Raw genomic sequence first — 57,365 nt, 5'->3', positions numbered from 1 at the left:
TGCGCCGGACGAGCCTGGACATGGAGACCTGCACCGGGAAGTCAAGCCAGACGAGCAGCTCCGCCCGTTCCGCCAGCAACGGCCGGGCCGCACTGTACTGCCACTCCGTAGCCCAGGCCGCCGCACTGGCGAGGTGTTCGACGTCGGCCATGAAGTCCGCGCGCGGCTGCCAGCCCGGTCCGTGGAACAGTGCGTCGATTTCAGTGTGGGGCACGCCCAGTACCACCCCTATGCGCCTGGCCAGGGTGGTCTTGCCGGCGCCGCTGACGCCTGCCACCAGGACGCGCCTGGGCCGGTCCGGGAGGGCATCCACAGCGGTGAGCACTCTTCCGATCCTAGGGCCGCACATGCCCCAAACGGTAACCTCCTTTGGCCGGACTGACACGGCGGGGATACTTTGGACTTATGAAGTATGCAAACTCCGTCCTTGACCTTATTGGCAACACCCCGTTGGTCAAGCTGAACAAGGTGACCTTTGGGCTCCAGGCCACCGTCCTGGTGAAGCTTGAATACATGAACCCGGGTGGCTCCGCCAAGGACCGCATTGCCGTCAAGATGCTGGACGAGGCTGCCAAGGAAGGCAGGATCCGTCCCGGCGGCACCGTGGTGGAACCGACCAGCGGCAACACCGGCGTGGCCATGGCCATGGTGGCGCAGCAGCGCGGCTACAACTGCGTGTTCGTGGTGCCGGACAAGGTGGGCGAGGACAAGCGTGCCGTCCTGGGGGCCTACGGGGCCGAAGTTGTGGTGACCCCGACGGCGGTCGACGCCGACAGCCCGCAGTCCTACTACGGCGTCTCCGACCGCCTGGTCAAGGAGATTCCCGGCGCCTACAAGCCCGACCAGTTCTCCAACCAAAACGGCCCGCTGAGCCACTACGAGACCACCGGGCCCGAAATCTGGCGCGACACTGAAGGCAAGGTCACCCACTTTGTCGCCGGGGTGGGCACCGGCGGCACCATCACCGGCACTGGCAGGTACCTGCGCGAAGCCTCCAAGGACCGCCCGGAAGCCGACGGCGGCGAAGTCCGGATCATCGGCGCCGACCCGGAAGGCTCCGTGTACTCCGGCGGCACAGGCCGGCCGTACCTGGTGGAGGGTGTGGGCGAGGACATGTGGCCCGCCTCGTACGATCCCAAGGTCCCGCACGAGATCATCGCCGTCACTGACAACGACTCCTTCGCCATGACCCGCCGCCTGGCCCGGGAAGAAGGCCTGCTGGTGGGCGGGTCCTCCGGCATGGCCGTGGTGGCCGCCCTCGAAGCCGCCAAGGGGCTGGGACCGGAGGCAGTCGTCGTCGTGCTCCTGCCGGACAGCGGGCGCGGCTACCTGGCCAAGATCTTCGACGACAAGTGGATGCAGTCGTACGGCTTCCTGAAGGCCACCGACGAGCCCGCCATCGGGGACGTGCTGAAGTCCAAGACCGGGCAGCTGCCCGACCTGGTCCACATCCACCCGAACGAGACCGTCCGCGACGTCATCAACCTCATGGCCGAATACGGCGTGTCCCAGATTCCCGTGCTCTCCGCCGAGCCTCCCGTCGTGATGGGCGAGGTCATCGGCGCCGTGGATGAACGCACGCTGACCGGCAAGCTGTTCCGCCACGAGGCGAAGCTGACGGACAAGATCACCGACCACATGCAGCCGCAGCTGCCCATCATCGGTTCGCTGGAACCCATCTCAGCCGCGCGCGCCAAGCTGCAGGACGTGGACGCGCTCATGGTCACGTTCGTCGGGGCGCCCGTAGGCGTGCTGACCCGCCACGACCTGCTGAACTACCTCAACGACTGACTTGCCAGGAGGCATCATGACTGACCACACCACCGCAGGCTTCAACACGCGCGCCGTCCACTCCGGGCAGACCCCCGACCCCACCACGGGCTCCGTCATCCCGCCGCTGTACCAAACCACCACCTTTGCCCAGGACGGGATAGGCAAGCTGCGCAACGGCTATGAATACGGCCGCGGCACCAACCCCACGCGCGACGCGCTGCAGGCCCAGCTCGCCGCGCTGGAAGGCGGCGAGTTCGCGTTCAGCTTCGCCTCCGGCCTGGCCGCCGAAGACGCCCTGATCCGCGCGCTCCTGGCCCCCGGCGACCACATCGTCATGGGCAACGACGTCTACGGCGGCACCTACCGGCTCATCAATCGCGTCCTGTCCGTCTGGGGCATCAGCAACACCGCCGTGGACATGAACGACGGCGGCGCGCTGGCCTCCTCCGTTGCCGCGGGCGGGCCCGAAGGCAAGACGAAGATGGTCTGGGTGGAGACGCCGTCGAACCCGATGATGAAGATCACCGACATCGCCGCGCTCGCCCAGGTGGCCCACGACGCCGGGGCCCTCCTGGTGGTCGACAACACCTTTGCGTCCCCCTACCTGCAGAACCCGCTCGCCCTGGGCGCTGACGTGGTGGTCCACTCCACCACCAAGTACATCGGCGGCCACTCCGACGCGTCGGGCGGCGCCATCATCCTCTCCGACGCGGAGGCCGCCGAGAAGATCGGCTTCGTGCAGTTCGCGGTGGGCGCCGTTTCGGCACCGATGGAGGCATGGCTGACCACCCGCGGCCTGAAGACGCTGGGCGTGCGCATGGACCGCCACTCCTCCAACGCGCAGGAAATCGCCGAATGGCTGCTGACCCGCCCCGAGGTGGAAACCGTGCTGTACCCGGGCCTGCCCGACCACCCCGGGCACGAGCTCGCCGCCCGCCAGATGCGCGGCTTCGGCGGCATGATCTCCGTGCAGTTCAAGGGCGGCGAGGCGGCGGCGCGAAAGGTGGCCGAGTCCACGCACGTGTTCACGCTGGCGGAGTCCCTGGGCGGCATCGAATCGCTCATGAACTACCCGTCGGAGATGACCCACGCCTCCGTCAAGGGCACCGAGCTTGCGGTCCCGGAGAACCTGATCCGCCTGTCCGTGGGCATCGAGGACGTCGCGGACCTGATCGCGGACCTGGACCAGGCCATCAGCTCGCTCTGACCCTCTGCGCTCATTAGACGCTCCTGCAGCTGTGGCAGTAGAACGGCGGACGCTCCTGCACCCACTGCAGGAGCGTCTCGTTTCTGCCACCCGTAAATGCGCGAGCGTCGGTACCACGCCGGTCATTCGGCCGGGATTCCCTCCAGCCAGTCCATGTAGCGCAGCAGCGACCTCCGGACGATGGGCCGGGCGTCGGCGGTGATGACACGGAAGGCACCGTAGAGCCGGTCGAATTCGAGCGGTGAGACGGTGTCCAGGATGCGCTGGATGGCCTTGCGCGGCAGCGGGATGTTGTTGACGTAGCTGCGCATCGCATTCACCGATTTCCTGTCGGCGCCGATTCCAATCGTGTCGCCCGTCAGGAGGGCACCGCGGCCCGCTGCGCCCGCCGGCCAGTGCAGCACGCTGCTGCCGGCAAAGTGTCCGCCGCACTGGATCATGCGCATCCCCGGCAGGATTTCCGCCCGGCCCTCCCACAACCGGATGGCCGGGTCCGGACGGCGGATCCACTGGGACGGCTTCCATGGCGTGGAGGCGGGGTTCGAGCTCCGTCACCCTGATGCGGTGCCCGGCGACCGCAAGCTCCTCCCTGGTGGTCCAACGTTGACCGCCTGCCGGAATGTACTGCCGTTCGTCGGCGCAGATTTCACAAATTTTCGGTGGTGCCGCTGTGTCCGGATGTTCGATGGCACACGTGGCGCAAGTCCAAACTGTCATGATGTCTCCTGAACCTTGAGGCGTAGGTGCGGGTATATGTTCGAGTGTCCGCGTGACCGGGCCGCCGTTTTTACGGAGACGCGGTGGGCAGCGGGACCATGCCGGAAATCGGCGGGGAACAACGGGACGCTCATGCGGGCTCCTTGGCGGTGGTGGCCAAGCGGAACATCACCAGCCAACCGGCTCAAGTCAGCTTGAGGTCAAGTCCACCCCTTGGCGCCACGCCACTCATGCTACAGAGTGCGCCCACCAGGCTGCTGCGGAAGGTCCGGGCTCGCGCTGGGTGCGAAAAGCGGCGGCTGACGCACGGCTCCGTGGATGAAAGACAACTTCGTACAGCTGTGCGGGAAGGCCGGTCAAGGATCATAGTCGATCTTAAATACACCATGAAACTGAAAATTACGGTGACAATTAGGTCACGATTACCTGATTTGCATATCGATTTGGTTTCGATCTACCGTTGACCATGCCCTCAGGGGCCGGCCGCGTCTCCTGCGGCCCACGAATGCCCGGGCCTGCCAACACCGCACACCGTCACGCAGCAGGCCACGGAAACGACCTCCATACCAACAGGTTCGACGGTGGCGCGCAGATGTCCGGGGACGGATGGAGCGAAGGTGGCCTTTGGGAGCACGCATCCATGAAGAACACGAAACTTACACGCAACATCAGCCGCGGACTTGCGGTTGCCGCCATTGCCGGTGCTGGACTGGCCGTTGCCGGAACCGGCGCGAACGCAGCCTCCGGCAGCACATGGGACGCCCTCGCACAGTGTGAAAGCGGCGGCAACTGGTCCATCAACACCGGCAACGGTTTCTCCGGTGGACTGCAGTTCACCCCCAGCACCTGGGCGGCCTACGGCGGCACCGGCTCTCCCCAGAACGCCACCCGAGCACAGCAGATCGCCGTAGCCGAGCGTGTCCAGGCCGGTCAGGGCTGGGGGGCATGGCCCTCCTGCGCAGCACAGCTGGGACTCTCCGGCGGGGGTGGCCAGGCCTACTCGCCGGCAGCCGTTCCCGCGCCGGCCCCCGTGGCCGCCCAGTCCTCCGAGGTTGCCCCGGTCCAGCAGGCCCCGGTCGAGCAGGCCCCGGCCCAGCAGGCCCCGGTCGAGCAGGCTCCGGTCCAGCAGGCTCCGGCCCCCGCTTCCGTTGAGCTCAGCGGCAAGACCTACACCATCCAGTCCGGCGACACCCTGAGCACGATTGCGCAGAAGCTGGGCATCAAGGGCGGGTGGGAAGCCGTCTACCAGGCGAACGCCAACACCGTCATCCACCCGGACCTGATCTTCACAGGTGCCGTCCTGCAGCTCCCGGCCTAAGCAGCACCACGGGCAGCTCGCCCGTAGCACCCTGAAGGGGCGTTTCACCTGCACGAACGGGTAGGTGAAACGCCCCTTCAATGCGTCCAGCCTGGGGGCAGGCCCGTGAGGCCGCTCCCAGGCGCCGCCACAGCAGGCCGTTCCCAGGCGCCGCCACAGCAGGCCTGCCCCCGGGCACCGGAGAGGGCTACACGCGGGAGGCCGCGGCACCCGCCCGGGCGACGTCGTCGTAGGTGTAGACGGGCTTGCCGCCGATGAACACCTTCATGGCGCGCTGCATGACATCCAGGGGATCCCCGCTCCAAAGCACCAAGTCCGCGTCCTTGCCTGGGGCCAGCGAGCCGATCCGTCCGTCGAGCCCCAGCACCTTGGCCGGGTTGATGGTGAGGGCCCGCAGCGCGGTGCGCCGGTCCAGGCCCTCCTTCACAGCAAAGGTGGCCTGGTGGACCAGGAAGTTGATGGGCACCACGGGGTGGTCGGTGATCAGCGAGATTTCCACACCGGCCGCTGCGAGCCTGCCCGGGTTGGCCAGGGAGCGCCCGCGCAGTTCCGGCTTGGATTTGGTGGTGAACAGCGGGCCGATGAGCACGGGGACGCCGCGGGCCGCCAGCACGTCACCAATGACGTGCGCCTCGGTGCCGTGGTCAATGACCAGGTCGTAGCCGAACTCGTCGGCCAGGCGGAGCGCCGTGGCGACGTCGTCGGTGCGGTGGCAGTGCTGGCGCCACGGAATTTCGCGTCGCAACACCATGGCCAGGGCCTCCATATGCGCATCGCGTGGACGCGGTTCGGGCTTGGCCAGCCAGTTCTGCGCCTCCATGAACGCCTGGCGGATCACCAGGGCCGTGCCCAGCCGGGTGGAGGGCGTTTGCTTCTTTTCACCGTAAACGTGCTTGGGATTCTCGCCCAGCGCGGACTTCAGCCCGCTGGGGGAGCGCAGCACCATCTCCTCGATGTACCGCCCGTGCGTGTGCATGGCCACGGCGAGTCCGCCGATGGGGTTGCCGGAGCCGGGATTGACGTTCACGGCCGTGACGCCGCCGGACAGGGCGTCGTCAAATCCGGGGTCAAAGGGGTCGACGGCGTCGATGGCCCGGACCGCCGCCATGACCGGGTCGGTCATCTCGTTGACATCGCTGGTGGAGCCCACCTCACCCTCTGGGTGCATGCCCAAATGCACATGCGCGTCGATGAAGCCGGGCAGCAGCCACTGGCCCTTCGCGTCCAGGACCTCCGCCCCGTCCGGCACCTGCACGGAGGCTCCCAAGGCCAGGATCTTCCCCCCCTCCACCAGGACGGTGCCGTCGAAAGGTTCGCCGTCGATCGGCACCAGGTGGGCGTTGATGAAGGCCACGACACGCTTCTTGGCGGCGTCGGCAGCCTCCCGGATGACGGCGCTGATGGAGGCCGTGTCCGCCGCGGGATGCGCCGGAACCGGCTTTCTCTTTCCCTGGCCGGCAGGCTTCCGGGCGGGCACGGCAGGCTTCGTCACGCGTCCTGGAACAAAGCCTGGCTTGGGTGTGGGCAGTGTGGGGGTCATGACGGCCTTTCAATGCATGCGCGCGGGTTCGCGGCGGAATTCCGGCGGACCGGTGGGCCCAATCCCAACTTACCGCGCCGCCCGTGAAAGGCGGCGCATGCCCGTAGGGTGGGTGCATGAACCACAGAACCGCATTGGTCACCGGAGCAGGGCGCACCGTGGGAATCGGTGCCGGCATCGCCCGGGCGCTCGCGGCCGACGGCTGGGACCTGGTCCTTAACTACTGGCAGCCGTACGATTCCCGCATGCCCTGGGGCGAACAGCCCGACGACGTCCGCACGCTCATGGCCGAACTCACCGCTGCCGGCGCCCGGGTCCGGGCCTTACCGGCCGACCTGGCCGACCCGTCCGCCGTCGACCGCCTTTTTGAGCAGATTGCCCGGGAGTCGGGGCCGCTGGAGGGCATGGTGCTTTCGCACAGCGAGTCGGTGGACTCCGCCATCCTGGACACCTCGCCGGAGAGCTTTGAACGCCATTTTGCCGTCAACACCCGCGCCAGCTGGCAGCTCATCGCGGCGTTTGCCCGTCAGGCCGGGCCCGACGGCGGTGCGATCGTTGCGCTGACCAGCGACCACACTGCGTTTAACCTGCCCTACGGCGCCTCCAAGGGTGCCCTGGACAGGATTGTGATCGCCGCCGCCCGCGAGCTTGGGGGCCAGGGGATCAGCGCCAACGTCCTCAACCCCGGTCCCGTCGACACCGGTTGGATGGACGATTCCATCCGGGCGGAGCTGACCGCACTGCAGCCGGGCGGCAGGCTCGGGTCCCCTGCGGACGTTGCACCGACCGCTGCGTTCCTGCTGTCCCCGGCCGGGCGGTGGGTAAGCGGCCAGCTGATCAAGGCCGACGGCGGCTTCTCGGCCTGATGCTGTTGGCGACGCATCCGGTGCCGCCCGGCGCAGGTTTCCCCGCCGCTGCCAGGCTTGAAACTGCAGCTGATGCGAAAAGTCAGGATCCGCCGATTCGAAACTGCAGCTGATGCGATGGAACCGGGCAAATCACATCATCAGCTGCAGTTTCGAATCAGCGTGGGCAGGCCAAGGTGCGGGAACTGGTGGCCGACAACACCGCCGCGGTGCAACAAGCGATGGCCAGGCCCTGGCGTGCTGCGAGAATGGGCGCTATGGCACGGGGCATACTGCGGATCTTCCTGGGGGCGGCCCCCGGCGTGGGCAAAACCTACGCCATGCTGGAGGAGGGTCACGTCCAGGCGGGCGCGGGCGTGGACGTCGTGGCCGGGATTGTCCTGGACCACGGCCGTGACCGGACGCGCGCACTACTGGACGGTCTGGAGCAACTGCCCGCCAAGACCGTCACCCACCGCGGTTCCGACTTTGACGAACTCGACATGGCCGCCCTGCTGGCGCGGCGCCCCGCGCTGGCCCTCGTGGACGAATACGCCCACTCAAACGTTCCCGGCGCCGGAAACGCCAAGCGCTGGCAGGACGTGGAGGAACTACTGGCAGCCGGCATCGACGTCTACTCCACCGTCAACGTCCAGCACCTGGCATCCCTGGCCGACGTGGTCGAGGCCATCACTGGCGTCCGGCAGCAGGAGACCGTGCCGGACGACGTTGTGCGCCGGGCCGAACAGATTGAGCTGGTGGACATCCCGCCGGAGCTGCTGCGCCAGCGCCTGAGCGCCGGCAACGTTTATGCCAGGGACTTGGTGGACGCCGCCATGGCAAACGACTTCCGGCTGGGCAACCTGACCGCCCTGCGCGAACTGGCGCTGTTGTGGCTGGCCGACCGCGTGGAGGAAGGCGTTGCCAAATACCGCGAGTCCCACGGCATCGAGGCCAGCTGGCCCACCCGCGAACGCGTGGTGGTGGGCCTGAGTGGCGGCGCAGAAGGCGAGTTCCTGCTCCGCCGGGCAGCCCGGATCCTGAGCCGGGTCAGCGGCGGCGAGCTCATGGCGGTGCACATCCCGCGCTCCGACGGGGTGGCGGGCAGCGTCCCGCTGGCCCTGGAAGGGCAGCGACAGCTCGTCACCGACCTTGGCGGCAGCTACCACTCGGTGGGCGGGGAGGACACCGCCCGCGCCCTTCTGGACTTTGCCCGCAGCGTGGGAGCCACCCAGATTGTCATCGGCACATCCCGCCGCAAGCCGCTGCTGGGTGTGCTGGCCAGGCCCGGCGTTGGTGCCAGGGTGGTCCGCGACGCGGGCGACATCGACGTCCACATGGTCCCGCATCCCTTGGGCGGAAAGTCCGGCCTGCAGTTCAGCCGGGGGGACCTGAACAGGAAGCGCGCCATTGTCGGCTTTGCGCTGGCCGCGCTGCTGCCCGTGCTGGTGCAGCTGGGCACGGGCGAGCTTAGTCTGCAGCTGACCATGCTCATCCAGTTCGCCGCCACCATAGCGGTGGCCCTGGTGGGCGGCCTGTGGCCGGCCGTGGTGGCCGCAATGTGGAGCAGCCTCCTGCTGAACTTCTACTCCGCGCCGCCTCTCGGCACCCTGACCATCAGCGACCCGGAGAACCTTCTGGCGCTGCTCGTGTTCCTGATGGTGGCCGTGGCCGTGGCGCTCGCCGTGGACCGGTCCGCCAGGCGGTCCCGGGAGGCCAACAGGGCCAGCGCCGAGGCCGCCACCCTGAGCGAGCTGGCCCGGGGCATCCTTGCCTCACAGGACACTGTCCAGGTGTTTTTGGAGCAGGTGCGCGAACACTTTGGCATGCGATCCGTGGCCTTGTTCTCCGGCCTGGGCGGCGGCGGCGCGGGCGGCGGTCCGGACGGTGACCACGGCGGCTGGCTGCCCGACGCCAGCGTGGGGGAAAGCCCGCCGCAAAGCCCCGACGCGGCGGACAACGTCCTGGAAATTTCGGACCACTGGATCCTTGGGCTGAGCGGGCGGATACTGCCGGGCAGCGACCGCCGCCTGTTGGCCGCCTTTGGTGCGCACCTGATCGCCCTGGAGCAGCGCGAGGCACTGACACTCACGCAGCGCGAGTACCAGCAGCTGGCCCAGGACAACAAGATCCGCACCTCCGTGCTGCGTGCGGTGTCCCACGACCTCCGCACGCCGCTGGCCGGGATCAAGCTGGCCGTCAGCAGCCTGCGGCAAAGCGAGGTGCAGTTCTCCGCCGAGGACGAAGCGGAGCTGCTGGCCACCATTGAGCACTACTCGGACAGGATGGACGCCCTCGTGGGAAACCTGCTGGACATGTCGCGGCTGAGTGCGGACATGGTCTCGCCCGTGTTGGGCCCCGTCACCTGGCAGGACGTGCTCCCGGCGGCCCTGCACGGCATCCCATCCGGCCGCATCCGACGCGACCTTCCCGCAAACATGCCCCCCGTGGAGGCCGATCCCGGCCTGCTGGAACGGGTCATCGCCAACATCGTCGAAAACGCCGTGAAGTACGCACCGGACTCCGGCATTTTGCTGGTTGGGGCTGTGGGCGGCAGCGGCAGCGCCACCGTGGCCGGGCGCCCCGCCAGCGAGCTGCGCGTGGTGGACCACGGCAAGGGCGTCCCCGCGGAACACGTCATGGCCATGTTCCGGCCCTTTCAAAGGCTCGACGACGTCTCCTACGGCGCCGCGGGAGGCACCGGGGTGGGGCTTGGCCTGGCAGTCGCCAAGGGATTCATCGAAATCATGGGCGGCGTGCTGGAAGCGGAGATGACGCCCGGAGGCGGGCTGACCATGGTGATCCGGCTGCCGCTGTCCACGGGGATCACGACCACAGGGAACGGGCCGGGGAACGGATGAACACGGTACTGGTGGTGGACGACGAGCCGCAAATCCTGCGCGCCCTGCAAATCAACCTGCACGCCCACGGCTACCAGGTGGTCACGGCGCCCACCGGTGCCGCGGCGCTCCAGGCCGCACAAACCCACGCCATCGACGTCGTCGTGCTTGACCTGGGCCTGCCGGACATGGACGGGCTCGACGTCATCGCCGGGCTGCGCGGCTGGACGGAGGTGCCGATCATTGTGCTTTCGGCGCGGCACGGCTCCTTTGACGTGGTGGAGGCGCTCGACGCCGGTGCGGACGACTATGTGACCAAGCCGTTCGGGCTGGACGAACTGTTGGCGCGGCTGCGGGCCGCGTCGCGACGCGCGGGCCCGCAGGCAGCCGAACCGATGGTCAGCACCGCCGAGTTCACCGTGGACCTGGCCAACAAACTGGTGCTGCGCAAAGGCGCGCCCGTGCGGATGACGCCCACCGAATGGAAGGTGCTGGAACTGCTGGTGCGCAACCCCGGCCGGCTGGTCAGCCAGCAGCAGATGCTCTCCGAGGTGTGGGGGCCGGCCTATGCGAAGGAGACGCACTATCTGCGCGTGTACATGGCCCAGCTGCGGCGCAAGCTCGAACGCGACCCGGCGAACCCCGAGCACCTGCTCACCGAGGCCGGCATGGGATACCGCTTCCAGCCGTAGCCCATGCTGCGGTGCACGGACCCACAGGGCCCAAAACAGGCCGCCGCTGCAGTAAATTTGTTCCATGAACCCTGCCGCCCCCGGAACCGTCCTTGCCCTGTGCCGTGTCCACCAGCTGGCCGCGACCAGGACCGGTTTCGGTGTCACCGCCATTGACAAGCGGCCCGTGGCGGAGCCTGTGGCCATCCGGAAATTTGGCGTCTTTGGCGACGTGCAGGGGGACCGGGAACACCATGGGGGACCGGACCAGGCCGTGTATGCCTATTCCCAGGAAGACGCCGACTTTTGGAGCCGGGAGCTGGGCCGGGAGATCCCGCCCGGGTTGTTCGGTGAAAACCTGCGCACCCGGGGCGTGGAAACGACCGGAGCCGTCATTGGCCAGCACTGGCGCGTGGGCAAGCACCTGCTCCTGGAGGTGACGTCGCCGCGCGTGCCGTGCGCAACCTTCGCCGAGCGCATGGGCGAGCCGCACTGGGTGAGGCGCTTCACCGAAGCCGGACGCGTGGGCGTGTACTTCCGGGTCCTGCACAAGGGCAAGGTGCAGGCGGGGGACACGGTCACGGTGGAACCGGCCCCCGCACACGGCATCACCGTGGGCAAGTTCTTTTCCAGCCCCACTGTGGAGGACGTGCACACCCTGCAGGCCCTGCACGACGCCGGCGAGCTCACCTTGAGTGCGCACTACGGCAAGTACTTCCAGCGGATCCTGCACAACGAGTAGTCGGGCGGCGGGCGCCGGCGGGCGCCGTCGAACCTCCCTCCACAGGGTCCGAAGGGGGACCATGTGCCCAACCTCACGCGCCCCCATCGACAACCGCTGCGGCGAATGTGTAGCGTATGCCCTACAATTTAAATATCCCCCACTCCGGTATCTCCTTTTATTTCTGCCCAATTTTTGAGGCAGAAGCCTGAAGTGTATGGGGCCCGCAAGCATGTTGGGCGGGCAGGAAAGCGTTCATAGGGGATTGCCGGCAAAGTAAACGCCATGTGGCGTTGGCATCCGCTGACGCCTGCAACGCGCTGAAAGCGCCTAGCGATGGTGCGGAATCCTGCCACGGGATGGTACGTAGCGGCTGGATTCTCCCGAATGCGGCACTCACATGCCGCCTGGCCCTATGAATGAGGACATACTCACCATGCCCGAAAACTTTACCCAAGACGCCCCCGAGGTTGACGCCGTCAATAAGGACGAAGCCCCGGAAGCTACCTTTGCCGAGCTCGGCATCGACGGACGCGTGCTCTCTGCACTGAGCGACGTCGGCTACGAAACCCCCTCGCCCATCCAGGCCGCCACCATCCCGCTGCTGCTCGAAGGCCGCGATGTTGTGGGCCTGGCGCAGACCGGAACCGGAAAGACGGCAGCATTCGCCGTTCCCGCACTGTCCCGCATGGCCGAGCTGATGGACCTCAACGGCCCCACCAAGAACACCCAGATCCTGGTGCTGGCCCCCACCCGCGAGCTGGCCCTGCAGGTTGCCGAGGCGTTCACCTCCTACGCCAAGTACATGGACAACTTCTCCGTGCTGCCCGTCTACGGCGGCTCGGCTTATGGTCCGCAGCTTGCAGGCCTGCGCCGCGGCGCCCAGGTGGTTGTCGGAACCCCCGGCCGCGTGATCGACCACCTGTCCAAGGGCTCCCTGGACCTCTCCAACCTGCAGTACCTGGTCCTGGACGAGGCCGACGAAATGCTGCGCATGGGCTTCGCCGAGGACGTGGAGCAGATCCTGTCCCAGACCCCGGCCGAGAAGCAGGTTGCCCTGTTCTCCGCCACGATGCCCGGTCAGATCCGCCGCATCTCCAAGCAGTACCTGAACAATCCGGCCGAGGTCACGGTCAAGTCCAAGACCACCACCGGCGCCAACACCCGCCAGCGCTACCTGCAGGTCATGGGCCCGCACAAGCTCGACGCGCTGACCCGCGTGCTGGAGGTCGAGGAGTTCGACGGCGTCATCGCCTTTGTGCGCACCAAGATGGCCACCGAGGACCTGGCCGACAAGCTCAAGTCCCGCGGCTTCCAGGCTGCCGCCATCAACGGCGACATTCCGCAGCAGCAGCGCGAGCGCACCATCGAAGGCCTGCGCGACGGCCGCTTCGACATCCTCGTCGCCACCGACGTGGCTGCCCGCGGCCTGGACGTTGAGCGCATCTCCCACGTCATCAACTACGACATCCCGCATGACACGGAGTCCTACGTGCACCGCATTGGCCGCACCGGCCGTGCCGGCCGCTCCGGCGACGCGATCCTGTTCATGACCCCGCGCGAGAAGTACCTGCTGCGCGCCATTGAAAAGGCCACCCGCCAGCCGGTTGAGCAGATGCACCTGCCCTCCGCCGAGACCATCAACTCGCTGCGCCTGGGCAAGTTTGCCGAGAAGATCACCGAGACGCTGGCCAGCCAGGACGTGGCCAAGTTCCGCGACTTGATTGCCAGCTACGAGGAAGAGCATGACGTCCCCGCCGCGGAGATCGCCGCGGCCCTGGCCGTCATGGCCCAGGGCGGCCAGCCCCTGCTGGTCCAGGACCTGCCGGCAGCACCGGAGTACCAGAAGCGTGAGCGCGCCAAGGACGGCTTCGGCTCCCGCGGCCCGACCCGCACGCTGACCGAGGGCAACGCCACCTACCGCATCGCCGTGGGACGCCGCCAGCGCGTCATGCCCGGTTCCATTGTCGGCGCCATCGCCAACGAGGGCGGCCTGTCCTCCTCGCAGATCGGCGGCATCGACATCCGCGCCGACCACACCCTGGTGGAGCTGCCCGCGGAGCTGTCCAAGGACCAATGGCGTGCCCTGAGCAAGACGCGCATCGGCGGGGAGCTCATCAACCTCGAGCTGGACAAGGGCCGCCGCCCGGCGTCCTCCGGCGCAGGCTACAAGGGCCGCGATGACCGTGGCGACCGCGGCCAGGGCGGCTTCCGGAAGAAGTTCGACGGCGGCCAGGGCGGCTACCGCGGCGACCGGGACCGCGGCGCGGACCATGGCTACGGCGCGGACCGCGGCCAGGGAAACAGCCAGGGCCACACCGGACACGGTGGTGGCGACCGCCGTCCCCGCCACGAGGGCGGCCAGAGCTTCAACAGCAAGGGCAAGTGGTAACGAGGCCGTTGCCGGACACTATGATCCGGTCGGAACCTTGAAATCGTAATTTGCCGGGACAGGGGGCGGGGCGCAAAGGAAACTTTGTGCCCCGCCCCCTGTCTGGTATCCGCGCGCCCGGAGCTGTGACGCATGTCATCAGTCCCGCCCCGTGGGCCGGACTGCCCGGTTCCATGCGCCGGAAATGGGGGTGTTCCGGCCGCATTTCGGCACCGTGTACGGCCCCATCCGCGCCTCTCACGCCCCGATGCGGGGGCCGGTCCCGAGGGGTGGAATCCTCGATTTCGCATCCTGCAAAACCGCTGGTAAAGTATTTTCTCGTTGCCCCCCTAGCTCAGTGGTAGAGCGCGTTCTTGGTAAGAACGAGGTCACCGGATCGATTCCGGTGGGGGGCTCGCAAATGGGGTGGCTCGTGTCAATACGGTTTTGGCCGACAACACGGGCCAAACTCATTTATGGCGGCGTAGCTCAGTTGGTTAGAGCGCACGACTCATAATCGTGAGGTCGGGAGATCGAGCCTCCCCGCCGCTACCGAAACAAAACCCGTGGTCCCGGCCGAAAGGCCCAGGGGCCACGGGTTTTTTGCGCCCATGGCGGCATGCTTGGCTGTGCGGCCGCCTGCGTGCACCGTCGGCGCTGCCGCCTGACTGGCGCCCTCGTCGCGCCCGGTGTGTACTGGGAGGACGCAGGCAGCGGTTCCTGGCCGCCGCCGTGACGAAGGAGCGGCAGCATGGGCAAGGTCATGATCATTGGCGGGCACGGGAAGATTGCACTGCTGTTGGCCCCGCTGCTCAAGGAGCGCGGCTGGGAGGTTTCCGGCGTGATCCGCAACGCCGCCCAAATCGACGATGTTGCCGCGGCGGGGGCCACCCCGGTGGTGCACGACGTCGTGTCCGCGTCCGTGGACGAGCTCGCCGCATTGATGGCCGGACAGGACGCGGTCGTCTGGTCCGCGGGCGCAGGCGGGGGAAGCGCCGAACGGACATACGCCGTCGATCGCGACGCGGCCATCCGTTCCATGGACGCCGCAGCCCAGGCCGGCGTGACGCGCTATGTGATGGTGTCCTACCTGGGGGCCGGCCCGGACCACGGCGTCCCCCGAGAGGACAGCTTCTTCCCCTACGCCGAGGCCAAGGCGGCCGCAGACGCGCACCTGCGCGGCACGGGCCTGTCCTGGACCATCCTGGGGCCCGGGGCGCTGACCCAGGACGACCCGACCGGGGCCGTCACCACGGCTGCCGACCCCGCCAGCCGGAACACCTCCCGGGCCAATGTCGCCCTCGTGGCGGCGGCGGTCCTTGGCCGCCCGGACACCGTGCGCCGCACCATCGAATTCACCGACGGGGATGTCCCGATTGCGCAGGCGCTGAACCCCTGATCGGCGGCGAAAGATCTTTGCTGTCTTCCTCCAGCGTTGAACCCGTGCCCTGCCGGCGCCGTCTCTAGATGCAAGCCCGGCCGCCAGGCGAGGGCTCCAATCTAGGAGAACACCATGAGGAATTTCCGGCTGGCCGCCGGCGTCCTGGCGCTGGGGGCCGGCCTGCCGCTCGCAGGCTGCGGCGGGACAGTTGCCCGGCCCGCGGCACCGCGGCCCCGGCGTTGTCCGCGTTCCCGTGGTTCCAGGCCGGCCGGCGGCCGCCACGGCAGCAGTGTTATTGTCGCCGCGACCCCGGCAAGCGTATGGTTCCGGTATCGCACCATTCTCGAGCAGGCGGTGGACTCGTATGAGCTCCTGTAGGCGCGCGGTGGCGCGCAGATGACCCCCTCACCGCCGATGCGGCCAAGTCCTGGCGGCCCTGCGCGGATCGCCTACAGCCTGCGGGCGCCTTTTGCCTGGCGCCCGGTGGCCGTGGTCCTGGCCGTTGACGCGGCCCTGTTCCTGCTGACCGTGACGCGGTACGGCTACCATCGTGACGAACTGTATTTCCGCGTCCTGTCCATGCATCCGGCCTGGGGCTATGTGGACCAGTCCCCCTTGACGCCGATGGTTGTCCGGGCCGGGATCTGGGTGTTTGGCGACAACCTGTGGGCGCTGCGCGTGCCGGCGATGCTGTTCGCCCTCGGCGCCGTGGCCCTGACGGCCCTGCTGTCGGCCGAACTCGGCGGCGGCGCCCGGGCACAGCTGCTGGCTGCGGCGGGCGCCAGTTCAACGTTTGTCTTCATTGCCGGGCATATCCTGTTGACGGCTTCCGCCGACCTGTTGCCATGGCTGGGGTTCATCCTGTTCGCCTGCCGGGCGTTGCTGCGGGACCGGCCGCGGTGGTGGCTGCCCGCCGGCCTGGTGGTGGGGCTGGGCACCTACAACAAGTGGTTGATTGCGCTATTGTTGCTCGGCTTCCTTGGCGGCCTGCTCCTGGCGGGACCGCGCAGGGCCCTCACCCAAAGATGGCTGTGGGCAGGAGTGCTCGCCGCCGTGCTTGTCGGGGCCCCGAACCTGGTTTACCAGGCCGCGACGGGCTGGCCGGAACTCACGATGGCCGGAGCGCTGGCGCGCGACAAGGGCGGCGACGACAGGCTGTACTTCGTGCCGTTTCAGCTCATACTCCTCGGCATCACCCTCGTCCCGATCTGGATCGCCGGTCTCGTGGCGTTGTTTCGGCGCGCCGAGTGGCGGCCGGTGCGGGCATTTGCCTGGGCGTACCCGATCGTCGCCCTGATCGTCCTGGCCACAGGCGGCCAGCCCTACTACACGTTCGGGCTGCTGGCCTTCGCCTACGCTGCCGGGTCCGCCGTGAGCGTCCAGTGGGCGCGCCGCCGTGCCCTCCGTTGGTCCGGCGTCTGGACCGCCGTCGCGGTTGCCGGGGCCACGGCCGTGGTGGTGGCGCTGCCGGTAATCCCGGCGGCATCATTGCCACCTGTCATCGCCACGGTCAACCAGACGGCCAGGGACTCCGTGGGCTGGCCTGCCTACGTGGACCAGGTGGCTGGAGTCTACGACGCACTGCGGCCCGCCGAGCGGGCGCGCACGGTGCTGTTGGCGCAGAACTATGGGGAAGCGGGCGCGCTGGAGAAATTCGGGCCGACCCGCGGACTTCCGCCGGTGTTCAGCGGGCAGAACCAGCTGCATGCCTACGGCCCCCCGCCGGCAACGGCGACTGCCGCCGTCACTGTGGGCTTCGATGAGCTGTCCAACCTCTTCACCTCATGCACCGTGAAGGCCAGGCTGGATAACGGGATCGGCGTCCAAAACGAGGAACAGGGACGGGCCGTCATGGTCTGCCGCGGCCTCCGCGCCCCTTGGACGTCCCTGTGGCCAGGGATGCAGCACTACGACTGAGGCCCCCGTGCCCCACGACCGGGGAGCAACAGGCAGGCTGCGCGGGAGGATCAGGGTGCGGGTCCTCGGGAGACGCTAAGGTGAGAGCGTGGAACAGCTGGTACTGGTCATCGGACTCCTCTTCGCCACGGTGGTTGCTGTCGGGCTGGGAGACAGGCTCAAGCTTCCGTACCCGGTGCTCATGTTGCTCCTGGCCGTCGCCATGACGTTCATCCCGGGTTTCCCGGACCTGCAGATCGACCCCGAGCTGATCCTGCCCATCTTCCTTCCGCCGTTGCTTTTCGCCACCGCACAGAAAAGCTCCTGGTCGGTGTTCCGTGTCCGTTGGCGGACCATCATCCTGCTGGCCGTGGCCCTCGTGGTGGTCTCCACCGCGGCGGTGGCGGGTGCCGCATGGCTGTTGATTCCCGGGATCGGCCTGCCTGCTGCCGTGGCGCTGGGCGCGATGGCCGCCCCGCCGGACCCGGTGGCCGTGGAATCGGTGTCGGGCCGCGTGCACATGCCCCGCCGCCTCATCACCGTGCTGCAGAGCGAGGGCCTGTTCAACGACGCCGCCGCCATCGTGGTCTTCCAGGCGGCCGTGGCCAGCGCCCTGTCCGGCCAGCCCTTCGGGGCCGAAGTGGCGGCCAAGTTTGCCCTGGGAGCCGTGGCGGCCGTCGTCGTCGGCATGCTCATGGGCTGGCTGACGGGGCTGATCACCAGGCTCATCACGTCCTCCGTGGCCCGCAGCGCCGTGACCCTGGTGGTCCCGTTTGCCGCCTACATCCTGGCCGAGGAGGTCCATGCCTCCGGCGTCATCGCCGTGGTGGTGACGGCGCTGGAGATCAAGCGCCACGCCCGTGCCGAGGACGCGGCCGAGCGTGTCACCCGGGCGGCGTTTTGGGACGTGGTGGAACTGCTCGTCACCGGGCTCGCGTTCGGACTGGTGGGACTCGAGGTCCGCGAGGTCGTCAACGCCGAAGGTTCGGCAATTTGGGGCATGATTCCCCCGGCAGCCGGAATCAGCGTCCTCGTCATCGCGGTCCGTTTCCTGTGGTTCGGGCTCCTCGCGCTGCTTTCGCGCAAATCCGAGGGCGGGCTTCAGCCCACCAGCCTCAAGGACGTGGTGATCCTCACGTGGTGCGGCATGCGGGGGTTGGCCACCTTGGCGCTGGCGCTGGCCCTGCCCACCGTGCTGCCGTCCGGCGACGCGTTTCCCGGCCGCCACGAGATCATCGTGGTTGCCTGTGCCGTGCTGCTGGCCACCCTGGTGCTGCCCGGCCTCACCCTGCCGTGGCTCATGCGCGTCTTAAAGGCAACGGACGACGGCGTGGAGGAGCGTGAGGCCGGGCGGCTGCTGGCCCTGCGTGCCCAGGATGCGGCCGTGGCGGCCCTTCGGGACAACGAGCTCATCAAGAGCCTGCCGCAGGAAAAACTGCAACTGGTCAAATCCAGGATGAAGCGCCTGCACGCTGAACTGCTGGACGGAAACGTGGACGACGGCGGTGCGGACGGGCGACGCCGTCGGGGCCGGGAACTGGCCATCGCCGTGCAGACCATCGCCCTGGACGCCGCCCGGCAGGAGGTGCTCACGGCACGCAACGAGGCCGCGACCGATCCGGAAGTGGCCGACCGGGTGCTGCGCCAGCTCGACCTGCGCACCATGATCATGCCGGAGTAGCGGCCCGCGCGGGGCCGGCCAACTGGCACATTCCGCCAGCCGGTGGGGCCGGGTCTTGTAGGAGCGCGCAGCGATTCCGGCGCGGAGTGCGTATACGGTAGATGTATGTCTAGTACCGTTCACACCGACTCCGCGTCCAAGCCACCCCGCACCCGCAATATTCCGGCTGAAATTGCCCGGTCATGGCTGCTGGTACCCGCGACCCGCCCGGAGATCTTCGATGAGGCCGCGGATTCGCGTGCTGACGCCGTGGTTTTGGACATCGAGGACGCGGTTGACCCGAAAAAGAAGGACGCCGCGCGGTCCGACGTCATTGCCTGGCTGCGCAACGGGGGCAAGGCCTGGGTCCGCATCAATGACGTCCACTCGGACTTCTGGGCGGACGACGTTGCCGGCCTGCGCAACATCCCCAACCTGCTCGGTGTGATGCTGGCGAAGACCGAAAACGCCGAACAGGTCAAGGAGACCTACCACCGTCTCGACGGCAAGACCCGCGTCCTCGCCCTGGTGGAGTCCGCACTGGGCATTGAGGAAGCGAACAACATCGCCCGAGCAGAGGGTGCCTTCCGCCTGGCATTCGGCTCGGGCGACTTCCGCCGCGACACCGGCATGGCCGCCGACCGTGAGGCCATGGCGTACCCGCGCGCCAAACTCGTGGTTGCCAGCCGGGTCGGAAACCTGCCCGGCCCCATTGACGGCCCCACCGTCGGCACCAACCACCCGATCCTGCGGGAACAGTCCGCCATCACCGTCTCGATGGGCATGACGGGCAAGCTTTGCCTGGCGATCGACCAGACGACGATCATCAACGAGGTCATCAGCCCCACACCCACCGACGTTGCCTGGGCCACCGACTTCATGAATGACTTCGAGGCGCGCGGCGGCGTCATCCGGGACGGTTCGGACCTGCCCCGCCTGGGACGTGCCGAAAAGATCATGAAGTTGGCCGTGGCCTACGGCGTCCAGCCAGCCGTCTGATGTGATGGCCGGTCCGGTGATCGATCCCGGGGCCCTGGCCCCGACGGGCCCGGAGAGACCTGGCGTGGTCGGCGGACAGCCGGCGAGCGGGACCTTGGTCCGCGGAATCACCTGGTCCGCGGACGGGCCCGTGCTTGCCGTGACCACGGACGACGGCGGTGTACGCCTGCCGCTCGAGCCTGGGCTTTGGCTGCGGTTCCGTGTCGAGTGCGGCGCCGGTGTCCCGGCCCGGCACTGTCTCGGGTTTTCGGTGGTGCTGGGCCCCCATGACGCCGAACACCACAGCTGCCCCACGGGTCAGGCCGCAGAGCGCGGCTACCAGTGTGGCAGCTGCTTGGCGCGGGACGACTTCCGCTTCATGCACGACTTTCACCGCAGCGGCATTGGGCCGCCCGGCCTGAAGGCCTACCTGGCACAGCCGCACTGGTTGTATATCGCCACGTTTGCCGATGGCACCGTGAAGGTCGGAACGGCATCCCAGCGAAGCAAGTGGAGCCGACTGGCAGAGCAGGGAGCCATTGTTGCCCGATACGTGGCCCGCGCCCGGGACGGCTCCGTGGTGCGGATGCTCGAAGACGCAGTGTCCGCGGAGCTGGGCCTGACCCAAGTCGTCCGCGGCGCGGCAAAATTCGCCTCCCTTTTGCAGCCGAAGCTGGACGCCGAACTGGACGCCGTCAATGCCACCGCCTCCGGTGCGGCGCGCGCCTTCTTGAGCACGTGCGCGCTGGATGGGTTTCAACCCGTGACCGAACGGTTTGACCTCGGTCCTTTTGCCGCCGCGGTGGCGCGACCCGGCCGGCGGATCGCCTACCCGTTGCCTCTGTCGTGCGGTGAGCACGGCATGCGGCTGGATTCGATGGTGGGCAGTTATGCCTTGGTGGCCGTGGACGACACGGAGACGGAGTTTCTGGCCGACCTCGCCGGGCTGAAGGGACACAAGATCCAGTTCGGCGACTACGCGACTGAGATCCCCGCGCTGCAGGAGTCTCTCTTCTAATCCGGAGGCTGGCCCGTTTCCGGTGGTTGAACATCGCAAAGGTGCAGGAGCGTTGCCGAAAAAGCCGCCAAAGCTGCAGGAGCGTCGATAGTGGGGCGGCTGCGAACCGGGGCTTGGGCATTACCCATTAGACTTGGGACGTGCTAAACGACTTTTGGGAAACCGCGCCTCCGGCCTATAAATATGCCGTTTTCGGCGGCATGGGCCTGACTGCCCTTGGCATCATCATCATCGTCATTGGTGCCGTCACCTCCACGCCGCACCTGACCTTTGTCGGCCTGCCGTTCATCGGCGTGGGGCTGATCGCCCACATGGTGTCGCTGGGAGTCCGCAGCCGCGCCGTCCGCAAGGCCCTCAAGAACGCGGACAAGCGAAACAGCGGCCGCTGAAGCGAACACACCGGAGGCTGCTGACAACAGGCCTCAGCGGGCCCCAGGATCCGCGCCGGAATCGGCGGCGCGCAAGGTCCGCAGGCACATGACGGCCGCGCCCGCCATCAACGCAACACCCACCAGCGCGACCAGCCCGGAGCCGCAATCAAAGGCGTGCCTGGCCGATGCCAGCAGTGCGGATCCCTGTCCGGCAGGCAGCGTGTTGGCAACGTCGATCGCCCCGCCCAGCGTCTGGCCCGCCGCATTCCGCTCCACCGCGGAGAGCGACCCGGGCACCACCACGTTGAGCCGGTAGGCGGCCGCCAGGATGCTGCCCAGCAGGGCGGTTCCCAGGACCGAGCCGACCTCGTAGGCGGTCTCCGAGATCGCCGACGCGGCACCGGCCTTGGCCGGTGGGGCAGCGCTGAGGATGAGGTCGTTGGAGATGGTCTCCGCGATCCCCACGCCCGCACCCAGCACAACAAAGGCCGCCACAATGCCGGCCACGGCGCCGTCCGGGTTCAACCACACGATCCCAAATCCGACGGCGTTGAGCAGCAGGCCTGCGGACACCAGCCGGGACGGCTTGAAGAACCTGGCCAGCCGGGCCGCCAGCAGCCCCGTCACAATCGAGACGGCAAGCCCCGGGACCAGCACAAACGCCGCCGCGGTGGGGGAGAGCCCCACCACCAGCTGCAGGTGCTGGGTGACGAAGTACAGGAAGCCCACCAGCGAGAAAATGCTCAGCAGGTTGGCCAGCACGCCCCCGCTGAACACCGGGTTGCGGAACAGCCGCACATCCAACATGGGGCTGTCCCGGCGCAGCTGGCGCCGTACAAAGACGAAGCCCAGCGCCAGACCTGCCGCGATCAGGCCGGCATGTACCGCCCAGGGCCCGCCCTGGGCGATCTCCTTGATGCCAAAAATGACCGGGACCATGGCGCCGAAGGAGAGCAGGATGCTGAGGGGGTCAATCTTCCCGGGCTCGGGGTCCTTTGATGCAGGCACAAAAATGGGCGCCAGGATGAGCAGTGGCACCAGCACGGGGACCGAGAGCAGGAATACCGAGCCCCACCAGAAGTGCTCCAGCAGGAATCCGCCCACAATGGGACCCAGTGCGGCCCCTCCGGAAAAGCACGCAGCCCAAATGGCGATGGCGGTGCGCCGCTGGTCCTGGTGCGCGAAGAGGTTGCGGATCAGGGAAAGCGTGGAAGGCATCAGCATGGAGCCGAACACGCCCAGGAGGGCCCGGTAGCCAATCAAGGCCGCGGCCGACGGCGCAAAGGCCGCCAGCACGGACACCACGGCAAAACCCGTGCTCCCGAGCAGGAGCAGGCGGCGACGGCCAAAGCGGTCGGCCAGGCTGCCCATGGGGACCAGCAGCGCGGCCAGCACCAGCGGGTAGACGTCAATGATCCACAGCAGCTCCGGCGCGGAGGGGACCAGGGCAAGCGAGATGGAGGGGACGGCGAAGCTCAGCACCGTGTTGTCCACGGAGATCAGCAGCACCGGCAGCATGAGGACCGCCAGGGCGACCCAGGCCCGTGTGTCCGCGCGGGCGGCGGCGGCGCCCTGTTTGGGATTGTCGAGAATAAAAGCCATGACAACCACTCTAAACCGTCTAGTCGGTACAGTAAACCGGCTGGACGGTACAGTCCATCACTTCTTGTAGGCTGTAAGGATGACTACACCACCGTCCGCGCGCGTCCGGGTCCTGCAGGCGTACGAGGACCTGTTGATCAACGACGGCCCCCGGGCAGCCACGCTGGACGCGGTTGCGGCCGCTGCGGGCGTCTCCAAGGGTGGCCTGCTGTACCACTTCAAAAGCAAGGAAGCCTTGACGGCCGGCCTGGTCGAGAAGATGCGTCAACTGGCCGAGGCTGACTTTGCCCTGATGGCCAAAGACCCGGAAGGCTGCGCCAACTACTACGTGCGCACCAGCGTCTTCGGTGGAACCACGTTCGACCGCACGGTCGTTGCGGCCATGCGGCTGGCCCAGGGGGACGACACCACCGTGCGCGCAGCCTTTTCCGAGATGCACGAACGCTGGTACCAGCTGATCCTCGGCGACATCCAGGACGCCTCGGTCGCGCGCGCCGTCATGCTCATCGGCGACGGCCTCTACTACAACGCGGCCCTTTTTGGTCTTCCGACGCATGCCGGGAACGACGCCGGACCCGACGGAAGCGTTGACGTCCGGTCCTTACTGACGGTGGTCGCGCGGATGGGATCGGGTGCCCGGACCTAGCGTGCGCAGCATGCGCCGCCCGGTAGCGCCCACCGACCTCCCCGACCTCGCTTCTCCCCGGCGGCTCCCACCGCTCGCAAACTCGCGGCGGGACCCTCGCCGCCGTGGGCCCATGCCGGGGCCCCTCGGCCGGTAGCGCCCACCGGCCTCCCCGTCCTCGCTTCTCCCCGGCGGCTCCCACCGCTCGCAAGCTCGCGGCGGGACCCTCGCCGCCGTGGGCCCATGCCGGGGCCCCTCGGCCGGTAGGCTTGGATCATGACCATCAACCCCCAATTGCAGGGCCGAAGCTACCCGGCCGGCGACGTGTACAGCGTGGGCCGCGAGTCCATCCGCGAATTTGCGCGCGCCGTCAAGGCCGTCCACCCCGCCCACTTTGACGTCGCTGCCGCCCGGGAACTGGGCCACGCCGACCTTGTGGCGCCCCCGACCTACGCGATCATTGTCGCGCAGCGTGCCGACGCCCAGCTGATCAACGATCCCGAGTCCGGGATCGATTTTTCCCGGGTAGTCCACGCCGAGCAAAAATTCACGCACCACCGCCCCATCACGGCCGGCGACGAGCTCGTGGCCGAACTCCACGTGGACACCGTCCGGGCCATGGGCGGCGGCGCCATGATCACCACCCGCGCCGAAATTTCCACCGTGACCGGGGACGCCGTTGCCACTACGGTGTCCGCCATCCTGGTGCGCGGGGAGGGCCAGTAATGAACCTTGCGGAACTCGCGGTCGGCCAGGACATCGGCAGCCGGACACTTGAGATCTCCCGCGCCGACCTGGTGAAGTACGCCGGGGCTTCCGGCGACTTCAACCCCATCCACTGGAACGAGCGCTTTGCCCGCGAGGTGGAACTGCCCGGGGTCATCGCCCACGGCATGTTCACCATGGGCGCGGCGGTGCAGCTGGTGACAGACTGGGCAGGCGACCCGGCCGCCGTCGTCGGTTATGGCACGCGCTTTACCAAGCCGGTGCCGGTGGCCGACCTGGACGGGGAGCCGGGCGCCGTCGTCGAGGTCTCCGGCACCATCGGCGCCCTCGACGCCGACGCGGGGACGGCCCGGATCGACTTGGCCGTCACCCTCGACGGGCAAAAGGTGCTGGTCAAGGCGCAGGCCACGGTCCGCGTGGCGTGAGCGGAACCAACACCAGCAGCGCTGATTCCAGCATCGCCGGCGCGGATACGGCGGGCGTCAATGCCTGGCGCAACGGCGTGGTCACCGCCTATGCCGGGTCCGGGCTGGTCTTCTCCACCTGGGTGTCCCGCATCCCGGCGATCCGCGACGGGCTCGGCCTGACGCCGGCCACGGTGGGGCTGATCCTGCTGTGCATGTCCCTGGGCTCGTTCGTGTCCGTGGCCGCCTCCGGACTGGTGGTGCTGCGGCTCGGCTCCAGGCTGACCACCCGCGTCTGCACCACCATCCAGGCAGTGGGCCTGGTCCTCATGGGGGTGGGCGCCAGCGTCTTTATCAACCCGCTGGTGGTGGGGGCGGGCCTGGTCATCGTGGGCTTGGGCACCGCCAGTTTCAACACCGCTTCCAATATTGAGGGCGCCGCCGTGGAGCGGGCGCTGGGCCGGCACATCATGCCGCGCCTGCATGGCTCGTTCAGCGTCGGCACCGTGGTGGGCGCGGGGCTCGGCGCACTCGCCGCCCTGGTGCACGTTCCCGTCGCCATCCACGTCGGCGTCATGGCCGCGATTGTGTGGACCGCCATCTGGTTCGCCACCCGCCACTACCAGGCGGACCGGCTTTCCGCGGAGGCCGGACGCGGGCAGGGCGCGGTCCAGCTGGGCGAGCTGGACTCCGTGCCCGGCACCGGACCCATCCCCATCGTCAGGCCGGGCACAACGGCGCGTGCCCCCGCCAAGCGGGCGGCCGACCCTGCCGCCGACCCGGCGGTCGACGCCGCTGCCGCCCTGGCCGCGGAAAGCCGCAGGCTGGCCCAGGCCAAGCTGGACGGCAGGGCCAAGATCGCCGCCGCCTGGCGCGACCCGCGCACCGTGCTGATCGGCGTGCTGGTCCTGGGCCTGGCCCTGGCCGAAGGCGCCGCGGGCGACTGGGTTGCGCTGGCCCTCGCGGACGGCTACGGCTCCTCCAACGCCGTCGGCGCGCTGGGCTATGGCATCTTCGTCTCCGCCATGACCGTTGGGCGCTTCGCCGGCACCACGGTCCTGGACAGGTACGGCCGGGTGGCCGCCCTGCGCGTCAGCGCGGCCATGGCCGTGGCCGGGCTGGCCGTTTTTGTGTTCGCGCCCACCCAGGAGGTCGCCCTGGCCGCCCTCGTTTTCTGGGGCCTGGGATCCGCGCTCGGGTTCCCCGTCGGCATGTCCGCAGCCTCTGACGACCCCGACCACGCGGCTGCCCGCGTCTCCGTGGTCTCGACGATCGGCTACGGCGCCTTCCTGGGCGGACCGCCGGTGCTGGGCCTGCTCGCCGAACACGTCGGCGTGCTCCATTCCCTGCTCGCCGTCCTCGTCATGCTGGTGGTGGCCTTTGTGCTCACGCCGGTGGTGCGCAAGACCGCGACGGCCGGTGCCAGGCAAGGCACTACTGTTGAAGCGTGAGTGAAAACGTGCTGCTGAGTTCCCTGACCACCCTCGGCGTAGGGGGACCCGCGCGCACCTACGTGGAAGCTGCCACCGAGGCGGAGATCATTGCCGCGGTCCGCACCGCCGACCACGCCGGCGAGCCGCTCCTGATTGTGGGTGGCGGGTCCAACCTGGTGGTCTCGGACGACGGCTTCGACGGCACGGTCCTGAAGATTGCCAGCCAGGGCTTCAAGGCAACTGCCGAGGACTCCTGTGGCGGGGCCTCCGTGGTGGTTGCGGCCGGCCACGACTGGGACAGCTTTGTCCACCAGTCGGTGCTGCACGCCTGGAGCGGGCTGGAGGCCCTCTCCGGCATTCCCGGCCTCACCGGGGCCACACCCGTGCAAAATGTGGGCGCCTACGGCGCCGACGTCGCGCAGACCGTCGCCGCCGTGCGCGTCTGGGACCGCGAGAAGGATGCCGTGCGCACCTTTACCAATTCGGAGCTGAAGTTTGGCTACCGGGATTCCATCATCAAGCAGACCACTGTCAACGGCTCGCCCCGCTTCGTGGTGCTGACCGTGGAGTTCCAGCTGCTCCTGGGCCGCATGAGCGCCCCCGTGAAGTACGCCGAGCTGGCCCGCCGCCTCGGCGTTGAGGTGGGCAGGCGCGCCAATGCGCTGGATTTGCGCCGCACCGTACTGGAACTGCGCGCCTCCAAGGGCATGGTGCTGGATGCGGCGGACCGCGACACCTGGTCCACGGGCTCCTTCTTCACCAACCCGATCGTCGGCGCCGCCGAGGCCGCGTCACTGCCCGCAGACGCCCCGCGCTACCCCGCCGCCGCCGGGCTGACCAAGCTCAGCGCCGCCTGGCTGATTGAACATGCGGGCTTTTCCAAGGGGTACGGCCTCGCGCTCGATGGCAGGAAGCGCGGCGGAGTGGCGTCCCGCCGCGCTGCCCTGTCCACCAAGCACACGCTCGCCGTCACGAACCGTGGCGGGGCTTCGGCAGAAGACGTACTTGCGGTCGCGCGGGAGGTGCGCGCCGGCGTCGTGCGCCAATTCGGCATCACCCTGCACCCGGAGCCGGTGCTGGTGGGCTGCCAGCTCTGACCCGCCCCCGGACGCTCCTTCAGTTCCGGGGCCTTTTCGGCGGACGCTCCTTCACTCATGACGGCGCCACCCCTACCCCGGTACGGGGCCAAGACGGCTCCCGGGTGTGATGTGCCCGGAGTGGAGGGTCCGTAGCGTTAGTGGAAGATTCAGACCTTTCTCATAACGCGGTGTTTTAAGCTCCGTGAAGTACTGGAGGAACACCATGTCATCGGCAACATTGGACCACGCGGACCTGCTCGACGAAACGCCCGCCGCCAAACCCGCACGCAAGCGCCCCACCCGGGACCGCCACGTCACGGACTTCATCCAGCTCTGCGAGCAGGCGCGCGACGCCGGCCTCATGGAGCGCGACATCAAGTGGTACGTGGCGCGGATTGTCCGTCAAAGCCTTGGCTACCTGGCCGTCCTGGCGCTGTTCCTGACGCTGGGGCAAAGCTGGTGGCAGCTGGTCACCGCCGTGCTGTTCGCTTTCCTGTGCACGCACACCGCCTTTCTTTCGCACGACGCCGCGCATCGCCAGGTGTTCGCCTCCGCCAAGAAGAACGCCTGGCTCGCCCGTTTCGCCGGGAACCTGTTCGTGGGCCTGTCCTACGGCTGGTGGATGAACAAGCACGGCAAGCACCACCTGAACCCGAACAAGATCGGCGTGGATGGCGACATCGATCCGGGCGCCTTGGTGTTTGACCCCGAGAACGCCGCCAAGCGTACCGGCTTCGCCAAGTGGTTCGCCCGCCGCCAGGGCGCGTTCTTCTTCCCGCTGCTGACGCTTGCGGCGCTGGACCTTCACATTTCCGCCGTCCGCCGGGTGCTCGACCGCAAGCAGGTTGTCCCCGAGCGCAAGGCCGAAATCGCCATGCTGGTGGTCCGCCTGGTCATCTTGCCGGCGTTCACGCTCTGGTTCCTTGGCTGGGGCCTGGGCCTTGCCTTTATCGCCGTGCAGGTCATGGCGCTCGGTGTCTACATGGGCGGCTCCTTCGCCCCGAACCACAAGGGCATGCCGCTGGTCCCCAAGGACGTCAAGATCGACTTCATGCGCCGCCAGACCCTGATGAGCCGCAACATCTCCGGCGGATGGTGGGTCGACGCCGGCATGGGCGGGCTGAACTACCAGATTGAGCACCACCTGTTCCCGACCATGTCCTCCAAGAACCTCAAGGCCGTCCAGCCCTTGGTCCGCGCGTACTGCGCCGAGCGGAACATCACGTACACGGAAACCACCCTGGGCCAGTCCTACATGATCGTCATGCGCTACCTGAACCGCGTGGGCCTGGGCCAGCGCGACCCCTTCGAATGCCCCATCACGGCCCAGCTGCGTTCCGCCCGCTGACCCCCCCTCCACAGCTGACCTGCAATAACGGTCGAAAAAACGATCTTTCGGGACGTTTTTCGAAGGGGCCCAGGCCCGCGAGTGGCCCTTGCCGAGGAACGAGGTTGGGGAGCGGGTGGGGGCTATTGCGGGCCGGCTGTGTGGGCGGGGATACTTTGGGGGATGGCCCCCAGCGTCACACCCGCCGTCCTTGCCCGCCTCCGCCTTGCGGCCCAATGGATCCTGCCCGCGTCCACCCGTCCCAGCCCGGGGCCGGTGGACGTTGTGCGTTGGCTGACGGCACTGCAGGGACAGGACCTCCCCGGCGCGCTGTGGTCCATCGGGCTCCGTGCGTCCGGCACCGGCCGGGCCGGCGTCGAGGCGGCCTTCAACCGCGGGGAGATTGTCCGTTCGTGGCCCCTGCGCGGCACCCTCCACGTCACGGCTGCCGAGGACCTCGGGTGGATCCTGTCGCTGACCTCGGGACGGATGCTGGGATCCATGGCAGGCCGGCACCGCCAGTTGGGAATTACGACGCCGGACCTCAACCAGGTGCGCGATGTTGCCCTGGCGCTGTTGGAACCGCCGGGCCGGGAAGCCGGGACCCGTAGCAAGGGCGGGGCAGGCGTCACCGCCAGTCCTGGCGCCAGTGCCGGCCCGGACGGCGGCTCCTGCGGCAGGGCGACGCGGGAGGAGCTGCTGGGGGCCTTCGAAGCGGCGGGACAGCGGACCGCGGCCCAGCGGGGCATCCACCTGCTGTGGCTGCTCTGCGTGGAGGGCTCACTGGTACAGGGGCCCATGAACGCGGCCGCGGGCAACGGCAACACCCAGTTCTTTGTGCAGGCTGACCATTGGATCAAGGACCGCCGTGTCCTGGAACGCGGGGAGGCGTTGGCCGAGCTTGCCCTGCGGTATTTCCGCAGCCACGGCCCGGCCACCATCAAGGACTTCCAATGGTGGTCGAAGCTGACCCTGGCGGACATCAAGGCCGGGCTGGACCAGGTGGCTGGCGGGCTGGAATCCGTGGAGTGCGGCGGAACAAGCTACCTGCTGGCCCCGGAAACGGCGGAATTGCTGGGCGGCACGCTGCCCGGGGCCAGGACCATCCTGCTGCTGCCCGGCTTTGACGAATACCTGTTGGGCTACACGGACAGGAGCGCCGCGCTTGCGCCACACCATGCGCCGCTGACAGTGCCCGGCAACAACGGCATGTTCAAGGCACCAGTGGTGGCAGGGGGCAGGGTGGCCGGGACCTGGCGCAAGGCGCAAGGCGCGGCCGAGAAACAACGGGAAGTCGCCGGCGTCGTTCTTCCGGAGCTGTTTGACGGGCTCAGCCCGGCGCAGGACAGGGCGCTGGAAAGATCTGCGGCGAACTACGCAAACTTCCTCGCCACCTAAAGATCTGTGTTGCACTTATTGGACGAAAACCGTCATTGGACGAAAACCGTCCCGGAAGGCGCTATCCAGCCGAAGAAGTGCAACACAGATCCGGGTCTAGAGCGTGCCAGTGGCGATGGCCAGCATGCGCCGCAGCGGCTCGGCCGCGCCCCAGAGGAGCTGGTCGCCGACGGTGAACGCGCTGACGTATTCCGGCCCCATCTCCATCTTGCGGATACGGCCCACGGGGACGTCCAGGGTGCCGGAGGCGGCCACCGGGGTCAGGTCCGCCATGGACGCTTCCTTCGTGTTGGGCACCACCTTGGCCCACTCGTTGTCGTTGGCCAGCAGGGCTTCGATCTCGGCCACCGGGAGGTCCTCGCGCAGCTTGAGCGTGAGCGCCTGCGAGTGGGAGCGCATGGCACCGATCCGCACGCAGAGCCCGTCCATGATGACCCGGTTGTCCGCGGAGTTGCCCAGGATCTTGTTGGTCTCCACGCCGGCCTTCCACTCCTCGCGCGACTGCCCGTTGCCCAGATCGGAGTCGATCCAGGGGATGAGCGAGCCCGCCAGCGGCACGCCGAACTGGCTGGAGTCGATGCCTTCGCGCTGGTGGGCGAGGACCTTGCGGTCAATGTCCAGGATGGCCGATGCCGGGTCGTCCAGTTCGCTGGACACCTCGCTGTTAAGCGTTCCGAACTGCTTGAGGAGCTCGCGCATGTGGCGGGCGCCGCCGCCGGACGCGGCCTGGTAGGTCATGGCCGTGCCCCACTCGACCAGGTTGTTCTTGAACAGTCCGCCCAGGCCCATGAGCATGCAGGAGACGGTGCAGTTGCCGCCGATGAAGTCGCGGGTGCCGTTCACCAGGCCCTTGTCGATGACGTCGCGGTTGATGGGGTCCAGGACGATGATCGAGTCCTCGTTCATGCGCAGCGTGGAGGCTGCGTCCAGCCACAGGCCGTCCCAGCCGCGGCCGCGCAGCTCGGTGTGGACGCGCTTGGTGTAGTCGCCGCCCTGGGCGGTGACAATGATGGGCAGCTTGACCAGCGTGTCAATGTCAAAGGCGTCTTCGAGCGTGCCCGTCTCGCCAGAGACTGGACCGGCCAATGCCGGGGCCTTGCCGCCGGCGTTGGAAGTGGAGAAGAAGACGGGGTTGATGCTTGCGAAGTCGCCCTCGTCCTGCATGCGCTGCATCAGGACGGAACCGACCATGCCGCGCCAGCCAACTAGGCCGACGGAAGGAACATTGAGTGAGGTCATGCGTCCAGTTTAGGCGGGAGGGGGAGAGCCCCGCCAAGTTGGTGTCATCTGGTGAACGCCGTCTCAGCCTCGCGCACGGATGGCTTATTCGGGCACCTCAAACTCGGACTCGCCCCGGGCCCACAACGTGAAGCGGTATTCGGCGCCGTTCTTGGCGGTGCGCCAGCCCTCCTGGGGCGTGGCGCCGCGGAACGTCCACTCCGGGCCCAGCGCGGGTGCCAGCGTGTCACCTGGCACATCCGTGTTAATAACCGTGACGACGGCGACGTTGCAGTCGTCGATCGCCTGGGCGAAGATCTGTCCGCCGCCGAGCACCCACACTTCCTCGCCGCCGGGGGACAGCTGCGCCTCCACCAGGGCCTGATCCAAGGAGTCAAGCACGACGGCGCCACTCGCGTCCGGCGTCGAGCCCCAGTTTTCCTGCCGGGTCACCACGATGTTGGTGCGGCCGGGGAGCGGCCGGTACTTTTCCGGAAACGAATCCCACGTCTTGCGGCCCATCACCACCGGGTGGCCCTGGGTGACGCGCTTGAAGTGGGCCAGGTCCTCGGGCAGGTGCCAGGGCATGCCACCCTCGGCGCCTATGACGCCTTGGTTGGTTTGCGCCCAGATCATGCCCACGATGGGCTGGGTGAAGCGGTACTGTGGGGGCTGTCCGGGGGAGCCGGCGTCGGTGCTCATACGGCGATCGGTGCCTTAATCGTCGGGTGGTGCTGGTAGTTGACCAGCTCAAGGTCGTCAAAGGTGTAGTCAAAGATGGAGGACGGCTTGCGCGTGAACCGCAGCTGCGGGTACGGGTATGGCTCGCGGGTGAGCTGCTCGGCGACCTGGTCCACGTGGTCGTCGTAGATGTGCACGTCGCCGCCGGTCCAGATGAATTCGCCCGGCTCCAGGTCCAGCTGCTGCGCCATCATCATGGTCAAAAGGGCGTAGGAGGCAATGTTGAACGGCACGCCCAGGAACGTGTCCGCCGACCGCTGGTACAGCTGGCAGCTGAGCTTGCCGCGCCGGTCCTCCGTGGGGGCAACGTAGAACTGGAAGAACGCGTGGCACGGCGGCAGGGCCATGTCCTTCAGCTCACCCACATTCCAGGCAGAGACGATGTGCCTGCGGGAATCCGGGTTGCTCCGCAGGGACTCCATGACCTGGGAAATCTGGTCGATGTGCCCGCCGTCCGGCGTGGGCCACGAGCGCCACTGGACGCCGTAGACCGGACCAAGCTCCCCGGCGTCGTCCGCCCATTCATTCCAGATCTTCACGCCGTGATCCTGCAGCCAGCGCACGTTGGAGTCGCCGCGCAGGAACCAGAGCAGCTCCATGGCGACCGACCTGAAGTGGACCCGCTTGGTGGTGATCAACGGGAAGCTCTCGGAAAGGTCGAAGCGCAGCTGCCGGCCAAAGACGCTGAGCGTGCCGGTGCCGGTGCGGTCCGATTTCTGCGTGCCGTTGGCCAGCACGTCCCTGAGGAGGTCTTCGTACGGGGTCACAATAGTCACGCCACCAGTCTACGTGTCCCGCCGCTGGAGGCCGCCCTGGACGGGGCTGGGGCCGCAGTTCGCCGGCGGCGTGGGTCCGGGTTCAGTCCTCGTAGGGCCGGTGCTGCTCCACCGCCACGATGCGCCCGGGGTCGTTGACGGACACGTGCGCCACGAGCACCTCGCCGGGGGCCAGGTGGGGGTCGCCCAGCGGCAGCCTCGCTGCCAGTGCGCCGTCCATGTGCGTGGCCAGCGTCTCCAGCACGGTCGGCAGCACGGGCCGGTGGGTGCACACGGCCGCGGCGCTGGACTTGGACAGCAGCTTTTCCACGGCGGCGGCGGCCTTGGCGGGGTTCCGCTTGTGGTCCGCCTCGGTCAGCGCCGGCACCACCTTGACCTTGGCCTTGGTGGCCTGGGTGTAGGGGGAGATGGTGGCAATGCAGCGCATCCAGCCGCTCGTGAGGATCTTGCCCGGGTGCCAGGCCATCAGCAGCCGCTGGAGGTAAAGCGCCTGCCGCTTGCCCGTCGCCGCCAGCGGCCGCTCGCCCTCGGCGCGGGTCCAGGCCGAGCGCGGCTTGGCCTTTGCGTGCCGGATCACCAGCAGGGGCCAGGTCGGCAGCGTTCCGGCCTCATGCGCGGCGAGCAGGGCCTCCAGCGGTTCGACGTCGGACGGGTTGGAGAGCAGGCCCCTCGCCTTCGTGGGGGAGCACCAGACGGCGGTGTCCACTTCCTTGCCGTCGGGCAGGGGCGGCATGTCGTCCACCTCGGCCGCCCAGTAGTGCACCTCCTTCATTCCGGGCTTGACGGCGTAGCGGATGGCGGGCAGCGGTATGCCCAGTGTGATGGGCAGCCCCACTTCCTCGTACACCTCGCGCACGGCGCACTCGGCCATGGTTTCACCGTTGTCCAGCTTGCCCTTGGGCCAGGACCAGTCGTCGTAGCGCTGCCGGTGGATGAGCAGCAGCTCCAGCTTCTTCTTTTTGACGCGCCAGCACAGCGCCCCTGCCGCGTACACGGAAATTTCCGTGCCGGTGGGGGCGGCGTCCTCCAAGTGCTCGCTGCTGCGCATCACCGGTGCAGGGTCGAACGCGGGCGGGAGCGGCTGGCGAGCAGCCACGACTGGACGTCGCTGAGCGGGGTGCCGTCCGCAGCGAGGTGGTGGCGGGTCCATTCACCGTCAACGCCGAGATGCCAGCTGGACGTGCCGGCGTCGAGGTAGCGGTCCAGAAGTGAGTTGACCTCCCTGATGTGGTCCGGGTTGGACAGCTGCACCAGCGCCTCCACCCGGCGGTCCAGGTTGCGGTGCATCATGTCCGCGGAGCCGATGTAGACCACCGGGTCCCCGCCATTGGCAAAGGTGAATACGCGTGAATGTTCCAGGAAGCGGCCCAGCACCGAGCGCACGGTGATGTTCTCGCTCAGCCCCGCAACGCCCGGGCGGAGTGAGCAGATGCCGCGCACCACCACCCCGACGTCCACCCCCGCCTGCGAGGCCCGGTACAGCGAATCGATGATGGCCTCGTCGACCATCGAGTTGACCTTGAAGCGCACCTGGGCTGGCAGCCCGGCTTTTTTGTTGGCGATTTCCGTGTCGATGCGCTCGATGAGGCCCGATCGCACGGAGCGCGGGGCCACGAGCAGCCGCTCAAACTCGGACTTGGGCGCGTACCCGGAAAGCTGGTTGAACAACTTGGTGAGGTCCTCGCCCACCTGGTTGTCCGCCGTCAGCAGGCCCAGGTCCTCGTAGTAGCGGGCCGTGCGCGGGTGGTAGTTGCCCGTGCCGATGTGGCAGTAGCGGCGCAGCCCGTCCTGTTCCTGGCGCACCACCAGGGACAGCTTGCAGTGGGTTTTCAGCCCCACGATGCCATAGACGACGTGCACGCCGGCCTGCTCCAGCTTTCTGGCCCAGGAGATGTTGGCCTGCTCGTCAAAGCGTGCCTTGATCTCCACCAGCGCCAGCACCTGCTTGCCGGCCTCGGCCGCGTCGACCAGGGCGTCCACAATGGGGGAGTCGCCGGAGGTCCGGTACAGGGTCTGCTTGATGGCGCGGACCTTGGGGTCCGAGGCGGCCTGCTCGAGGAACGCCTGGACCGAGGTGGAGAAGGAGTCATAGGGGTGGTGGAGCAGGATGTCGCGCCGGCGCATGGCCGCGAACACGTTGGCGGCCTTGGACGTCTCCGACTCGTTCAAATCGCGCGAGGTGTGGGCAACGTGCTTGGGAAACCGAAGATCGCTGCGGTCAATGCCGCCAATGACGGACAGGCCGCGCAGATCCAGCGGGGCCGGGAGCTTGTAGACCTCGGAGTCCTCGATGTCGAGCTCGCGCACCAGCAGGGCCAGGACGTTTGGATTGATGTCCGTGGCCACCTCCAGGCGGACGGGAGGGCCGAACCGGCGGCGCAGCAGTTCCTTTTCCAGCGCCTGCAGGAGGTTCTCGGCGTCGTCCTCCTCGACCTCGAGATCCTCGTTGCGGGTGACGCGGAAGGTGTGGTGTTCCAGCACCTCCATGCCGGGAAAGAGCTGGTCCAGGTGCTGGGCGATGACTTCCTCCAGCGGGATGAACCTGGCCACGCGCCCCGGCACGGTGCCTGCCCGGGCGCCGTCAACGGAGACGAGCCGGTCCAGCAGGTCCGGCACCTTCAGCCGGGCAAAGAGCTCCTTGTCGCTGACGGGGTTGCGGACCACCACGGCCAGGTTCAGCGACAGCCCCGAGATGTACGGGAACGGGTGGGCCGGGTCCACGGCCAGGGGCGTCAGGATGGGGAACATCTTCTCGGCAAACATCTTGCCCAGCTGGTCCTTGGCGCCCTCGTCCAGCTCGTCCCAGCGGACCAGGTGGATGTGCTCGTAGGCCAACGCCGGGCGGATCTGGCTGGCAAAGACATGGGCGTGCCGCGCCTGCAGCTTGTGGGCGGCGTCGCTGATCTGTTCCAGGACCTCAATGGGGCTGAGCCCGGCAGGGGAGGGCACGGCCAGGCCGGCGGCGATGCGGCGCTTGAGGCCGGCCACCCGGACCATGAAGAATTCGTCGAGGTTGGAGGCAAAGATGGACAGGAAGTTCACCCGCTCCAGCAGGTAGACGTCCGGGTCCTCGGCGAGTTCCAGGACGCGGGCATTGAACGCCAGCCAGCTGAGCTCCCGGTCCAGGAAACGGTCCGGGCTGATGTCGCCCTCCGGCAGGAGGTTCGGCTCAAATTCGGGGATGTCGATCCGGTCCTGGGTGGCGCGGGCAGCCTGCACCTCCCCGGAGCCGAAACGTTCCCCGTTCAGCGACGCCGCGGTTCGCGCCGGTGCCTTGTATTCACGTTTCATCGGTAGATCCTCACAGTTGGTGCTGCCATGTTCCAACATTACAAGCCGCAGCGGGCCGGGGCAGCCCCCGCCGGACCCCTCCTCGGGCGGTTCAGGACGCGGAGACCGGGCCGTACATGACGTCGGAGTCCCACTTCGTGAAACCGAGCCGGCGGTAGAGGGCCACGGCGGCTTCGTTATCCGCGTCCACATACAGCATGATGGCGCGCAGCCCCTGCGACTGCAGGTAGTCGATGCCCTGCACGGTCAGCGTCCTGCCCAGGCCCATTCCCTGGGCATCCGGGGTCACGCCCACCACGTAGACCTCGCCCATGGGGGACTGCCCCGCCCTGCCCGGGTGCACCTTGGTCCAATGAAAGCCGAGGATCGCCCCCGAAGCGTCGACGGCCAGGAAGAATCCGGCCGGGTCAAACCACGGCTCGGCCATGCGGGCCCGGAGGTCGTCCAGGGTCAGCGCGCCCTGCTCCGGGTGGTGGGCAAACGCCGCGGCGTTGGCGGCCAGCCAGGCGGCCTCGTCCTGGCCGGGGACGAACGTCCGCAAGGTCACGCCGTCGGGTACGGAAGGGCGGTCCGGCGTCAGGGCCGCGTCCGGGGCGCGCCGGACCAGGCGCATGCGCCACAGCTCGCGGATGGCCCGGTAGCCGTAGCTGGCCGCCAGGTCCGCGGCGGCCTCATGGTCTCCGTGCGACCACGCCCTGATGCCCTGCAGGCCGCGCACCGCCACCAGTTTGTCCACCAGCATGGACCCGACGCCCTCATTGCGATAGTGGGGATGCACCGCGATCTCCAGCACGCCCTCACCACCGTCAAGCACGACGACGGCCACTCCGGCCAGGTCTTCACCCTCCGTCGGCGAATTCTCCTCCGGCGCATGCGTGAGCAGGACCAGCACGGTGTCCGGGCCCGCATGGCGGGACTTCAGCTCCACCAGGGTCTGCTCGGAAAACGGCGGGTTGCCATCTTCGTCCTCGGCGTCCGCGACCAGGTCGAGGATGTCGCGCAGGACGTCGGATTCGGGGGTGCCCGGGACCACCGTCACGGGCCAGCTGCCAGTCTTTGCAGGGCTCATGACCACAGCCTAGTCCCCACGCCCTCCCCGTGTGACGCTGGCGCGTCACCCGGGGTCCCTCGGGCGCGTGGGCCCACCACGCCCTCCCCGTGTGACGCTGGCGCGTCACCCGGGGTCCCTCGGGCGCGTGGGCCCACCACGCGTGCGGGACACTCCCGCCGCATTCACCCTTGCCGGCCCATGGGGACCCTTGGTGGGCGCGCCTTCTGCGACTTGGTTTGCGCCGGCGCCCGCCCTGCCATAGAGTTTGAGGGCAGCAACTGGGGGGATGCACCAGTGGGGTGTCCTCGATACGTTCGACCCGTATGTCCTCCACCAAATGCAAAGGCCCGCTCCTGACCGGAGCGGGCCTTTGCTTTTAACGGCCGTCCACCTGACGTCCGCGCGCCCTGGACGTCCGTCCGCGCGGACCCGCTACCAGCCCTCCGCCCTACGCCTCGGCCAGTTCGTCGTCGGGCACCTTGGCAATGGTCAGGCGGTAGCCGACATTGCGCACGGTGCTGATCAGGCTCTCGTGGTCCGAGCCGAGTTTGGCGCGCAGGCGCCGCACATGGACGTCCACGGTGCGCGTGCCGCCGTAGTAGTCGTAGCCCCAGACCTCGTTGAGGAGTTGCGCGCGGGTGAAAACGCGGCCGGGATGTTGTGCCAGGTATTTCAGGAGTTCGAATTCCTTGTAGGTCAGGTTCAGTACCTTGCCGTGGACCCGCGCAGTGTAGCTGTCCTCGTCAATCACCACGCCTGCTGCCTGAATTTCCTGGTGTACGGAGTCCTCGGCGTCCGATGCCCGCGTCAGTGCCAGGCGCAGGCGGGCTTCCACCTCGGCGGGGCCGGCGGTTTCAAGGATGACGTCGTCCGCCGCCCAGGACGCCGTCACGGCCGCCATGCCCCCTTCCGTGAGGACCAGCAGCAACGGCACGCTGATGCCCGTTGCCCGCAACAGCTGCGTCAGGGACCGGGAGCCGGCCAGGTCCCTGCGGGCGTCGACAAGGATGAGGTCGGACGGCTTTGCGTCCAGCAGGGCCGTGGGCACCGCCGGAAGGATATGTATGGAGTGGCTGAGCAGTTCCAGGGCAGGAAGGACGTCCACGGAACTGCCGTGGTTGTTGGTCAACATTAAGATCTGCGACATGACTTCCTCCAAAGTGCGTCGATGTGCGCATCTTTGAGCGACAAACCACCTGTCACCTCGGACCGGCAGTCGTGCACCTTGCAGCCAAGGCAAACGGCCGCGGCACAACGCACCGGAGCGAGGGTTGTTCCACAGTGTACCGCCAGAGTAGGGCAGGATTGATGTGTGAAGTCATCATTAGCCGGTCTTGCAGGAATCATTGCGCTTGCAGCCATCGTGGCGGGGCATTATTTCGGGCTCGGCTACATTGTGGGCGTCGCGGTGGCGCTTGCGACTGCATTCGGCTTCGGCTGGCCGCACTACCTGGGCATTCCGGCGAAGAAGACACTGGGCACCGTCATTGCGTTGACCGGCGCCGCTGCGGCCCTGACCAGCGGGCTGACGGCCGACGCGAACTTCCTGGTGTGGACGCCCATCTTCATCGCGTTGGGCTTCGGCGCCGTCATGGTGGTGCAGCTGATCCGCGGGACCGGCCAGGCGCACCGGCTTGAATCCACCCTCGGCGCCGGGGCGGGTGTCCTCATCGCAGGGTTTGCCGGCGGATGGGTGGCGTCGTACCGCTTCCTGGGGGAGCCCGGGATGACGTTGGTTACCGCCATCAGCGCTGCTGTCGCATTGGCCGTGGGCATGCTGTCATGGCCCGACCGGGTCCTCGCGCCCCTGGCCATCGTGCTTGCCGCGCTGGCTGGCCCGCTTGCGGCGCTGCTTTTTTCAGAGCTCAGGATCCTTCCCGCCGCGGTACTTGGCGCGCTCGTGGCCGCCGTCATTGCCAGTTTCCGCCGCCTGGGCACGCTCACGGGGCCGGTGCGCAACGTCGCTGGGGGCCTTTCCGCGGCCGTCGCGCCCGTCCTGTCGCTGGGCGCTTTGGTCTATTTCATCGACAAGCTGCTGTTGACCTGAGCGCCAAAAGTTCACGATAGTATGGCTCCATGAGCGTACTTGCCTTGGAAATCTTCTTCATCTGCCTGTTGGTCCTTGCCGGCCTCACCATGGCCTGGTTCGCCGGACTGGTGGTGTGGCGTCTCTTCAAGGGACAGCAGTAACCTGCCATGCCCATTGAAATACCCACGGACCTGACGCCCGAACTGGTCCCGCTGTCGTGGCTGCTCGGCACCTGGACGGGACGTGGCCGGCTCGGTACCGGCGAGGCCGATGACGAGCACTTCACCCAGACCGCGACCTTCAGCGCCAACGGGCTGCCCTACCTGCAATACAAGGCCGAGTCCTGGCTCACCGACGAGGAGGGCACCATCCTGCGCCCCCTGTCCGTCGAAACCGGCTTTTGGCAGCTGGACCGGCCCCTGAACGACGCCGACGGCGGACCGGGCCTGATCCCGGCGGACATCGTGCCCGCCTTGAGGACAGCCGACGACGTCGAAGCCCTGCGGAATGCCGACGGCGGCTTTGACATCATCGTTAACATCGTCCATCCGGGTGGGATTTCCGAGCTGTACTACGGCAGCATCAAGGGCCCCCAGATCCAGCTGGCCACCGACGCCGTCATGCGGCACTCCGGCGCCAAGGACTACTCCGCGGCCACCCGCATCTTCGGCCTGGTCAACGGCGACCTCTTCTGGCGCTGGGACGTGGCGGCCCAAGGCAAGTCCCTCGAGGCCCACGCCTCCGCGGCGCTGCACAAGGTTCAATAAGCCCGCCTTTCCGTTGAGGTTGGAGATGACGACCTCCGCGCCCGTTGAGGTTGGAGATGACGAGCTCCCCCTTCGCCAGCCGCGGAGGGCGGACCTCGCTGCCTTTTCCCCGGCAGGACTACCAGGCGCCGGACAGACCGTGGCCGCGCATTTGGTGGTCACCAGCCCACGGCACGGTTCCATGGATGCCGAGAGCACGGCATTGGTGGGGTGGCGGACCCCCAGACCGCCGTATCCGTACAATGACCGGTAGATAACCGCCCATGCAGGGGAAATGCCACGGCTTTCGGGCCGAGGCCGGAAATTCCCGCAGCCGAAGCTGCGGCACGGACGGCCATTTGTCGCCAACCACAACGGCGGCCCGCACGTCGTTATGTCGAACCTCAACGATGGGGCACGTCGTTATGTCGAACCTCAACGATGGGGGAGGTCGTTATCTCCAATCTCAACGGGGGCAGCGGGGGAAGGGCGGCCAGTGGCGCACGGAATAGGCGCATCAGGGAAGGCGTTGCACACGGCATGAGCTATTTGAGTCCTTTGCTAAACCGCCATGGCGCCGTCCAGGCCGCCGGTCTGGACGCCGGCGTGGCCGCACACTACGGCGACCCGAACAAGGAGCAGCGGCTGCTGGCCGGTTACCTTGGAAAGCCGCCAAGCGCCGTCGTGGACCTCTCGCACCGCGGCGTCGTCACGGTGTCCGGCCCGGACCGGCTCAGCTGGCTGAACACGCTGTCGTCACAAAGCGTCACGAACCTGGCGCCCGGGGTCGGCACCGAACTGCTGCTGCTCAGCGTCCAGGGCCGGATCGAATATGACGCCCGCGTGGTGGACGACGGCGCCACCACCTGGCTGATCGTGGAAGCTGACGAAGCCGGGCCGCTGGCCGCCTGGCTGAACTCCATGAAGTTCATGCTGCGGGTCGACGTGTCGGACGTTTCGGCCGACTGGGCCGTCCTGGGCTCCGTGGCGGAAGTTCCGGAATGGAACGGGCGGCCGGTCTGGATCGACCCGTGGCCGCACGTCGGGGACGGGGGCTGGAGCTACGCCGCCATTGACGAGGGCAGCCACCCCGGGCTGGAGCGGCCATGGCGCGAATACCTGGTGCCCGCCGCGGAGCTCGTGGCCACGGTGGGGGACCGGCCGCTGGCCGGGGCCTGGGCGGCGGAAGCCCTGCGGATTGCCGCCTGGCGCCCCCGCCGAGGGGCCGAAACGGACGAGAAGACCATTCCTCACGAGCTGGACCTGCTGCGCACGGCCGTGCACCTGGAGAAGGGCTGTTACAAGGGCCAGGAGACGGTGGCCCGCGTTCACAACCTGGGCCACCCGCCGCGCCGCCTGGTGTTCCTGCAGCTCGACGGGTCCCAGCACACCATTCCGGCTGCCGGCAGCGAGGTGTTTTCCGGCGACCGTAAGGTGGGTGTGGTGACCAGCGTGGCCCAGCATTATGAGATGGGCCCCATTGCCTTGGCCCTCATCAAGCGCACCGTGGACCCCGGGGCCGAACTCATCGTGGACGACGCCGGGGAAAAGTACGTGGCGTCGCAGGAGACCATCGTGGCCACCGACGCCGGCCAGGTGGTGGGCAGGGCCACCGGCTTCCTGCGCGCACCCAGGTGACGGATCCGGCCCTATAAGCCGCCGGTCGACGGCGGACGAGGCCGGCGCCGTCGACGCCAGCCCTGTCCAGGGTTGGGAAAAAGCGAGAAATACATCACAGGACCAGACCCGGCCGCCTGTTGTTTCCCGCATAGTCCACGTGGAATAATTCTTATGGACTAGAGTGTGGAATGAGGGCGGGCATGGCAACAGAAAAGCAGCTGACCCCGCTTGGCGTGGCGGCGCTGGGCCTGTTGGCCGAGCGCCCCATGCACCCCTATGAGATGTACCAGCTGCTCATCCACCGGCGCGAGGACCGGCTGGTGAAGGTCAGGCCGGGCACGCTGTACCACACGGTTGGCAGGCTGGCGGAGGCTGGCTTGGTCAAGGCGGTCGGCACCGAGCGGGAAGGAAACCGGCCGGAGCGCACCACCTACTCGATCCTGCCTGTGGGCCGCGAAATGTTGGAAAGCCGGCTCAAGGAACTCCTGGCCCGTCCCGCCACCGAATACCCCAGCTTCCCCCAAGCGGTCGCCGAGGCACACAACCTGCCCGCCGGCGTCGTGCTTGACCTGCTCGAGCGGCGGATGGACGCCCTGGAGGCCTCCGTGGCCGAGCTGGAGGCGGACGCGCACACGGCCCAGTGCAAGGGTGTGGAACAAAGGTTTTGGATGGAAATCCGGTACCAAGAGGCCATGACGGGCGCGGAACTGGCCTGGATCCGCCAGCTACACGCGGACATCACCAGCGGTGCGATGCCATGGCATCCGCCTGAACACTCGAACAGTACGGCTCAAAGCAAACTTTAAGGAATAATCCATGGAAACAGTGGCAAAACCGTGGCCCGCATTATGGGCGCTCGTGCTGGGCTTCTTCATGATCCTGGTCGACTCCACCATCGTTTCGGTGGCCAACCCGAAAATCATGGAAGGCCTGAACACCGACATTAACTCCGTCATCTGGGTGACCAGCGCCTACCTGCTCGCCTACGCGGTGCCCTTGTTGGTCACGGGGCGGATGGGAGACAAATACGGCCCCAAAAACCTGTACCTGGTCGGGCTGGGCGTCTTCACCCTGGCATCGCTGTGGTGCGGACTCTCCGGGAGCATCGGGATGCTGATCCTGGCCCGCGCGGTCCAGGGACTCGGCGCGGCCCTGATGACGCCACAGACCATGGCCGTGATCACCCGCATCTTTGCGCCCGACAGGCGTGGCCCGGCCATGGGCCTGTGGGGCGCCACGGCCGGCGTGGCCATGCTGGTGGGGCCGATCCTTGGCGGCGTCCTGGTGGACGGCCTGGGCTGGGAATGGATCTTCTTCGTCAACGTGCCGGTGGGAGTGGTGGCATTCGTCATGGCCGCGCGTCTGGTGCCGTCACTGAAAACCCACGACCACAAGTTCGATCTTCTGGGCGTGGCCCTGAGCTCCGTGGGCCTGTTCATGCTGGTATTTGGCATCCAGGAAGGTGAAAAGTACAACTGGGGCACCATCGCCGGTCCAATCTCCGTTTGGGGACTAATCATTGCCGGCATCGTTTTCCTGGCGCTGTTCGTCGTCTGGCAGGCCGTCACCAAGGGCGAGGCGCTGGTGCCGCTGCACCTGTTCAAGGTCCGCAACTTCTCGCTGGCCAACGCCGCCATCACCACTGTGGGCTTCACGGTCACCGCCATGAGCCTGCCGCTGTTCTTCTACTACCAGCTGGTGCGGGGCATGTCGCCGACGCAGTCGGCGCTCATGATGGTGCCGATGGCCCTGTTGTCCGGCGTGCTGGCGCCGTTCGTGGGCAAGCTTGTGGACACCGTCAACCCGCGGTACGTGGCACTGACCGGTTTCCTTCTGATGGCGGCGGCGCTGCTGTGGACCTCGTCGCTGATGAATGCCGACACGGCCATCTGGCTGTTCCTGCTGCCCAGCGGCCTGCTCGGCATCGCCAGTTCAGGGATCTGGGCCCCGCTCTCGACGACGGCCACCCGCAACCTGGGCCCGCGCGAGGCCGGCGCCGGCGCCGGGATCTACAACACCACCCGCCAGATCGGCTCGGTGCTCGGATCCGCGGCCATCGCCGCCCTGATCGGGGCGCGGTTGACTGCGGAAATGCCCGCCGGCGCCCCGCAGGGTGCCAGCGGCGTCAGCGGGCAGCTTCCCGAGTTCCTGCGCGCAGGCTTCTCGACGGCGATGGGCCAGTCCATGATCCTGCCGGCCGTGGTGATCCTGGTGGGTGCCGTGATGGCGGTGCTGTTTGCCAAGCCCCGGGCTGTGGATGCTATCTATGCGGAGTTTGACGGGATTGAAGGGCAACCGACGTCTGGAGCCCGGCCACGTTAAGGCCAACTGACAGGGCCAGCGCGTGGGCGCCCGCGTTGTTGATGTCCGCCCGCCACTGGACGATCAATCCGGTGGCGAGCGCTTCGTGGGCGGCGATGCTGGTGGCCAGTGCGCCCAGCCCGCGTCGCCTGTACGTCGGCGGCACCAGCGTGCCCAGCTGCGCCAGCAGTCCGGCAAACTCGGCATAGGCGGCGCAGGCGGCGGGCCCCGCGCCGGGATCGCCGGATTCCATGACGGTGAACTTGTGTGGAAGGGCGGCCAGGCCGACGTCGTTCACGTCGTCGGGCGGGCACATCGCCTCCAGCGCCGCCGCCTCGGGGTATCCGTGGGAGACCATGACAGTTTCGGCTGGTTCGTGGAGGGGCATGTCGTCAGCGTAGTAGAGGGCCTGGGTGCCCCGGCCCCGCCCGCCGTCGTCCCGCGTGAGGCGCAGCATGTTGGCATGGTCGCTGAGGTCATCGTCGCTGTAGGCCTCCGCGGCGCGCAGCAGCTCGGGCGGCCCGGTCAGCACCGACTGGTCCCAGAGCCGAAGGAAGGTCAGCGACCCCGCGTCGCCGGCCTGGTTTATGCGGGCGCCGGAGCCGCTCGCTACCAGTGAATCGGCGGGGAGGCCCAGATGCCGTTCCCAGGCCAGCCGGACAATCGGGGCGGAGCTCGCGTCAAAGGTCATGCGTCAAGGCTAGACGCCCTGGCGCCGGCGCGTGGGGTTCGGACGGTCAGCCGAAGAGGATGGCGGCCTCGTCGTAGCGGTGCTGCGGGACGGTCTTCAGGTTGCCCAGCGCCGACTCAAACGGGACGTGTTCAATCTCGGTGCCCTTGAGCGAGACCATGGTGCCCCACCGTTCCTCCACGACGGAGTCGACGGCGGCCATGCCCAGGCGGGTGGCCAGCACGCGGTCGAAGCTGGAGGGAACGCCGCCGCGCTGGATGTGGCCCAGAATGGTGGCGCGGGTTTCTATGCCGGTGCGGGCCTCGATCTCCGGGGCCAGCTGCTCGCTGATGCCGCCCAGCCGCGGGCGGCCGAAAGTGTCCAGGCCGCGCTCGGAATGGGCGGAGTCCCGGTGGTCCGGCACGAAGCCTTCAGCCACCACCACCAGCGGTGCGCGGCCGCGGTCGTGGGCCTCCTGCACCCATGCGACGATCTGGTCCATGCTGGTCTTTTGCTCCGGAATGAGGATCGCGTGCGCTCCGGTGGACATGCCCGCGTGAAGGGCGATCCAGCCCACATGGCGGCCCATCACCTCGGCGATCATGCAGCGGTGGTGCGATTCGCCCGTGGTGCGGAGGCGGTCGATCGCCTCGGTGGCAATTTGGACGGCTGTATCGAAACCAAAGGTGTAATCCGTGGCATCAAGGTCGTTGTCCACCGTTTTCGGCACGCCCACGATCTTCAGGCCGGCGTCGGTCAGGCGGCGGGCCGCAGCCAGCGTGCCTTCGCCGCCGATGGCGATCATGGCGTCGATGCCCAGACGGTTCAGGTGCGCCTTGATGACGTCCGGCCCGCCGTTGCCCTCAAACGGGTTCGTGCGGGAGGTGCCCAGAATGGTCCCGCCCTGCTTGGAGATGCCGCGGACCATCTGGCGGGGGAGGTCCATGACATCGCCCTCCACCACGCCGCGCCAGCCGTCGCGGAAGCCGACGAATTCGTGGCCGTAGCTCTTGATGCCCTTGAGCACGATGCCGCGGATAACGGCGTTCAACCCGGGGCAGTCGCCGCCGCTGGTCAGGATTCCAATCTTCATGGGTAATAAGGTCCTTCAGGGATGGAGTCAATGGGGTTTGAGCGCACCGTCGAGCTCCTCTCTCTTGGACATTCTAGACGCTCGTGTGACGGGGGCAACGCGGAGCGCGGATGGTGGGTCGCTGCGTTGACCGCCTGTGCCGCGCCAGCGGCGTCCCTTCCGCCCTTCCAGCGCCGGGCTTAGACTGTGGCCACAACGAGCACCAGCCCCACGAGCTGCAGGTGAGCCCAGCATGACGCGCATCGAACTTCCAACCCCCACCGTGCGTACCACCGGCCTTGAAGCGGACCTCCGTGCGAGGGTCGATGGGGAGGTGCGCTTTGATGCCGGGTCACGGGCGGCCTACTCAACGGACTCGTCCAACTACCGTCAGGTGCCGGTCGCCGTCGTCGTTCCACGCACAGTGGAGGCGGCGGCGGAGGCGATGCTGGTCTGCCGCGGGCATGGGGTCCCGGTGCTCTCCCGCGGTGGCGGCACCAGCCTGGCCGGCCAGTGCACAAATGCCGCGGTCGTCATCGACTGCTCGAAGTACCTGACGCAGCTGCTCTCCGTCGATCCGCGCGAGCGCAGCTGCTGGGTGGAACCGGGCATCGTCCTGGACGAGCTGAACGGGCAGTTGGCGGCTTACGGCCTGGAGTTCGGGCCGCGGCCGGCCACCCATGACCACTGCACCGTGGGCGGGATGCTCGGCAACAATTCCTGCGGCGCGACGGCGCAGCGCACCGGCAAGACAGTGGATAACACGCTGGCGCTGGAGGTGATGCTTCCCGACGGCACGCGGATGGAAGTCGGCGCGACCTCCGAGGCGGACTACCTGGCCATTGTCCAGGGCGGGGGCCGCCAGGCGGAGGTGTACCGGCAGCTGCGCGAACTCGTGGACGCGCACGGCGAGGAGGTGCGCCGGCAATACCCGCGGATCCCGCGCCGGGTCTCCGGATACAACCTGGACTCGCTGCTGCCGGAACACGGATTCAACGTGGCGCAGGCGCTGGTGGGCTCGGAAGGGACCTGTGTGTTCGTCCTGCGGGCGAAGCTGCGGCTCATGCCGGTGGTCGCGGCGAAGGCGGTGGTGCTGCTGGGATATCCGGATGCGGGGGCCAGCGGCGACGACGTTCCCGCCATTCTGGACCACGATCCGATCGCCTTGGAGGGATTCGATGGCAAAGTCGTCGGATACGAGCGCGCCACCGGACTTCCCGTGGACGCGCTGGCCCTGCTCCCGGACGGCCCGCAGGCGTGGCTCCTGGTCGAGTTCGGCGCGGACACGCCGCAGCAGGCCGCCGACAAGGCTCATGCCTTCGCAGCGGCCGCCCGTGCCTTGGCCTCACGTCCCACCGTCACCGAGTACGACGGCGGGCAGGCCCGCCGTCTGTGGAAGTTGCGCGAGGCGGCCCTTGGCGCCACGGCGCACGTGCCCGGCCTGCCGGCCATGTGGCCCGGATGGGAGGATTCGGCGGTGGCGCCCGAACGCATGGGCGACTACCTGCGCGCGTTGCGGGAGCTGTATGCGGAGTTCGGGTTCGAGGCCGCCTCGCTCTACGGCCACTACGGCCAGGGCTGTGTGCACACCCGCATCCCGTTCGACCTTGCCACCGCGGCGGGCGTGGCCACGTTCCGCACGTTCATGGAGCGCGCCGCCAGGCTCGTCGTCTCGATGGGCGGATCGCTGTCCGGCGAACACGGCGACGGCCAGGCGCGGGCGGAGCTGCTGCCCGTCATGTACGGCCCCGGCCTGATCGCGGCCTTCGCCCGGTTCAGGGCGATCTTCGACCCGCGGGGCATCATGAATCCCGGCAAGCTGGGCAGTCCGGCCCGGTTGGATGCGGACCTGCGGCTTGGCGCCGGCTACGCACCGGCGCCGCTGGAGACGCATTTCGCCTTCCCGGACGACGGCGGCAGCTTCAGTGAGGCCGTGCTGCGCTGCGTCGGGGTGGGGGCCTGCAGGCGGCACGAGGGAGGAGTCATGTGCCCGTCCTACATGGTCACGCGTGAGGAGGAGCACTCCACCCGCGGCCGCGCCCGGCTGCTGTTTGAGATGCTCCAGGGCCACGAGGACTCCCCCATCGGAGACGGCTGGCGGTCCGAGGCGGTAAGGGACGCGCTGGACCTGTGCCTGTCCTGCAAGGGCTGCAAGCAGGACTGTCCGGTCAGCGTGGACATGGCGACCTACAAGGCCGAGTTCCTCAGCCACTTCTACGCCGGGCGGGTCCGGCCCCGGTCCCACTATTCAATGGGCTGGCTGCCGCTGTGGGCACGGCTGGCGGCGCTCGCGCCGCGGCTGCTCAATGCCGTGTCCCAGGCGCCCCTGCTCGCCCGCGCGGGGAAGGAGCTGGCGGGCGTGGCGCCCGAGCGCCGGCTGCCGCAGTTCGCCCCGCAGACGTTCCAGGCGTGGTACGCCGGGCGTGGCCCGCGGGGCAGTGGGACTCGCGGGGACGTGGTGCTGTGGCCGGACACCTTCAGCAACGCGTTCCACCCGCATGTGGCGCAGGCGGCCGTGGCGGTCCTGGAGGATGCCGGGTGGAACGTGGTTGTCCCGCCGGATCCGGTCTGCTGCGGATTGACGTGGATCTCCACCGGCCAGCTCGACGTGGCGAAGAAGGTCCTGCGGCGCACGGTGGACGTCCTGGCGCCGCACCTGCGCGCCGGAACCCTCATCCTCGGGCTCGAGCCGTCGTGCACGGCGGTCTTCCGGTCGGATGCGGCCGGGCTGTTCCCCTCCGATCCGGACATGCGCCGGCTGCGCGAACAGACCGTGACGCTGGCGGAGTTGCTGGTCAATCACAGCCCCGGCTGGCAGCCGCCGCCGCTGGCCCGGCACGCCCTCGTCCAGACGCACTGCCACCAGCACGCGGTGATGGGGTTCGGCGCCGACGTGGCGCTCATGCAGCGGATGGGCGTGGACGCGGAGGTGCTTGATTCCGGCTGCTGTGGCCTGGCCGGCAATTTCGGTTTTGAAAAGGGCCACTATGACGTCTCCGAGGCCTGCGGCGAGCGGGTGCTCTTCCCGGCGCTTCGGTCGGCGGAGGCCGGGGCGGTGATCCTGGCGGACGGCTTCAGCTGCCGCACCCAGATTGAACAGGGCGACGCCGGCGGCCGCCAGGGCGTGCACCTGGCCGAATTGCTGGCCGCAGCCCTGCACCAGGACGCCGTCGGCCCGGGGGAACGGCCCGAGGACGTCTACGCCGAACGACCGCACACGCCGCGCACAGCCACCATCGCCGCGCTCGCCGCCGGCCTGCTCCTGGGCGCCGCGTGCGTGGCGGGTCCGGCCCTGGGGCTTCGCTCCATGATGGCCGCCAGGCGCCGCAGGGCCTAGACCTTCCCCGCCGGGCCCCGCCCGGCCCCGGTGCGTTCCGGTGCGTTCCGGTGCCACCGGCCAGTTGCCTACTTCCGCCGCAGCACGTTCACGGCCCCGCCTGCCACCATCGTCAGCCCGGCGCCGAAGAGCAGCCACATCGATGTCTGGCCGGTGTCGAGTGGCAGGCCGGCCTGCCGTGTGACGAGCACCAGGATGCCTATCACGACGACGACGGCGCCCCACACCAGGGTCCCCACCCTCACCGGTGGCCTGGCGACGGAGATCGTGCTGTCCGCGCCCTGCCTCGTGCCCTTCAGGGGGGTGTCCTCCGGTCCGGCGCCGGAATGACCGGGAAAGCCTAGTGGTTCCGTTGGATTGTTCATGGTGTTCCCTTTACTCTCTGTCTGCCGGCTATTTGCCGGCGACCGGAATGATCGTGACGTTGGCGGCCGCACCTTCCAAGGTGACCACCAGCCCGTTCCCCGTTGCCTCGGGATTGATGTGCGTGGTGGAGCTTTGCACCACGGCCTTGCCGTCGTTGCCCGGCTGGCCTTGGACCTCCAGACTGGATACGGCAAGATCGCTCTTGATGGTGACAGGGATGCTGGTGGGCACCTTGAGCACCGCCTTGGCGGCAACCAGACTCACGGGGATCTGGACGTCGCCGGCCAAGGCCGAGCCGGCGTCGAACCCCGTCAGGTCGATGTTGGCGCCGCCCATGGCCACGGACAGTCCGTCCTGCGCCGCGCTGACGGTGGTGGGCGCCCATGACTGGTTCGCCATCGGGGTCCACGGTGCATGTTGGGGGACCATGCTCAGCAGGCCGGCGACCACGAGGGCAATGATGGCGAAGGTCCCCACGCCGCCTGCCGAGCGACCGCGAAGGCCGGAGAAAATGATCGCCAGTCCGGCCGTGATGGCAGCGGCGGCAGCGGCAGCGGCCACCTGGTAGCCGTGCAGGTTCAGGACGCCCGATGCGTTAAGGATCAACACCAGGGCGCCGACCATGACGGCCAGCCCAAGGGACAGCAGGGTTGCCGCGGCACCCAGCCGGGGGCGCGCCTTGAGTGCCAGCGGGCCGTTCGGGCCCAGCGGGCCGTTGGGGCCGAGCGGGCCGTTGGGGCCGAGCGGGCCTGTTGGGCCGAGTGGGCCATGCGGGCCGAGGTTGCGCCCGGTCCACGTCCCGAAATTCCCGGTCAACGGTTCCGCCGCATAGGGGACGGCGCCGGGGGCCGGCGCGTACCGCGGGGCCCCGCCCGGTGCAGCCGCTGCGTCGAAGTGCTGGGCCTGGCCGGGTGAGCCTGCTGCGCCAAACTGCGGCTGCTGGTAGTGCGGACCCTGGGCAGCACGTGCCGGTCCGTCTTTGCCGCGGTTCACGGCCCAGACGATGATGGCCACGATGGCCGCCACCCACAGCACCGGCCAGGGGATCCAGCCGCCATGTCCGTTCCAGGCGACGCTCTGCCCGGGGCCGGCCATGCCAAGGAAAGTTGCGACGGCGGCGCCGGTCATCCCGGTTGACCAATGCCCGCGGGCCACCTGCTCCACATGGATGCGGCCGTCCGGTTCGGGCAGCAGCGCCCAGGCCACGCCATAGGCCAGGAGGCCGACGCCAAAGAACAGCGTCAGGACCACGGCCAGGCCCCGGACGATCACCGGATCGATGCCCCACTTCTCCGCGAGCCCGCTGCACACGCCGCCCACCCAGCGGCTGCTGCCGCGGCGGACGCCGAGGGAGCGCAGCCACACAAAGCAGCGCGCGCTCGGCTGCGGGGCCGGACCCGGGTAGGCCGGACCCGCGGATCCGGGCGAATATGTCTGTTCCTGGCCCGACAGCGGCGGCTTGTGCCCTGTCGCGTCGTTGGGTGGCGCCTGTTCCGGCCCGGGCGGCTGCTCCTGCCCTGTCCCGCCGTCGTGCGGTGGCACCGCGCCTGCGTGGTTGTCGTGCGGCGGCACAGGGCCGGGCTCCTGGTTTTCATGGCTCTCGTTCATGGTTCAATGGTGTCCTGCCGGGGTGCGGCCCGCCATCGGGGGCCACCCTGAATCAACCCTGAAGCAACCCTTGGAATCACTGCGGGCCCGCCCGGGGCGTGCTTGGATTGACCCATGAGCACAAAGATGTACCGGTCGCCGAACCGGATGGTGGCGGGCGTGTGCGCCGGCCTGGCCGAACACCTCGGCCTGCGCGTGAGCACCGTCCGGGCCGTCATGGCCGGCTCCTGCTTCCTCTTCGGTGCCGGGCTGGTCTTCTATGCCTGGCTGTGGATCCTGGTCCCGTTGGCCGGCGACGACGCAGCCACCGATGCCCCCCTGCTGGACGACGACGGTGCACCCCGGCTCAAGCTGTTCCGTCCCGCACCCGCCACGCCCGGTGCCCAAGGAGGCGCCCCGGAGCCTGGCCGTTCGGCGGGGCGGCCAGGTGCCGCCGTCGGACTGAAGGAAATCCTGATTGGTGGCGCGCTGGTGGTTGCCGCCCTCCTGCTGTTCAGTGCCAGGTCAGGGGTGAACCTGGATCTTGGCACCGTCATTCCGCTGGGCGTGATCGCCGCCGGCGCCGTCCTCGCGTGGATGCAGCTGGACGCCACCCGGCGTGTGGGCCTGCTTAACGCCGCGAGAATGGACACCCCCTGGTCGGTGGCCAGGTTCGCCGCCGGCATCGTCCTGGTCGTGGCCGGGGTGCTGATCATCGTGACCGGCTCGGGATCGTGGGCGCTGGTGTGGGCATCCATCGTGGCCTCCCTGGCCGTACTGGCCGGCGTCGGACTGGTGCTGGCCCCCTGGGCACTGAAGTTCTGGCGCGACTTCCAGGGAGAACGGGCCGGGCGCATCCGTGAAACGCAGCGCGCCGAGATTGCCGCACACCTCCACGATTCCGTCCTGCAAACCCTGGCGCTGATCCAAAAACGGGCCGGCTCCCCGCAAGAGGTCAGCCGGCTGGCGCGAGCCCAGGAAAGGGAGCTGCGCCGGTGGATCTACCAGGACGAAGGCAAGGACCCCGGGAAGCTCGTCGCCCGCATCAAAGCTGTCTGCGCCGAAGTCGAGGACCTCCACGGCCTCCCCGTGGAAGTGGTGAGCGTGGGCGACGCCGAGCTCGGGGAGCGCACGCGCGCACTGGTCCAGGCCACGCGCGAGGCGACGCTCAACGGGGTGCGCCACGGAGGAACGGCGGTGTCCGTGTACGTGGAGGCAACGGGGTCCGGCGTCGACGTGTTCATCAAGGACCGGGGTGCGGGCTTCGACCCCTCTGCCGTGCCGCCGGACAGGCTGGGGGTCCGGGAGTCCGTCGTCGGACGCATGCAGCGCCACGGCGGCTCGGCTGAGATCATTGGCACAGCGGAAGGCACCGAGGTGCGGCTGCACCTGCCCGCCGTGCCGGCGCAGGCCGGGCCGCAACACGGCAACGGCAGAATCCAAAACACGGAGGACATGAAGTGACACAGGCAGGACGGCCCATCAGCGTGGTCGTGGTGGACGATCACGCCATCTTCCGGTCGGGGCTCAAGGCGGACCTCGCCCCGGACATCCGGGTCCTGGCGGAAGCCGCCACGGTGGAGGAAGCCATTGCCGCCGTCACGGCCCATGTGCCGGATGTGGTGCTGCTGGATGTCCACCTGCCCGGGGGCCGCGGCCAAGGCGGGCGGGAGGTGATCGCCGGCTGCTCCGGGCAGCTGGCGCACGTAAAGTTCCTGGCGCTCAGCGTCTCCGATGCGGCCGAGGACGTGGTCTCGGTGATTCGCGCCGGAGCCCGTGGCTATGTCACCAAGTCGATCTCCGGCAGCGAAATTTCCGACGCCGTCCGCCGGGTTGCCGGGGGAGACGCGGTCTTCTCGCCCCGGCTGGCTGGGTTTGTCCTGGACGCGTTTGGCACGGCGGACGTTGCCGTGGAGGACGAACTGGACAAGCTCTCCGCCCGTGAACTGGAAGTCATGCGCCTGATCGCGCGAGGGTATTCCTACAAGGAAGTGGCGAAAGCGCTTTTCATCTCCATCAAGACCGTGGAAACCCACGTTTCCGCCGTCCTGCGCAAACTGCAGCTGTCCTCCCGCCACGAACTCACGCGCTGGGCCGCCGACCGCCGCCTGCTTTGAACCGGTTACGCCTTGGCGGTGCCCAGGAGCTCCTGAAGGCGGCCGACCCCTGTGGCGAGGTCGTCGTCGCCGAGGGCGTACGAAAGGCGAAGGTAGCCGCTGGGGCCGAACGCCTCGCCGGGAACGACGGCAACCTCGGCCTTATCCAGGATCAGGGCGGCCAGCTCAGCGGACGTGGCCGGGCGGATGCCGCCAATGTCGCGGCCCAGCAGGCCGCGGACATCCGCGTAGGCGTAAAAGGCGCCGTGCGGGGTGGGGCACTCCACGCCGTCGATCGCGTTAAGGGCCGCTACCATCGCCTTGCGGCGCCGGTCAAAGGCCACTTTCATTTCCTCCACGGCCGTCAGCGGCCCGGACACGGCGGCGAGGGCAGCCATTTGCGACACGTTGGCCACGTTGGAGGTGGCGTGGGACTGCATGTTGGTGGCCGCCTTGGCCACGTCGGCGGGGGCGATCATCCAGCCCACGCGCCATCCAGTCATGGCATAGGTCTTGGCCACGCCGTTAAGGACCACCACCCGGTCACCCAGCTCCGGTACTGCCGTGGCAATCGAGGTGAACGGCACGCCGTCGTAGGTCAGGTGCTCGTAGATCTCGTCGGTGACGACCCACAGACCCTTGGCCGCGGCCCACAGGCCAATCGCGCGGGTCTGCTCCGGGGAGTACACGGCACCGGTCGGGTTGGACGGGGAAACGAACAGCAGGATCTTGGTGCTCGGGGTGACTGCGGCTTCGAGCTGGTCCACGGTGACGAGGTAGCCCTGTTCGGGGCCCGCGAAGACTTCCACGGGCACGCCGCCGGCAAGCCGGATCGCCTCCGGGTACGTGGTCCAGTAAGGGGTGGGGACAATGACTTCGTCGCCGGGATCCAGCAGGGTGGCGAAGGACTCGTAGACGGCCTGCTTGCCGCCGTTGGTCACCACCACCTGGGACGGCTCCACGGCGTAGCCCGAATCACGCAAGGTCTTGGCGGCGATGGCCGCCTTGAGCTCCGGCAGGCCCGCGGCGGGGGAGTAACGGTGAAATTTCGGCTGCCGTGCGGCGGCCACGGCGGCCTCCACGATGTAGTCCGGGGTGGGGAAGTCGGGTTCTCCGGCACCGAAGCCGATGACGGGACGGCCGGCAGCCTTGAGGGCCTTGGCCTTGGCGTCCACCGCCAGCGTGGCAGATTCGGCAATGGCGGCGATGCGGGCGGAAACCCGGCGGCCGGCGGCTTGGTCAGCTGTCACTTCGGCAGGCATCTTCTCTACTCTCGTTCGAAAGGGCGGGCCCCGCAGGGGACGCTTCCGTGCTGGATGCTGCGGGGCGCTTCGGCGCACACCACTACTTTAGGCGCTTCCCGTGGCCGGTTCGACGTGGCGGGCAACAATGCGTAGAATGGACAACCGGTGTTGAAACACCATGATGGTGCACGCCTTGGAGCGGGTTTGGAAACCTTCGCCCAAGACGGTAAATTGTTTCATGGCCTTCGGCGCCGGTGCGACCTCAGGGCCGCACAGCAAGCAAGTTTCATAGGGTAGTGGCGCAATTGGTAGCGCAGCGGTCTCCAAAACCGCAGGTTGCAGGTTCGAGTCCTGTCTGCCCTGCGCTAAGGCGCGGCGGGTTTGGTTCACGCAATTCACGTTCCACAGGGATTGCAGTAAACCAAATCCCGCCCGACCTGGCGGATAAAAGCACATGGCATGGTCCGCTCACGCGGGTTCGCGTGTTTTCCAACTAATGATGAGTGAGGCAATGGTGACCGAAACCGCGGCGAGCCGCTCCAATGGCCGCCCCGCCAAAAAGGAAGCCACACCCAAGGGGCCCGGCTTCTTTGCCCGCATAGCCATTTTCCTGCGCCAGGTCATTGGCGAAATGAAGAAGGTTGTCACCCCCACTCGCAAGGAGTTGCTCAACTACACCGCGGTTGTGCTGGTATTCGTTGTCATCGTGATGGGTATTGTTACCGTCCTGGATCTGGGTTTCGGCAAGCTCGTGCTTTGGGTCTTTGGCGGCAACGTACACATCGAGCACTAAACGCTCAACTTTGGCCGGCCCCGTCATTGTATTTTGACAAGGGGACGGTTTGAGCCATTTAAGAAACGCACCAGGAAAGCAGGAAATTCGTGTCTGAGCAGGAGCCCGAGGCAACTTACAGTGAGCAGGATCTGGACACTGTGGTTGCTGATGCTGCCATCAGTGCTGACCTTGATGCGTCCACGGACGACGCCGTAGCGGCCGACTCCGCGGAAGGCGCCGACACTGTGGCTGGCGGCGAGTCCGTCGATGAGGCCGACGTCGCCGCCGCCGAAGGTGGGACCGCCGACGTCGCCGACCCGGAGACCGCCGACTCCGAGCCTGCCGAACCCGCGGTGGACCCCGACGAGGAGTTCAAGGCCAAGCTGCGCCGCCAGGAGGGGGACTGGTACGTCATCCACTCCTACGCCGGCTACGAAAACCGGGTCAAGGTCAACCTTGAGTCCCGCAGCCTGTCGCTGAACATGGAAGATTTCATCTTCGAGGTCCAGGTCCCCATGGAAGAAGTCGTGGAGATCAAGAACGCCACCCGCAAGGTGGTGAACCGTGTCCGCATCCCTGGATATGTCCTGGTCCGCATGGACCTGACGGATGCCTCCTGGGGCGTTGTCCGCCACACGCCCGGCGTCACCGGATTTGTGGGCAATGCCCACAACCCGGTCCCGCTGCGCCTGGATGAGGTCTTCTCCATGCTCGCCCCGGTCTTCGAGGAGCAACGGGCCGAAGAGACCGGCGTTCCGCTGCGCCATGACCCCGTCGACGCCGAGATCGACTTCGAGGTCGGCGAGGCAGTCATCGTCAAGGACGGACCGTTTGAGACGTTGTCCGCCACGATCTCCGAGATCAAGCCCGAGTCCCAGCAACTCGTTGTGCTCGTGTCCATCTTCGAGCGCGAAACCCCTGTCACGCTCGCCTTCAACCAGGTCACCAAGATCTAGTTGACCCACCAATTTCGCTGAACGGCAACTTAGCTTTGTTGCCGGGCAGCGTACGGCCGGACGCCATCCGGCCACCCACCTTGGACGCGCTCCGTCGTCGAAGGAAAGTTATTGAGAGAAGGACCCTACATTGGCTCCCAAGAAAAAGGTCACCGGCCTTATCAAGCTGCAGATCCAGGCAGGCGCCGCCAACCCGGCACCGCCCATCGGTCCTGCGCTTGGCCAGCACGGTGTCAACATCATGGAATTCTGCAAGGCGTACAACGCTGCCACGGAATCCCAGCGCGGAAACGTCATCCCGGTTGAAATCACGGTTTACGAAGACCGTTCCTTCACCTTCATCACCAAGACCCCGCCGGCTGCCGAGCTCATCAAGAAGGCTGCAGGCGTTGCCAAGGGTTCAGCGACCCCGCACACCGTCAAGGTGGCACAGCTGACCAAGGCACAGGTCACCGAGATCGCCACCCAGAAGCTGGTTGACCTCAACGCCACGAACATCGAAGGCGCCGAGAAGATCATCGCCGGCACCGCCCGTTCCATGGGCATCACCGTCGAAGCGTAAGCCTTCTTTAGGCTTTGCTTCACGCCCATTTGGGCATTCACAAACATCAAGAACGACGCCGGACAACTCACCTTTGGGTGGTTGCGGCGGACGTACGTGGCAGGGCCCGCGCGGTCCTAACGACCACAACTGCACAAGGAGAAACAAGCAGCATGGCAAAGCGCAGCAAAGCATATGAGGCAGCCGTAGCCAAGATCGATGCGGACAAGGTTTACGCACCGTTCGAGGCCATCAAGCTCGCCAAGGACACCAACCCGTCCAAGTTCGACGCAACCGTTGAGGTTGCCTTCCGCCTGGGTGTTGACCCCCGCAAGGCTGATCAGATGATCCGCGGCACCGTCAACCTCCCGCACGGCACCGGCAAGACCGCCCGCGTCCTCGTTTTCGCGACCGGCGAGCGTGCCGAGGCAGCGATCGCGGCCGGGGCCGACTTCGTTGGCACCGACGACCTGATCGAAAAGATCCAGGGCGGCTGGACCGACTTCGACGCGGCCGTTGCCACCCCCGACCTCATGGGCAAGGTTGGCCGTCTGGGCAAGGTCCTGGGTCCGCGCAACCTGATGCCGAACCCGAAGACGGGGACCGTCACCAACGACGTCGCCAAGGCCGTCAACGACATCAAGGGCGGCAAGATCGACTTCCGCGTCGACAAGCACTCCAACCTGCACTTCATCATCGGCAAGGTGTCCTTCGACGAGACCAAGCTGGCGGAGAACTACGCGGCAGCACTGGAAGAGGTGCTTCGCCTGAAGCCGTCCGCTTCCAAGGGCCGCTACCTGCAGAAGGCCACCGTCGCCACGACGTTTGGCCCCGGCATCCCCGTTGACCCGGCCGTGACGAAGGTTGTCATCGAGGCCTAGTCGGTGCGTGTGAACGCTGCCTGACGAGAGGGCCCGGCGTAGCGATTTGCTACGCCGGGCCCTCCCTTTTTGTATGGTGGAGGGGCGGGCAGTGTGGCTTCGATGGCTGGAAGCAAAAGATTTCAATGGGGGAAGCGGGTTGAACATGACCATGTCATGGCGGCCG

General features: G+C 67.8%; 50 protein-coding genes and 3 tRNA genes (1 of these 53 cut by a window edge). 37 read left to right on the top strand and 16 right to left on the bottom strand.

Going from position 1 to position 57,365, the window contains the following annotated elements:
* A protein-coding gene (locus tag DMB86_RS19430) for a P-loop NTPase family protein (RefSeq protein ID WP_227878511.1) crosses the window boundary here: on the bottom strand, window positions 1-325 show its 5' portion. It extends 245 nt beyond the left edge of the window; only the first 325 of its 570 coding nucleotides appear in the window; its start codon is at window positions 323-325; its stop codon lies off the left edge, out of view.
* Window positions 326-405: 80 nt separating this feature from the next.
* Here DMB86_RS19430 and DMB86_RS19425 point away from each other — a divergent pair, with 80 nt between their 5' ends.
* On the top strand, window positions 406-1,791 hold the full coding sequence (locus DMB86_RS19425) for a cystathionine beta-synthase (RefSeq protein WP_113716008.1): 1,386 nt from the start codon (window positions 406-408) through the stop codon (window positions 1,789-1,791).
* 16 nt (window positions 1,792-1,807) lie between these two features.
* Window positions 1,808-2,980, top strand: coding sequence for a cystathionine gamma-synthase (locus DMB86_RS19420; RefSeq protein WP_113716007.1), 1,173 nt, complete (start codon window positions 1,808-1,810; stop codon window positions 2,978-2,980).
* Between the two features lie 122 nt (window positions 2,981-3,102).
* Here the strand turns inward: DMB86_RS19420 and DMB86_RS21250 are convergent, their stop codons facing one another.
* The gene (locus DMB86_RS21250) at window positions 3,103-3,420 is read right to left on the bottom strand and encodes an MBL fold metallo-hydrolase (RefSeq protein ID WP_227878510.1); all 318 of its coding nucleotides are present in this window, start codon (window positions 3,418-3,420) and stop codon (window positions 3,103-3,105) included.
* A gap of 917 nt (window positions 3,421-4,337) precedes the next feature.
* Between DMB86_RS21250 and DMB86_RS19410 the strand changes: the two genes are divergently transcribed.
* Entirely contained in the window at window positions 4,338-5,015 is a 678-nt protein-coding gene (locus DMB86_RS19410; RefSeq protein ID WP_113716006.1) for a LysM peptidoglycan-binding domain-containing protein, read from the top strand.
* Window positions 5,016-5,202: 187 nt separating this feature from the next.
* On the opposite strand, the gene DMB86_RS19405 is transcribed toward DMB86_RS19410, so the two are convergent.
* Window positions 5,203-6,555, bottom strand: a complete 1,353-nt coding sequence (locus DMB86_RS19405) for an amidohydrolase (RefSeq protein WP_113716005.1) — start codon at window positions 6,553-6,555, stop codon at window positions 5,203-5,205.
* Window positions 6,556-6,671: 116 nt separating this feature from the next.
* Between DMB86_RS19405 and DMB86_RS19400 the strand changes: the two genes are divergently transcribed.
* From DMB86_RS19400 to DMB86_RS19335, 14 genes are all read left to right on the top strand, one after another.
* Window positions 6,672-7,421 (top strand): SDR family oxidoreductase, encoded by a 750-nt coding sequence (locus DMB86_RS19400; RefSeq protein WP_113719217.1) that lies wholly within the window; start codon window positions 6,672-6,674, stop codon window positions 7,419-7,421.
* 257 nt (window positions 7,422-7,678) lie between these two features.
* Window positions 7,679-10,261 carry a DUF4118 domain-containing protein gene (locus DMB86_RS19395; protein ID WP_113719216.1) on the top strand — a complete coding sequence of 861 codons (2,583 nt, stop codon included), beginning with the start codon at window positions 7,679-7,681 and terminating at the stop codon, window positions 10,259-10,261.
* Window positions 10,258-10,932, top strand: a complete 675-nt coding sequence (locus DMB86_RS19390; RefSeq protein WP_113719215.1) for a response regulator — start codon at window positions 10,258-10,260, stop codon at window positions 10,930-10,932. The genes DMB86_RS19395 and DMB86_RS19390 overlap by 4 nt, the downstream gene beginning before the upstream one ends.
* 64 nt (window positions 10,933-10,996) lie before the next feature.
* A complete protein-coding gene (locus DMB86_RS19385; protein ID WP_113719214.1) occupies window positions 10,997-11,653 on the top strand; it encodes an MOSC domain-containing protein in 657 nt (218 codons plus the stop codon).
* 394 nt (window positions 11,654-12,047) lie between these two features.
* A complete protein-coding gene (locus DMB86_RS19380) occupies window positions 12,048-14,024 on the top strand; it encodes a DEAD/DEAH box helicase (protein ID WP_418202288.1) in 1,977 nt (658 codons plus the stop codon).
* Between the two features lie 323 nt (window positions 14,025-14,347).
* A tRNA-Thr gene (locus DMB86_RS19375) sits at window positions 14,348-14,419 on the top strand.
* A gap of 62 nt (window positions 14,420-14,481) precedes the next feature.
* Window positions 14,482-14,555: transfer RNA gene (locus DMB86_RS19370), tRNA-Met, on the top strand.
* Window positions 14,556-14,754: 199 nt separating this feature from the next.
* Window positions 14,755-15,402: an NAD(P)H-binding protein gene (locus tag DMB86_RS19365; protein ID WP_113719212.1), complete on the top strand. Its 648-nt coding sequence runs from the start codon at window positions 14,755-14,757 to the stop codon at window positions 15,400-15,402.
* Between the two features lie 114 nt (window positions 15,403-15,516).
* Window positions 15,517-15,762 (top strand): hypothetical protein, encoded by a 246-nt coding sequence (locus tag DMB86_RS19360; RefSeq protein ID WP_113719211.1) that lies wholly within the window; start codon window positions 15,517-15,519, stop codon window positions 15,760-15,762.
* An 18-nt stretch (window positions 15,763-15,780) separates the two neighbouring features.
* Complete coding sequence (locus tag DMB86_RS19355; protein ID WP_227878508.1) at window positions 15,781-17,301, top strand: ArnT family glycosyltransferase; 1,521 nt, start codon at window positions 15,781-15,783, stop codon at window positions 17,299-17,301.
* An 88-nt stretch (window positions 17,302-17,389) separates the two neighbouring features.
* A complete protein-coding gene (locus DMB86_RS19350; protein ID WP_113719209.1) occupies window positions 17,390-18,961 on the top strand; it encodes a Na+/H+ antiporter in 1,572 nt (523 codons plus the stop codon).
* A gap of 105 nt (window positions 18,962-19,066) precedes the next feature.
* Window positions 19,067-19,939 (top strand): HpcH/HpaI aldolase/citrate lyase family protein, encoded by an 873-nt coding sequence (locus DMB86_RS19345; protein WP_113719208.1) that lies wholly within the window; start codon window positions 19,067-19,069, stop codon window positions 19,937-19,939.
* A 16-nt stretch (window positions 19,940-19,955) separates the two neighbouring features.
* A complete protein-coding gene (locus DMB86_RS19340; protein ID WP_227878507.1) occupies window positions 19,956-20,936 on the top strand; it encodes a DUF2797 domain-containing protein in 981 nt (326 codons plus the stop codon).
* A 140-nt stretch (window positions 20,937-21,076) separates the two neighbouring features.
* Window positions 21,077-21,325 (top strand): DUF3188 domain-containing protein, encoded by a 249-nt coding sequence (locus DMB86_RS19335; RefSeq protein ID WP_113719207.1) that lies wholly within the window; start codon window positions 21,077-21,079, stop codon window positions 21,323-21,325.
* Between the two features lie 33 nt (window positions 21,326-21,358).
* On the opposite strand, the gene DMB86_RS19330 is transcribed toward DMB86_RS19335, so the two are convergent.
* On the bottom strand, window positions 21,359-22,909 hold the full coding sequence (locus tag DMB86_RS19330; RefSeq protein WP_113719206.1) for an MFS transporter: 1,551 nt from the start codon (window positions 22,907-22,909) through the stop codon (window positions 21,359-21,361).
* 79 nt (window positions 22,910-22,988) lie between these two features.
* Between DMB86_RS19330 and DMB86_RS19325 the strand changes: the two genes are divergently transcribed.
* The 7 genes from DMB86_RS19325 to DMB86_RS19295 all read left to right on the top strand — a co-directional run bounded on the left by DMB86_RS19325 (window position 22,989) and on the right by DMB86_RS19295 (window position 29,901).
* Window positions 22,989-23,555: a TetR/AcrR family transcriptional regulator gene (locus DMB86_RS19325; protein WP_113719205.1), complete on the top strand. Its 567-nt coding sequence runs from the start codon at window positions 22,989-22,991 to the stop codon at window positions 23,553-23,555.
* 255 nt (window positions 23,556-23,810) lie between these two features.
* A complete protein-coding gene (locus tag DMB86_RS19320) occupies window positions 23,811-24,260 on the top strand; it encodes an FAS1-like dehydratase domain-containing protein (RefSeq protein ID WP_113719204.1) in 450 nt (149 codons plus the stop codon).
* Window positions 24,260-24,685: a MaoC family dehydratase gene (locus tag DMB86_RS19315; RefSeq protein WP_113719203.1), complete on the top strand. Its 426-nt coding sequence runs from the start codon at window positions 24,260-24,262 to the stop codon at window positions 24,683-24,685. Before DMB86_RS19320 ends, DMB86_RS19315 begins: the two co-directional genes overlap by 1 nt.
* Window positions 24,682-26,115 carry an MFS transporter gene (locus tag DMB86_RS19310; protein WP_227878506.1) on the top strand — a complete coding sequence of 478 codons (1,434 nt, stop codon included), beginning with the start codon at window positions 24,682-24,684 and terminating at the stop codon, window positions 26,113-26,115. The genes DMB86_RS19315 and DMB86_RS19310 overlap by 4 nt, the downstream gene beginning before the upstream one ends.
* On the top strand, window positions 26,112-27,194 hold the full coding sequence (locus DMB86_RS19305; protein WP_227878505.1) for a UDP-N-acetylmuramate dehydrogenase: 1,083 nt from the start codon (window positions 26,112-26,114) through the stop codon (window positions 27,192-27,194). Before DMB86_RS19310 ends, DMB86_RS19305 begins: the two co-directional genes overlap by 4 nt.
* A gap of 205 nt (window positions 27,195-27,399) precedes the next feature.
* Complete coding sequence (locus DMB86_RS19300; protein WP_113719202.1) at window positions 27,400-28,524, top strand: fatty acid desaturase family protein; 1,125 nt, start codon at window positions 27,400-27,402, stop codon at window positions 28,522-28,524.
* Between the two features lie 162 nt (window positions 28,525-28,686).
* Entirely contained in the window at window positions 28,687-29,901 is a 1,215-nt protein-coding gene (locus DMB86_RS19295; RefSeq protein WP_113719201.1) for a winged helix DNA-binding domain-containing protein, read from the top strand.
* A gap of 96 nt (window positions 29,902-29,997) precedes the next feature.
* On the opposite strand, the gene asd is transcribed toward DMB86_RS19295, so the two are convergent.
* From asd to DMB86_RS19260, 7 genes are all read right to left on the bottom strand, one after another.
* On the bottom strand, window positions 29,998-31,140 hold the full coding sequence (gene asd / locus DMB86_RS19290) for an aspartate-semialdehyde dehydrogenase (protein WP_113719200.1): 1,143 nt from the start codon (window positions 31,138-31,140) through the stop codon (window positions 29,998-30,000).
* A gap of 84 nt (window positions 31,141-31,224) precedes the next feature.
* Window positions 31,225-31,821: a dihydrofolate reductase gene (locus DMB86_RS19285; RefSeq protein ID WP_113719199.1), complete on the bottom strand. Its 597-nt coding sequence runs from the start codon at window positions 31,819-31,821 to the stop codon at window positions 31,225-31,227.
* Window positions 31,818-32,636 carry a thymidylate synthase gene (locus DMB86_RS19280; protein ID WP_113719198.1) on the bottom strand — a complete coding sequence of 273 codons (819 nt, stop codon included), beginning with the start codon at window positions 32,634-32,636 and terminating at the stop codon, window positions 31,818-31,820. Before DMB86_RS19280 ends, DMB86_RS19285 begins: the two co-directional genes overlap by 4 nt.
* An 82-nt stretch (window positions 32,637-32,718) precedes the next feature.
* Window positions 32,719-33,684 carry an NUDIX hydrolase gene (locus DMB86_RS19275; protein WP_113719197.1) on the bottom strand — a complete coding sequence of 322 codons (966 nt, stop codon included), beginning with the start codon at window positions 33,682-33,684 and terminating at the stop codon, window positions 32,719-32,721.
* Window positions 33,684-35,927 (bottom strand): RNA degradosome polyphosphate kinase, encoded by a 2,244-nt coding sequence (locus DMB86_RS19270; RefSeq protein ID WP_113719196.1) that lies wholly within the window; start codon window positions 35,925-35,927, stop codon window positions 33,684-33,686. The genes DMB86_RS19275 and DMB86_RS19270 overlap by 1 nt, the downstream gene beginning before the upstream one ends.
* 91 nt (window positions 35,928-36,018) lie before the next feature.
* Window positions 36,019-36,996, bottom strand: coding sequence for a mycothiol synthase (mshD, locus tag DMB86_RS19265; RefSeq protein WP_113719195.1), 978 nt, complete (start codon window positions 36,994-36,996; stop codon window positions 36,019-36,021).
* Window positions 36,997-37,426: 430 nt separating this feature from the next.
* On the bottom strand, window positions 37,427-38,125 hold the full coding sequence (locus DMB86_RS19260; RefSeq protein ID WP_113719194.1) for a winged helix-turn-helix transcriptional regulator: 699 nt from the start codon (window positions 38,123-38,125) through the stop codon (window positions 37,427-37,429).
* A 165-nt stretch (window positions 38,126-38,290) separates the two neighbouring features.
* Here DMB86_RS19260 and DMB86_RS19255 point away from each other — a divergent pair, with 165 nt between their 5' ends.
* The 5 genes from DMB86_RS19255 (at window position 38,291) to DMB86_RS19235 (ending at window position 43,695) form a co-directional block, all read left to right on the top strand.
* Window positions 38,291-39,025, top strand: a complete 735-nt coding sequence (locus DMB86_RS19255; RefSeq protein WP_113719193.1) for a permease — start codon at window positions 38,291-38,293, stop codon at window positions 39,023-39,025.
* Window positions 39,026-39,174: 149 nt separating this feature from the next.
* Window positions 39,175-39,774, top strand: a complete 600-nt coding sequence (locus tag DMB86_RS19250; protein ID WP_113719192.1) for a heme-binding beta-barrel domain-containing protein — start codon at window positions 39,175-39,177, stop codon at window positions 39,772-39,774.
* Window positions 39,775-40,293: 519 nt separating this feature from the next.
* The gene (gene ygfZ / locus DMB86_RS19245; protein ID WP_113719191.1) at window positions 40,294-41,391 is read left to right on the top strand and encodes a CAF17-like 4Fe-4S cluster assembly/insertion protein YgfZ; all 1,098 of its coding nucleotides are present in this window, start codon (window positions 40,294-40,296) and stop codon (window positions 41,389-41,391) included.
* 182 nt (window positions 41,392-41,573) lie between these two features.
* Window positions 41,574-42,179 carry a PadR family transcriptional regulator gene (locus tag DMB86_RS19240; RefSeq protein ID WP_113719190.1) on the top strand — a complete coding sequence of 202 codons (606 nt, stop codon included), beginning with the start codon at window positions 41,574-41,576 and terminating at the stop codon, window positions 42,177-42,179.
* 10 nt (window positions 42,180-42,189) lie between these two features.
* On the top strand, window positions 42,190-43,695 hold the full coding sequence (locus DMB86_RS19235; protein WP_113719189.1) for a DHA2 family efflux MFS transporter permease subunit: 1,506 nt from the start codon (window positions 42,190-42,192) through the stop codon (window positions 43,693-43,695).
* On the opposite strand, the gene DMB86_RS19230 is transcribed toward DMB86_RS19235, so the two are convergent.
* Window positions 43,634-44,365 carry a GNAT family N-acetyltransferase gene (locus tag DMB86_RS19230; protein WP_113719188.1) on the bottom strand — a complete coding sequence of 244 codons (732 nt, stop codon included), beginning with the start codon at window positions 44,363-44,365 and terminating at the stop codon, window positions 43,634-43,636. The genes DMB86_RS19235 and DMB86_RS19230 overlap by 62 nt on opposite strands.
* Window positions 44,366-44,411: 46 nt before the next feature.
* Complete coding sequence (locus DMB86_RS19225) at window positions 44,412-45,437, bottom strand: 6-phosphofructokinase (RefSeq protein ID WP_113719187.1); 1,026 nt, start codon at window positions 45,435-45,437, stop codon at window positions 44,412-44,414.
* Between the two features lie 232 nt (window positions 45,438-45,669).
* Here DMB86_RS19225 and DMB86_RS21440 point away from each other — a divergent pair, with 232 nt between their 5' ends.
* On the top strand, window positions 45,670-48,753 hold the full coding sequence (locus DMB86_RS21440; protein ID WP_113719186.1) for an FAD-binding and (Fe-S)-binding domain-containing protein: 3,084 nt from the start codon (window positions 45,670-45,672) through the stop codon (window positions 48,751-48,753).
* Window positions 48,754-48,821: 68 nt separating this feature from the next.
* On the opposite strand, the gene DMB86_RS19215 is transcribed toward DMB86_RS21440, so the two are convergent.
* Together DMB86_RS19215 and DMB86_RS21435 are read right to left on the bottom strand one after the other, a co-directional pair.
* Window positions 48,822-49,118, bottom strand: a complete 297-nt coding sequence (locus DMB86_RS19215) for a hypothetical protein (RefSeq protein WP_113719185.1) — start codon at window positions 49,116-49,118, stop codon at window positions 48,822-48,824.
* A 28-nt stretch (window positions 49,119-49,146) separates the two neighbouring features.
* Entirely contained in the window at window positions 49,147-50,727 is a 1,581-nt protein-coding gene (locus tag DMB86_RS21435; RefSeq protein ID WP_113719184.1) for a PspC domain-containing protein, read from the bottom strand.
* A 114-nt stretch (window positions 50,728-50,841) separates the two neighbouring features.
* On the opposite strand from DMB86_RS21435, the gene DMB86_RS19205 reads away from it, so the two are divergent.
* On the top strand, window positions 50,842-52,170 hold the full coding sequence (locus DMB86_RS19205; RefSeq protein ID WP_113719183.1) for an ATP-binding protein: 1,329 nt from the start codon (window positions 50,842-50,844) through the stop codon (window positions 52,168-52,170).
* A complete protein-coding gene (locus DMB86_RS19200; protein ID WP_113719182.1) occupies window positions 52,167-52,823 on the top strand; it encodes a LuxR C-terminal-related transcriptional regulator in 657 nt (218 codons plus the stop codon). Before DMB86_RS19205 ends, DMB86_RS19200 begins: the two co-directional genes overlap by 4 nt.
* A 5-nt stretch (window positions 52,824-52,828) precedes the next feature.
* Here DMB86_RS19200 and DMB86_RS19195 read toward each other — a convergent pair whose 3' ends face one another.
* Window positions 52,829-54,052 (bottom strand): pyridoxal phosphate-dependent aminotransferase, encoded by a 1,224-nt coding sequence (locus DMB86_RS19195; protein WP_227878504.1) that lies wholly within the window; start codon window positions 54,050-54,052, stop codon window positions 52,829-52,831.
* A gap of 284 nt (window positions 54,053-54,336) precedes the next feature.
* Here DMB86_RS19195 and DMB86_RS19190 point away from each other — a divergent pair.
* The 5 genes from DMB86_RS19190 to rplA all read left to right on the top strand — a co-directional run bounded on the left by DMB86_RS19190 (window position 54,337) and on the right by rplA (window position 57,199).
* A tRNA-Trp gene (locus tag DMB86_RS19190) sits at window positions 54,337-54,409 on the top strand.
* A 136-nt stretch (window positions 54,410-54,545) separates the two neighbouring features.
* Window positions 54,546-54,839 (top strand): preprotein translocase subunit SecE, encoded by a 294-nt coding sequence (gene secE, locus DMB86_RS19185; RefSeq protein WP_113719712.1) that lies wholly within the window; start codon window positions 54,546-54,548, stop codon window positions 54,837-54,839.
* An 89-nt stretch (window positions 54,840-54,928) separates the two neighbouring features.
* Window positions 54,929-55,777: a transcription termination/antitermination protein NusG gene (gene nusG, locus DMB86_RS19180; RefSeq protein ID WP_113719180.1), complete on the top strand. Its 849-nt coding sequence runs from the start codon at window positions 54,929-54,931 to the stop codon at window positions 55,775-55,777.
* Between the two features lie 130 nt (window positions 55,778-55,907).
* Window positions 55,908-56,339: a 50S ribosomal protein L11 gene (gene rplK, locus DMB86_RS19175; RefSeq protein WP_113719179.1), complete on the top strand. Its 432-nt coding sequence runs from the start codon at window positions 55,908-55,910 to the stop codon at window positions 56,337-56,339.
* Window positions 56,340-56,491: 152 nt separating this feature from the next.
* Complete coding sequence (gene rplA, locus DMB86_RS19170; RefSeq protein ID WP_113719178.1) at window positions 56,492-57,199, top strand: 50S ribosomal protein L1; 708 nt, start codon at window positions 56,492-56,494, stop codon at window positions 57,197-57,199.
* The last annotated feature ends 166 nt before the right edge of the window (window positions 57,200-57,365 follow it).

It is taken from the genome of Arthrobacter dokdonellae (assembly GCF_003268655.1).
In the GTDB taxonomy this organism is placed as follows: Bacteria; Actinomycetota; Actinomycetes; order Actinomycetales; family Micrococcaceae; genus Specibacter; species Specibacter dokdonellae.
This window is presented reverse-complemented; position numbering and strand designations above follow the sequence as displayed.

Coding starts and splice junctions, on each gene's coding strand:
- DMB86_RS19270 (WP_113719196.1), bottom strand. CDS start 35,927: ATGAAACGTGAATACAAGGCACCGGCGCGAACCGCGGCGTCGCTGAAC.
- DMB86_RS21250 (WP_227878510.1), bottom strand. CDS start 3,420: ATGATCCAGTGCGGCGGACACTTTGCCGGCAGCAGCGTGCTGCACTGG.
- DMB86_RS19420 (WP_113716007.1), top strand. CDS start 1,808: ATGACTGACCACACCACCGCAGGCTTCAACACGCGCGCCGTCCACTCC.
- DMB86_RS19405 (WP_113716005.1), bottom strand. CDS start 6,555: ATGACCCCCACACTGCCCACACCCAAGCCAGGCTTTGTTCCAGGACGC.
- asd (WP_113719200.1), bottom strand. CDS start 31,140: ATGACCTCACTCAATGTTCCTTCCGTCGGCCTAGTTGGCTGGCGCGGC.
- DMB86_RS19230 (WP_113719188.1), bottom strand. CDS start 44,365: ATGACCTTTGACGCGAGCTCCGCCCCGATTGTCCGGCTGGCCTGGGAA.
- DMB86_RS19250 (WP_113719192.1), top strand. CDS start 39,175: ATGCCCATTGAAATACCCACGGACCTGACGCCCGAACTGGTCCCGCTG.
- DMB86_RS19425 (WP_113716008.1), top strand. CDS start 406: ATGAAGTATGCAAACTCCGTCCTTGACCTTATTGGCAACACCCCGTTG.
- DMB86_RS19360 (WP_113719211.1), top strand. CDS start 15,517: ATGAGGAATTTCCGGCTGGCCGCCGGCGTCCTGGCGCTGGGGGCCGGC.
- DMB86_RS19410 (WP_113716006.1), top strand. CDS start 4,338: ATGAAGAACACGAAACTTACACGCAACATCAGCCGCGGACTTGCGGTT.
- DMB86_RS19275 (WP_113719197.1), bottom strand. CDS start 33,684: ATGCGCAGCAGCGAGCACTTGGAGGACGCCGCCCCCACCGGCACGGAA.
- rplA (WP_113719178.1), top strand. CDS start 56,492: ATGGCAAAGCGCAGCAAAGCATATGAGGCAGCCGTAGCCAAGATCGAT.
- DMB86_RS19205 (WP_113719183.1), top strand. CDS start 50,842: ATGAGCACAAAGATGTACCGGTCGCCGAACCGGATGGTGGCGGGCGTG.
- DMB86_RS19385 (WP_113719214.1), top strand. CDS start 10,997: ATGAACCCTGCCGCCCCCGGAACCGTCCTTGCCCTGTGCCGTGTCCAC.
- DMB86_RS19320 (WP_113719204.1), top strand. CDS start 23,811: ATGACCATCAACCCCCAATTGCAGGGCCGAAGCTACCCGGCCGGCGAC.
- DMB86_RS19365 (WP_113719212.1), top strand. CDS start 14,755: ATGGGCAAGGTCATGATCATTGGCGGGCACGGGAAGATTGCACTGCTG.
- DMB86_RS21440 (WP_113719186.1), top strand. CDS start 45,670: ATGACGCGCATCGAACTTCCAACCCCCACCGTGCGTACCACCGGCCTT.
- DMB86_RS19330 (WP_113719206.1), bottom strand. CDS start 22,909: ATGGCTTTTATTCTCGACAATCCCAAACAGGGCGCCGCCGCCGCCCGC.
- DMB86_RS19390 (WP_113719215.1), top strand. CDS start 10,258: ATGAACACGGTACTGGTGGTGGACGACGAGCCGCAAATCCTGCGCGCC.
- secE (WP_113719712.1), top strand. CDS start 54,546: ATGAGTGAGGCAATGGTGACCGAAACCGCGGCGAGCCGCTCCAATGGC.
- DMB86_RS21435 (WP_113719184.1), bottom strand. CDS start 50,727: ATGAACGAGAGCCATGAAAACCAGGAGCCCGGCCCTGTGCCGCCGCAC.
- DMB86_RS19295 (WP_113719201.1), top strand. CDS start 28,687: ATGGCCCCCAGCGTCACACCCGCCGTCCTTGCCCGCCTCCGCCTTGCG.
- DMB86_RS19235 (WP_113719189.1), top strand. CDS start 42,190: ATGGAAACAGTGGCAAAACCGTGGCCCGCATTATGGGCGCTCGTGCTG.
- DMB86_RS19285 (WP_113719199.1), bottom strand. CDS start 31,821: ATGAGCACCGACGCCGGCTCCCCCGGACAGCCCCCACAGTACCGCTTC.
- DMB86_RS19355 (WP_227878508.1), top strand. CDS start 15,781: ATGACCCCCTCACCGCCGATGCGGCCAAGTCCTGGCGGCCCTGCGCGG.
- DMB86_RS19395 (WP_113719216.1), top strand. CDS start 7,679: ATGGCACGGGGCATACTGCGGATCTTCCTGGGGGCGGCCCCCGGCGTG.
- DMB86_RS19225 (WP_113719187.1), bottom strand. CDS start 45,437: ATGAAGATTGGAATCCTGACCAGCGGCGGCGACTGCCCCGGGTTGAAC.
- ygfZ (WP_113719191.1), top strand. CDS start 40,294: ATGAGCTATTTGAGTCCTTTGCTAAACCGCCATGGCGCCGTCCAGGCC.
- DMB86_RS19400 (WP_113719217.1), top strand. CDS start 6,672: ATGAACCACAGAACCGCATTGGTCACCGGAGCAGGGCGCACCGTGGGA.
- DMB86_RS19300 (WP_113719202.1), top strand. CDS start 27,400: ATGTCATCGGCAACATTGGACCACGCGGACCTGCTCGACGAAACGCCC.
- mshD (WP_113719195.1), bottom strand. CDS start 36,996: ATGAGCCCTGCAAAGACTGGCAGCTGGCCCGTGACGGTGGTCCCGGGC.
- DMB86_RS19260 (WP_113719194.1), bottom strand. CDS start 38,125: ATGTCGCAGATCTTAATGTTGACCAACAACCACGGCAGTTCCGTGGAC.
- DMB86_RS19325 (WP_113719205.1), top strand. CDS start 22,989: ATGACTACACCACCGTCCGCGCGCGTCCGGGTCCTGCAGGCGTACGAG.
- DMB86_RS19215 (WP_113719185.1), bottom strand. CDS start 49,118: ATGAACAATCCAACGGAACCACTAGGCTTTCCCGGTCATTCCGGCGCC.
- DMB86_RS19345 (WP_113719208.1), top strand. CDS start 19,067: ATGTCTAGTACCGTTCACACCGACTCCGCGTCCAAGCCACCCCGCACC.
- DMB86_RS19240 (WP_113719190.1), top strand. CDS start 41,574: ATGGCAACAGAAAAGCAGCTGACCCCGCTTGGCGTGGCGGCGCTGGGC.
- DMB86_RS19315 (WP_113719203.1), top strand. CDS start 24,260: ATGAACCTTGCGGAACTCGCGGTCGGCCAGGACATCGGCAGCCGGACA.
- DMB86_RS19380 (WP_418202288.1), top strand. CDS start 12,048: ATGAATGAGGACATACTCACCATGCCCGAAAACTTTACCCAAGACGCC.